The 56,027-nt window shown below is 56.8% G+C and carries 60 protein-coding genes (2 of these 60 running past the window's edge); 21 read left to right on the forward strand and 39 right to left on the reverse strand.

Translation table 11 applies throughout. The annotated features are described in order from the left end of the window. The 4 genes from ACR0EN_RS14700 to ACR0EN_RS14715 form a co-directional block, all read right to left on the reverse strand. Positions 1 to 192, reverse strand: partial view of an SLC13 family permease gene (locus ACR0EN_RS14700; protein ID WP_480587442.1) — the beginning only. It extends 1,698 nt beyond the left edge of the window; 192 of the gene's 1,890 nt are visible here — the first part of the coding sequence; the start codon lies at positions 190 to 192; its stop codon lies off the left edge, out of view. A 753-nt stretch (positions 193 to 945) separates the two neighbouring features. Beyond that, positions 946 to 1,482: a hypothetical protein gene (locus ACR0EN_RS14705; RefSeq protein WP_170818512.1), complete on the reverse strand. Its 537-nt coding sequence runs from the start codon at positions 1,480 to 1,482 to the stop codon at positions 946 to 948. Next, positions 1,466 to 2,236, reverse strand: coding sequence for a hypothetical protein (locus tag ACR0EN_RS14710; protein WP_170395439.1), 771 nt, complete (start codon positions 2,234 to 2,236; stop codon positions 1,466 to 1,468). Before ACR0EN_RS14710 ends, ACR0EN_RS14705 begins: the two co-directional genes overlap by 17 nt. A 74-nt stretch (positions 2,237 to 2,310) precedes the next feature. Beyond that, a complete protein-coding gene (locus tag ACR0EN_RS14715; protein WP_480587446.1) occupies positions 2,311 to 2,826 on the reverse strand; it encodes a DUF805 domain-containing protein in 516 nt (171 codons plus the stop codon). A 568-nt stretch (positions 2,827 to 3,394) separates the two neighbouring features. Here ACR0EN_RS14715 and ACR0EN_RS14720 point away from each other — a divergent pair. Then, positions 3,395 to 3,694 carry a hypothetical protein gene (locus tag ACR0EN_RS14720; RefSeq protein WP_170424639.1) on the forward strand — a complete coding sequence of 100 codons (300 nt, stop codon included), beginning with the start codon at positions 3,395 to 3,397 and terminating at the stop codon, positions 3,692 to 3,694. A gap of 169 nt (positions 3,695 to 3,863) precedes the next feature. Next, complete coding sequence (locus ACR0EN_RS14725) at positions 3,864 to 5,363, forward strand: ShlB/FhaC/HecB family hemolysin secretion/activation protein (RefSeq protein WP_480587449.1); 1,500 nt, start codon at positions 3,864 to 3,866, stop codon at positions 5,361 to 5,363. Between the two features lie 1,690 nt (positions 5,364 to 7,053). On the opposite strand, the gene gyrB is transcribed toward ACR0EN_RS14725, so the two are convergent. Beyond that, complete coding sequence (gene gyrB, locus ACR0EN_RS14730; RefSeq protein WP_170395385.1) at positions 7,054 to 9,471, reverse strand: DNA topoisomerase (ATP-hydrolyzing) subunit B; 2,418 nt, start codon at positions 9,469 to 9,471, stop codon at positions 7,054 to 7,056. Positions 9,472 to 9,573: 102 nt separating this feature from the next. Then, a complete protein-coding gene (locus ACR0EN_RS14735; RefSeq protein WP_480587452.1) occupies positions 9,574 to 10,146 on the reverse strand; it encodes a TetR/AcrR family transcriptional regulator in 573 nt (190 codons plus the stop codon). Positions 10,147 to 10,245: 99 nt separating this feature from the next. On the opposite strand from ACR0EN_RS14735, the gene ACR0EN_RS14740 reads away from it, so the two are divergent. Continuing rightward, a complete protein-coding gene (locus ACR0EN_RS14740) occupies positions 10,246 to 10,812 on the forward strand; it encodes a carboxymuconolactone decarboxylase family protein (RefSeq protein ID WP_170423365.1) in 567 nt (188 codons plus the stop codon). Here the strand turns inward: ACR0EN_RS14740 and recF are convergent. The 6 genes from recF to mutM all read right to left on the reverse strand — a co-directional run bounded on the left by recF (position 10,809) and on the right by mutM (position 17,404). Then, positions 10,809 to 11,906, reverse strand: coding sequence for a DNA replication/repair protein RecF (recF, locus tag ACR0EN_RS14745; RefSeq protein WP_480587455.1), 1,098 nt, complete (start codon positions 11,904 to 11,906; stop codon positions 10,809 to 10,811). The genes ACR0EN_RS14740 and recF overlap by 4 nt on opposite strands. A gap of 39 nt (positions 11,907 to 11,945) precedes the next feature. Further along, the gene (gene dnaN / locus ACR0EN_RS14750; protein WP_480587458.1) at positions 11,946 to 13,067 is read right to left on the reverse strand and encodes a DNA polymerase III subunit beta; all 1,122 of its coding nucleotides are present in this window, start codon (positions 13,065 to 13,067) and stop codon (positions 11,946 to 11,948) included. A gap of 225 nt (positions 13,068 to 13,292) precedes the next feature. Further along, entirely contained in the window at positions 13,293 to 14,675 is a 1,383-nt protein-coding gene (gene dnaA / locus ACR0EN_RS14755; protein WP_480587461.1) for a chromosomal replication initiator protein DnaA, read from the reverse strand. Positions 14,676 to 15,218: 543 nt separating this feature from the next. Further along, entirely contained in the window at positions 15,219 to 15,482 is a 264-nt protein-coding gene (gene rpsT, locus ACR0EN_RS14760; RefSeq protein ID WP_010442545.1) for a 30S ribosomal protein S20, read from the reverse strand. A gap of 227 nt (positions 15,483 to 15,709) precedes the next feature. Then, positions 15,710 to 16,486, reverse strand: a complete 777-nt coding sequence (locus tag ACR0EN_RS14765; protein WP_480587464.1) for an enoyl-CoA hydratase — start codon at positions 16,484 to 16,486, stop codon at positions 15,710 to 15,712. Positions 16,487 to 16,552: 66 nt separating this feature from the next. After that, positions 16,553 to 17,404: a bifunctional DNA-formamidopyrimidine glycosylase/DNA-(apurinic or apyrimidinic site) lyase gene (mutM, locus tag ACR0EN_RS14770; RefSeq protein WP_480587467.1), complete on the reverse strand. Its 852-nt coding sequence runs from the start codon at positions 17,402 to 17,404 to the stop codon at positions 16,553 to 16,555. Between the two features lie 86 nt (positions 17,405 to 17,490). On the opposite strand from mutM, the gene ubiE reads away from it, so the two are divergent. Both ubiE and ubiB read left to right on the forward strand, forming a co-directional pair. Beyond that, a complete protein-coding gene (gene ubiE, locus ACR0EN_RS14775; RefSeq protein ID WP_480587470.1) occupies positions 17,491 to 18,243 on the forward strand; it encodes a bifunctional demethylmenaquinone methyltransferase/2-methoxy-6-polyprenyl-1,4-benzoquinol methylase UbiE in 753 nt (250 codons plus the stop codon). Beyond that, complete coding sequence (ubiB, locus tag ACR0EN_RS14780) at positions 18,244 to 19,773, forward strand: 2-polyprenylphenol 6-hydroxylase (protein ID WP_480587473.1); 1,530 nt, start codon at positions 18,244 to 18,246, stop codon at positions 19,771 to 19,773. Positions 19,774 to 19,871: 98 nt separating this feature from the next. Here the strand turns inward: ubiB and ACR0EN_RS14785 are convergent, their stop codons facing one another. After that, a complete protein-coding gene (locus ACR0EN_RS14785) occupies positions 19,872 to 21,047 on the reverse strand; it encodes an acetyl-CoA C-acyltransferase family protein (RefSeq protein WP_480587476.1) in 1,176 nt (391 codons plus the stop codon). Between the two features lie 112 nt (positions 21,048 to 21,159). Between ACR0EN_RS14785 and ACR0EN_RS14790 the strand changes: the two genes are divergently transcribed. The 5 genes from ACR0EN_RS14790 (at position 21,160) to ACR0EN_RS14810 (ending at position 25,833) form a co-directional block, all read left to right on the forward strand. Beyond that, positions 21,160 to 21,723: a helix-turn-helix domain-containing protein gene (locus ACR0EN_RS14790; RefSeq protein WP_170395365.1), complete on the forward strand. Its 564-nt coding sequence runs from the start codon at positions 21,160 to 21,162 to the stop codon at positions 21,721 to 21,723. Between the two features lie 109 nt (positions 21,724 to 21,832). Further along, positions 21,833 to 23,017: a glycine C-acetyltransferase gene (locus ACR0EN_RS14795; RefSeq protein ID WP_480587479.1), complete on the forward strand. Its 1,185-nt coding sequence runs from the start codon at positions 21,833 to 21,835 to the stop codon at positions 23,015 to 23,017. Positions 23,018 to 23,031: 14 nt separating this feature from the next. Beyond that, positions 23,032 to 24,060 carry an L-threonine 3-dehydrogenase gene (gene tdh, locus ACR0EN_RS14800; RefSeq protein WP_170396071.1) on the forward strand — a complete coding sequence of 343 codons (1,029 nt, stop codon included), beginning with the start codon at positions 23,032 to 23,034 and terminating at the stop codon, positions 24,058 to 24,060. Between the two features lie 63 nt (positions 24,061 to 24,123). After that, positions 24,124 to 24,999 carry a tryptophan 2,3-dioxygenase gene (locus ACR0EN_RS14805; protein ID WP_170818507.1) on the forward strand — a complete coding sequence of 292 codons (876 nt, stop codon included), beginning with the start codon at positions 24,124 to 24,126 and terminating at the stop codon, positions 24,997 to 24,999. 3 nt (positions 25,000 to 25,002) lie between these two features. Further along, positions 25,003 to 25,833, forward strand: a complete 831-nt coding sequence (locus ACR0EN_RS14810) for an alpha/beta hydrolase (RefSeq protein WP_170408662.1) — start codon at positions 25,003 to 25,005, stop codon at positions 25,831 to 25,833. Between the two features lie 59 nt (positions 25,834 to 25,892). Here ACR0EN_RS14810 and infB read toward each other — a convergent pair whose 3' ends face one another. The 6 genes from infB to pip form a co-directional block, all read right to left on the reverse strand. Next, entirely contained in the window at positions 25,893 to 28,367 is a 2,475-nt protein-coding gene (gene infB, locus ACR0EN_RS14815) for a translation initiation factor IF-2 (protein ID WP_170395359.1), read from the reverse strand. A gap of 8 nt (positions 28,368 to 28,375) precedes the next feature. Next, positions 28,376 to 28,999 carry an RNA-binding protein gene (locus tag ACR0EN_RS14820; protein WP_170395356.1) on the reverse strand — a complete coding sequence of 208 codons (624 nt, stop codon included), beginning with the start codon at positions 28,997 to 28,999 and terminating at the stop codon, positions 28,376 to 28,378. 22 nt (positions 29,000 to 29,021) lie between these two features. Continuing rightward, complete coding sequence (nusA, locus tag ACR0EN_RS14825) at positions 29,022 to 30,635, reverse strand: transcription termination factor NusA (RefSeq protein WP_170395353.1); 1,614 nt, start codon at positions 30,633 to 30,635, stop codon at positions 29,022 to 29,024. Then, on the reverse strand, positions 30,635 to 31,225 hold the full coding sequence (gene rimP, locus ACR0EN_RS14830) for a ribosome maturation factor RimP (RefSeq protein WP_010442531.1): 591 nt from the start codon (positions 31,223 to 31,225) through the stop codon (positions 30,635 to 30,637). Before rimP ends, nusA begins: the two co-directional genes overlap by 1 nt. A gap of 160 nt (positions 31,226 to 31,385) precedes the next feature. Beyond that, entirely contained in the window at positions 31,386 to 32,198 is an 813-nt protein-coding gene (locus ACR0EN_RS14835; protein WP_480587483.1) for an ABC transporter substrate-binding protein, read from the reverse strand. Beyond that, positions 32,195 to 33,172, reverse strand: a complete 978-nt coding sequence (gene pip / locus ACR0EN_RS14840; protein ID WP_170515365.1) for a prolyl aminopeptidase — start codon at positions 33,170 to 33,172, stop codon at positions 32,195 to 32,197. Before pip ends, ACR0EN_RS14835 begins: the two co-directional genes overlap by 4 nt. A gap of 48 nt (positions 33,173 to 33,220) precedes the next feature. Here pip and ubiG point away from each other — a divergent pair, with 48 nt between their 5' ends. Next, positions 33,221 to 33,967: a bifunctional 2-polyprenyl-6-hydroxyphenol methylase/3-demethylubiquinol 3-O-methyltransferase UbiG gene (gene ubiG, locus ACR0EN_RS14845; RefSeq protein ID WP_170515679.1), complete on the forward strand. Its 747-nt coding sequence runs from the start codon at positions 33,221 to 33,223 to the stop codon at positions 33,965 to 33,967. Between the two features lie 422 nt (positions 33,968 to 34,389). On the opposite strand, the gene ACR0EN_RS14850 is transcribed toward ubiG, so the two are convergent. From ACR0EN_RS14850 to ACR0EN_RS14870, 5 genes are read right to left on the reverse strand one after another with little or no spacing between them, the layout of a single operon-like run. Next, on the reverse strand, positions 34,390 to 34,728 hold the full coding sequence (locus ACR0EN_RS14850) for a hypothetical protein (protein WP_170636520.1): 339 nt from the start codon (positions 34,726 to 34,728) through the stop codon (positions 34,390 to 34,392). Between the two features lie 36 nt (positions 34,729 to 34,764). Then, positions 34,765 to 35,205 carry a MarR family winged helix-turn-helix transcriptional regulator gene (locus tag ACR0EN_RS14855; protein WP_170395340.1) on the reverse strand — a complete coding sequence of 147 codons (441 nt, stop codon included), beginning with the start codon at positions 35,203 to 35,205 and terminating at the stop codon, positions 34,765 to 34,767. 14 nt (positions 35,206 to 35,219) lie between these two features. Next, positions 35,220 to 36,050 carry a carbon-nitrogen hydrolase family protein gene (locus ACR0EN_RS14860; protein ID WP_480587486.1) on the reverse strand — a complete coding sequence of 277 codons (831 nt, stop codon included), beginning with the start codon at positions 36,048 to 36,050 and terminating at the stop codon, positions 35,220 to 35,222. Next, complete coding sequence (grxC, locus tag ACR0EN_RS14865) at positions 36,050 to 36,307, reverse strand: glutaredoxin 3 (RefSeq protein ID WP_170395334.1); 258 nt, start codon at positions 36,305 to 36,307, stop codon at positions 36,050 to 36,052. Before grxC ends, ACR0EN_RS14860 begins: the two co-directional genes overlap by 1 nt. A gap of 37 nt (positions 36,308 to 36,344) precedes the next feature. Beyond that, a complete protein-coding gene (locus ACR0EN_RS14870) occupies positions 36,345 to 37,109 on the reverse strand; it encodes a double zinc ribbon domain-containing protein (RefSeq protein WP_480587489.1) in 765 nt (254 codons plus the stop codon). Between ACR0EN_RS14870 and ACR0EN_RS14875 the strand changes: the two genes are divergently transcribed. Further along, entirely contained in the window at positions 37,090 to 37,920 is an 831-nt protein-coding gene (locus ACR0EN_RS14875; RefSeq protein WP_480587492.1) for a methyltransferase domain-containing protein, read from the forward strand. The two genes, ACR0EN_RS14870 and ACR0EN_RS14875, sit on opposite strands and share 20 nt — an antisense overlap. Positions 37,921 to 37,975: 55 nt before the next feature. Next, a complete protein-coding gene (gene hemH / locus ACR0EN_RS14880) occupies positions 37,976 to 39,025 on the forward strand; it encodes a ferrochelatase (protein WP_170395328.1) in 1,050 nt (349 codons plus the stop codon). Between the two features lie 76 nt (positions 39,026 to 39,101). On the opposite strand, the gene ACR0EN_RS14885 is transcribed toward hemH, so the two are convergent. Both ACR0EN_RS14885 and ACR0EN_RS14890 read right to left on the reverse strand, forming a co-directional pair. Continuing rightward, positions 39,102 to 39,284, reverse strand: coding sequence for a hypothetical protein (locus ACR0EN_RS14885; protein ID WP_010442520.1), 183 nt, complete (start codon positions 39,282 to 39,284; stop codon positions 39,102 to 39,104). A 139-nt stretch (positions 39,285 to 39,423) separates the two neighbouring features. After that, on the reverse strand, positions 39,424 to 40,023 hold the full coding sequence (locus ACR0EN_RS14890) for a L,D-transpeptidase (protein WP_170395325.1): 600 nt from the start codon (positions 40,021 to 40,023) through the stop codon (positions 39,424 to 39,426). Positions 40,024 to 40,192: 169 nt separating this feature from the next. On the opposite strand from ACR0EN_RS14890, the gene dalA reads away from it, so the two are divergent. Continuing rightward, positions 40,193 to 40,708, forward strand: coding sequence for a divisome-associated lipoprotein DalA (gene dalA, locus ACR0EN_RS14895; RefSeq protein WP_255611997.1), 516 nt, complete (start codon positions 40,193 to 40,195; stop codon positions 40,706 to 40,708). Between the two features lie 70 nt (positions 40,709 to 40,778). Here dalA and ACR0EN_RS14900 read toward each other — a convergent pair whose 3' ends face one another. The 7 genes from ACR0EN_RS14900 to ACR0EN_RS14930 form a co-directional block, all read right to left on the reverse strand. Continuing rightward, positions 40,779 to 41,243 (reverse strand): PTS sugar transporter subunit IIA, encoded by a 465-nt coding sequence (locus tag ACR0EN_RS14900; RefSeq protein ID WP_170395318.1) that lies wholly within the window; start codon positions 41,241 to 41,243, stop codon positions 40,779 to 40,781. 59 nt (positions 41,244 to 41,302) lie between these two features. Continuing rightward, positions 41,303 to 41,866: a ribosome hibernation-promoting factor, HPF/YfiA family gene (hpf, locus tag ACR0EN_RS14905; protein ID WP_039541074.1), complete on the reverse strand. Its 564-nt coding sequence runs from the start codon at positions 41,864 to 41,866 to the stop codon at positions 41,303 to 41,305. 252 nt (positions 41,867 to 42,118) lie between these two features. Next, positions 42,119 to 42,877, reverse strand: coding sequence for an LPS export ABC transporter ATP-binding protein (gene lptB, locus ACR0EN_RS14910; protein WP_170395315.1), 759 nt, complete (start codon positions 42,875 to 42,877; stop codon positions 42,119 to 42,121). Continuing rightward, a complete protein-coding gene (locus ACR0EN_RS14915) occupies positions 42,877 to 43,368 on the reverse strand; it encodes an LptA/OstA family protein (RefSeq protein ID WP_480587495.1) in 492 nt (163 codons plus the stop codon). Before ACR0EN_RS14915 ends, lptB begins: the two co-directional genes overlap by 1 nt. A 3-nt stretch (positions 43,369 to 43,371) precedes the next feature. Next, complete coding sequence (lptC, locus tag ACR0EN_RS14920; protein WP_170818503.1) at positions 43,372 to 43,980, reverse strand: LPS export ABC transporter periplasmic protein LptC; 609 nt, start codon at positions 43,978 to 43,980, stop codon at positions 43,372 to 43,374. A gap of 4 nt (positions 43,981 to 43,984) precedes the next feature. Further along, entirely contained in the window at positions 43,985 to 44,947 is a 963-nt protein-coding gene (locus ACR0EN_RS14925; protein WP_170818502.1) for a KpsF/GutQ family sugar-phosphate isomerase, read from the reverse strand. Next, entirely contained in the window at positions 44,944 to 45,558 is a 615-nt protein-coding gene (locus tag ACR0EN_RS14930; RefSeq protein ID WP_170597160.1) for a ribonuclease D, read from the reverse strand. Before ACR0EN_RS14930 ends, ACR0EN_RS14925 begins: the two co-directional genes overlap by 4 nt. Positions 45,559 to 45,703: 145 nt before the next feature. Between ACR0EN_RS14930 and ACR0EN_RS14935 the strand changes: the two genes are divergently transcribed. The 7 genes from ACR0EN_RS14935 (at position 45,704) to ACR0EN_RS14965 (ending at position 52,584) form a co-directional block, all read left to right on the forward strand. Further along, positions 45,704 to 47,023, forward strand: coding sequence for an MFS transporter (locus ACR0EN_RS14935; protein ID WP_480587498.1), 1,320 nt, complete (start codon positions 45,704 to 45,706; stop codon positions 47,021 to 47,023). A 56-nt stretch (positions 47,024 to 47,079) separates the two neighbouring features. After that, a complete protein-coding gene (locus tag ACR0EN_RS14940; RefSeq protein WP_170613652.1) occupies positions 47,080 to 47,508 on the forward strand; it encodes an Lrp/AsnC family transcriptional regulator in 429 nt (142 codons plus the stop codon). Positions 47,509 to 47,580: 72 nt separating this feature from the next. Beyond that, positions 47,581 to 48,249, forward strand: coding sequence for a transglycosylase SLT domain-containing protein (locus ACR0EN_RS14945; RefSeq protein ID WP_223117450.1), 669 nt, complete (start codon positions 47,581 to 47,583; stop codon positions 48,247 to 48,249). A gap of 9 nt (positions 48,250 to 48,258) precedes the next feature. Continuing rightward, a complete protein-coding gene (flhA, locus tag ACR0EN_RS14950) occupies positions 48,259 to 50,346 on the forward strand; it encodes a flagellar biosynthesis protein FlhA (RefSeq protein ID WP_480587503.1) in 2,088 nt (695 codons plus the stop codon). Next, the gene (locus ACR0EN_RS14955; protein ID WP_170597155.1) at positions 50,343 to 51,116 is read left to right on the forward strand and encodes a flagellar biosynthetic protein FliR; all 774 of its coding nucleotides are present in this window, start codon (positions 50,343 to 50,345) and stop codon (positions 51,114 to 51,116) included. The genes flhA and ACR0EN_RS14955 overlap by 4 nt, the downstream gene beginning before the upstream one ends. Continuing rightward, positions 51,113 to 52,201, forward strand: coding sequence for a flagellar type III secretion system protein FlhB (gene flhB, locus ACR0EN_RS14960; RefSeq protein WP_480587506.1), 1,089 nt, complete (start codon positions 51,113 to 51,115; stop codon positions 52,199 to 52,201). The genes ACR0EN_RS14955 and flhB overlap by 4 nt, the downstream gene beginning before the upstream one ends. 23 nt (positions 52,202 to 52,224) lie before the next feature. Beyond that, entirely contained in the window at positions 52,225 to 52,584 is a 360-nt protein-coding gene (locus tag ACR0EN_RS14965; protein ID WP_480437394.1) for a hypothetical protein, read from the forward strand. Positions 52,585 to 52,595: 11 nt separating this feature from the next. Here ACR0EN_RS14965 and ACR0EN_RS14970 read toward each other — a convergent pair whose 3' ends face one another. The 6 genes in view from ACR0EN_RS14970 to ACR0EN_RS14995 are tightly spaced (at most 21 nt apart) and all read right to left on the reverse strand, a layout consistent with a single transcriptional unit that may run on beyond the window. Continuing rightward, positions 52,596 to 53,090: a flagellar basal body-associated FliL family protein gene (locus ACR0EN_RS14970; protein ID WP_170423323.1), complete on the reverse strand. Its 495-nt coding sequence runs from the start codon at positions 53,088 to 53,090 to the stop codon at positions 52,596 to 52,598. 11 nt (positions 53,091 to 53,101) lie between these two features. Continuing rightward, complete coding sequence (gene flgH / locus ACR0EN_RS14975; RefSeq protein ID WP_170395282.1) at positions 53,102 to 53,833, reverse strand: flagellar basal body L-ring protein FlgH; 732 nt, start codon at positions 53,831 to 53,833, stop codon at positions 53,102 to 53,104. After that, entirely contained in the window at positions 53,833 to 54,246 is a 414-nt protein-coding gene (gene flgA / locus ACR0EN_RS14980) for a flagellar basal body P-ring formation chaperone FlgA (protein ID WP_170818494.1), read from the reverse strand. Before flgA ends, flgH begins: the two co-directional genes overlap by 1 nt. After that, positions 54,246 to 55,031: a flagellar basal-body rod protein FlgG gene (gene flgG, locus ACR0EN_RS14985; protein ID WP_170626328.1), complete on the reverse strand. Its 786-nt coding sequence runs from the start codon at positions 55,029 to 55,031 to the stop codon at positions 54,246 to 54,248. Before flgG ends, flgA begins: the two co-directional genes overlap by 1 nt. Before the next feature lie 21 nt (positions 55,032 to 55,052). Further along, positions 55,053 to 55,763: a flagellar hook-basal body complex protein gene (locus ACR0EN_RS14990; protein WP_170818493.1), complete on the reverse strand. Its 711-nt coding sequence runs from the start codon at positions 55,761 to 55,763 to the stop codon at positions 55,053 to 55,055. Beyond that, on the reverse strand, positions 55,763 to 56,027 hold the 3' portion of the coding sequence (locus tag ACR0EN_RS14995) for a flagellar biosynthetic protein FliQ (RefSeq protein ID WP_170818492.1). Its footprint extends 8 nt past the window's final position; only the last 265 of its 273 coding nucleotides appear in the window; its start codon lies off the right edge, out of view; it ends in the stop codon at positions 55,763 to 55,765. The genes ACR0EN_RS14990 and ACR0EN_RS14995 overlap by 1 nt, the downstream gene beginning before the upstream one ends.

Genomic DNA, 56,027 nt, shown 5'->3' on the forward strand with positions numbered 1-56,027 from the left:
GAAACCTTCAAAGAGCTTAGATACATCGGCTAGATTACCCAGCCCAGGGAGATAGCTCAGCGCACCAAGCAGCACCATTACAAGAATTGCTGCGACATCAATCCGTATAATCTCGGTAACAAAAAGTAAGACGGTAAAAGACAATAAACTCAGTACGGCTATCATTTCGTACGTCAGTGCTGGTAATTCCATATCTTACTCCCAAACTAACGTTACCTGACCACCAGCAAATACGAAGGACCAACTCTGCGCGGCAGATAAGGCCAATAGACATTGGGCTTGCTTACGCGGCTCGCTTTTTCGGGCGCGGTATCTGCTGAAACCTGGATTCTGCCAACCCAAAGAGAGGTAGATGACAAATTCATAAGCCTAACTAAGCATCACAATGCGAAATGAACTTTCACACTTTCTAAAATACACACAAATGGATTTTCCGTATCGTTATCATTCATATCCAGTCAATTATACTTGCCAAGTAGGGAACGCTCTGCGCGATGCCCTCACGACGGCTCAGCTCTGCATTGCTGTCCTCGCCTTTTAGGCCGTCCAGCACGATCCTGATCTTCTCTACTGCGGAATACTGTTGCGGGTCGCACCGCGAAAGGCCGCATTGAGCTGGAAGCGGCAGACTTCAAGCTTCACGTGAGCCACGATCATGGCATGAATCCAACTAAAATTTGCACTGTGCAGAATTATCTTTGGATGCCAAATACGCAATTCTTTAGACGAAATGCAAAGCTATTCGCGCCCCTACAAACCGCTGTAGGTGCGCTCATAACGCTGCAATGCCGACATTGATTTCATTAAAAAAATCTTGGAAGTTCGCCCATAACTCTGCGCGGTATTTGCGCATAAGTCTGCACGATTTGCCCATAAGTTTGCATGCTACATAGAACTCGTTGAACAAACAGGCTCTCAGGTTTATCTGCGATGCCCAAATGCAACTTACTCCCAATAACTAGCAGACGAGCGCCAAGTGTTTGCTTGGCCATCCCAAGCACTGGCGCTGACGCATGACGTGGGATTTATTCCGTCGCAATTGGATCCATGGACGTTTGCGAGGACAACGCGTTGACGCCCAAAATCAGCAACAGTCCAGCCTTGATTGAGCAAGGAATGAGCCTCCTCTTCTACCAGGAAGTGCGACATGCCCCCCCCCGTTTCGCAAAAAAGAGAGGCGGCGCTTGAACACGCAAGACCGGACTCATTCAGAACCCAATCGCGTTGTAGGTCTCCGTCGAGATCGACCTTCTCAACCGCACCCCAATCTAAGTCAAATTGAGCGTCGTTGAATTCCGCACAGGCTCGTGCCGCCAGATCAACCTTCGCCTGCAAACCGGGCGGAAGGCGCGATACATCAGCCGCGACATCTGGTGAGGCCCAAACAAGGCCCGAAGCAAGCACAATCCCGGCGAACAAACACTTCATCTGACGCGCTATTTGGAAAGCTGGTTGGCACAAGGTATCAATTGCACTGATCATATCGGTAGTCCCCATATTCCAGCCAGTTTGCCGAGCCTTCGTTAAAAATCAGAAACTCGGACCTGTCCTCCCCAAGCAGGGCCACGACAAATCCGGCTGGCGGCTCAGAATTTCCGAAGTAACTGTAAGCAGTCATGGCTCTGATCGACTCGCCGTTGACTGTTACTCGCGCGTCCCACTCTTCCCCCGAGTTGTCCAAAATTACGGGTTCGATCACGCGCTCTATCGCTCCGCCACCACAATATACGATGCCTTCGGGGGGTTCGTAGGAGGACCGCTGGCTAGGATCTGAATCGCAGGCGGAACGAAGGGACCGAATTGCCGCGCTGGAACCTTTCAAGTCAAATATTCCGTAGCTGACATCTTGATCAATCATCGACAGGTTAACCGATGCATTGGCCGCAAGCTGGCCCAGTACAAAACCATAGTCCTCTTGACTATTGAAACTGACCTCGACGGGATAGTTATCAACGATCTGTACGGCAGCGTTTTCTGCGCCAACCTGAAATGCTCCAACTTCGGTGGCTCCGTTCTTCAAGAAACGAATGGAAAGCCCCTGCTTGTCCGTAATGTCCTGGCTGTCCTCATATCCAGCCGGAGCAAAGCGAATACGGTTACACTGAAGTTCCAGCGTCATGTTTCCGGTTTGAATAAATGCATTGGGAATAGGCCCAGAGTTGAACGACCACTCCGCTGATGCAGTGGTCGCCATAACCATCATTAGCGTCCCAGTGGAAATCGTTTTGAAACTCATTTTCTCTCTCCATGGTGTTACGGTTCGCACTGTCATTCAGCCTGAGATTCCGGCCAATTGCCCCGGCAACCAGGTCAGGAAACAGGTTCGCCGTATTCGTTTGCGCCTTCTTCCGAAGGGCGCGTCAACCACCAGATCATCAGAATGGACAGAACCAATTGAAGAATTGAGACAACAACAATACCGGTCACGCCCAGTACTGCCGCGGGTCCTCGTAATGCATCGGGGTTTTCGGTTCCTTGCTCCAATACCGAAAAGAACGCCACGCCACCCAGCATAACAAAAAGCGTTGTAAAGCTGAGCGCCATCGGCAGCAGCAAATACCAGCCAGGTCGTCCTGTATCATGCAGCCTTCGCCAACCGGCGGCCAGCATAGGTATGAGAACAGCCAGTTGAAAAACAGAGGACAGAACCCGAGATCCTTGCCCTGTCTCGGGGTTAGTCCCGAATAGGATCGTATCCAGCACAGCCAAAGCAGCACTCACTAGAACCACAAACAAGAAGAACCACCAGTATTCTGAACGTATAGCCCGGCCGGAGAACTGGAAGTATTTTGAAAAACACGTTTTAACGGCCTCAATAAATCCCATTTTCATTCCTTTCTTAATCTCTGTGCGGCCTCAAAACGTTTCGCCACCTAGAAGAACAAACTCGCCTGTATGGATGCTCTCACTTACCTTTTTGTTTGAATGCAGAGGCCTATCGTACGAGAGCGTAGAGAAATTTACGCGCGGAAAAAATGTTGATTTATGAAAAAATAGATTCAAACATGCGAATTCGACACAACTTTCATTTTACCTCCGTTGATGTCGCTGTCGCCCGATTTGTCGGGCCCTTCCGACTGCTGGAGTGAGTGCTGGCGGTCGGAAGGCTTTCTTAAATGATTTTGCTTGGGAGGATGCGATGGTCAGACTCTACATACGAGCCCTCTCTCCAAAGCTCGCTCTAGCTCTTGTCAGCGACGTCATTCGGCCATCACGCGTTGTTGGCGGTCTTGGCAGTCAACGAATTATCGTTCCGCCGACCAAGCCCGCCGCAGCAAGTTTTGGCAAAGGTATTCACAGAATGTAAGCATGTTCTGTTGGGTACTCAGACGCGAGAGCTTCAAACAAGCGCATCCAATTTCACTAATTTCAACGGACCCAGAGGGAGAAGAAAATGACCAACAAGATGGTGATGATTTCAGGCGCAACTTGTTTCGCAATGCTTGCGGCCTGTGACGACACGAGTACATCCAGTGCGTCCGCCGAGCTCACACCGGCTCAGCAAGCATGTTTGCGAGATGTAGCCAAGACGACGAACAATTCGCAAGTCGTTGTGCTCTCATCCGCGTTTAGCGAGGCTGGAACACAAGTCACTGTCGGTGTTGGCGAGGATCGTGCTCCTTGGAATTGCATTGCCTACAGTGATGGCGCGACCGCTGGTATCGAGTTCCTGGGCGACGAAGGCGCATTGTAGTCTGTTTGCTGTGTATCTCGAAAGCACCAGTCGTGATCAAATTTGAATAACGGCAAGCTCAGACATTCAAACCTCGTAATAGGATTAGGCTCTAACATTCTCAATCATGCAAAGGTTGTAGAAAATGCCCGTAACCAACTCAGTTGTAATTGCGATCATTTGCACTTTTGTGGCCATTGTTTCGGTTCCAAAATACAGCATTGCACAAACCTGGGACATAGCATCACGGCACTCGGTCAACGGCGTAACGGTGTATGATAAGGATGAGCTGTTAACTTTTGCCGGTCAATTGGCCTTCAATCGGTCAGGGCGCATCACAGCGGTGGACGTCGCATCAACGATCACTCAGATCTACCGAGAAGACGGTTATTTTTTGGCTGAGGCCTGGCCCGGTCCTGATGGGCAGAGCATAATTGTTAATGAAGGGCGCATTCAAACCATCGAAATTGAAGGTGTAGATACGCGTACATTCCAAACACTAGAGAAGATTTTTCAGCCCCTCACCACCTCCTATCCCATAACGCTGAAACGATTTGAGCGGGCAGTGATGCTGGCCGAGGACATACCTGACTTGGAATTGTCGACCGAACTTGATTACCCGGATCAGACTGGTGCTCGGCTGAGAGTATTGGGAGAGCCACTGCGAAAACAAGCCGGTAGTGCGACACTCGACAACCCTCCGCGTGAGCTTGGAGAAGCGCTTAGTTTTTATGTCGTACAAGAGTTTTATTCGACGCTGACCGTCGGAGATTTGCTGCGATTTGAGGGATCAGGCAATTACAATTGGGACAAAGACGATGAACACTCATTGTGGGGCGCTCTTACCTATCGCACGCCGCTGAACAGCAATGGTCTATACGGTGAGATTTTTTATGGGAACGTCAACGCAAAACGCGACATTTCAGGGGACTTTGCCAGAACAGATATTGACGGCGAGAACTTCACCCTTGCGTTGGGTTATCCTGTGATCCGCGATGTTGCTCGTTATGGATACCTGCTTTTGGATTATCGCCTTTCAGAATCGGATTCTGTTAGCGGTGGCGTTCCATTGTCCAGTGACGCAAGTGTTGTTGGCCTTACCTATCTGTACGGGCAAAACTATTCCAAAGGGCAAGCCCTTGAAGCCGGGTTAACACTGTCTTTTGGCGACAATGACAACGACACCACAGACGCAAACTTTGACGACGGGGACTCTTCGTTCTGGCACCTACGAGGCGGCGTCGGATACGAAAGCCCACTTACGGGCTTGTCGCCCAACACAGCTTGGCGCACCGAGATTTGGGGGCAGTACACAACAGACCGGTTGCCCTCTGTTGAAGAGTACTTCCTTGGTGATCGTTATGCTTTGCGCGGATATCGATTTGACGAAGTAGACGGTGATTCCGGGATTTCTGCGATATTCGAAATATCTCACTCCTACTTCCCCAGCTCTCAGAGCATTCATCGGCTAACGCCCTTTGCCTTTTTCGACGTGGGTTACATCTCGAACAATGACCCTGCGAGTTTTGAAGTTGATAATGCTACACTGGCATCCACAGGTCTGGGTTTGGACATCGAGTTCAAGCGAAACCTATTTCTGTCCGGATACGTCGGTGTCCCTTTGAGAGACGGCCCTTTAACCGAATCTGGCGATCCTGGCGCGTATCTTGCTCTGACAACAAGTTGGTGAGGATGTTATGAAACGGAACCGCATTGTTTTACTTACTGCAGCTTGTTTGATCGCAGAACTGGCCGCTACCCAGGTCGTTGCCCGCGGAAATCACTACGGGTGGTGCCGAGGCGTAGGGAACCCGCACCAGTCGAGCCAAGGATGCGGGCAGTCTGGTGGGCAAGGGGCAGGTAATCAAGTTACTGGCCCTACTCAGCCGGTGGCAAATCAGTTGCCGCCTAAGGGAACGCAGCAAACACCCACTTCCATTACTGTTCCAGTCCTTGCGCCGGGCGCGGTACCGAACGCAATTCCCGGTCAGGTTCCTATTGCGACGCCAATAGCGGTTCCTGGTCAGGTTCCCACACCGATAGTAGCGCCGACGCTAACTCCGCCTTTGGCACCAAACGCGACACCAAACCGGGTTCCGACAGCCGTTCCCAATCAGGTTCCACCATTGGCTACCGGTCCTACCGCGGTGCCGCCGCAAGTTCCGACTGCAACTCCTAATCAAGTTCCGATAGCTATCCCTGGCCAGGTTCCGCCTCAACCTACCGGCCCAACAGCGGTACCGCCACTTGTGCCAACCGCAACGCCAAACCAAATACCAGTCGCAGTTCCTGGTCAGGTCCCACCTCAGCCCACTGGACAAACTGCTGTGCCACCGCTCGTCCCGACTGCAACACCAAACCAGATTCCGGTCGCAGTGCCCGGCCGTGTTCCGCAACCCAGCGGTACTACGGCGACACCACCGCTTGCCCCAACCGCAACCCCCAATCAGGTTCCCACGGCGGTTCCTAGCCAGGTTCCACAGTTGACGCCGAAACCGACGGCAACTCACGTGGCCGTCCCAGGACATCCGAAACCTCAAGGCGTCGTGACAATCATGCGCCCCAAGCCGAGGCCGACAACCGGTAGTGTCCAGCAACCTAGCACAACACAAGTGACCCACCATTTAACCCACCAAAGTAATGCGAAGAAACACGATCACGTCGCAGCAACACCTGGACGACATGACCCGCACGACCTACCGAGATTCCGCAACGCGGCGGCCAAGGAAGACTGGGAATGCGTTGCCAGCGGATTTGGACAGCGCCGGTATGATGCCGGGCGAGGCGTGTTGCTGAACAACGGAGCGTTGCGGCACCTCGGAAACGTGGACGCAATGGCCCGGGATGTACCTGCTCGGCATCCAAAACACTCTGGGTGCATTATTTCGGTTAAACGAAAGCAGCGCTGAAGCTCGCATGGTAGGTTTTGCGCGGACAATGAGATTAATCGACCACTAGTTTGTCAATTGTCATCTGGTTAATCGGATTTCGCATTACCCTTATTCCCTGGCGTTTACGTTGGCTGACGTAGCCCAAAAATACTCTGTACCTAAATTTGCCTCAATTAGGCCAACAATCTAAAGTGCCGCACTTCCAAGAAGAGCCTCCGACCATCTGGGACGGTCAGGTCGGGCAAGCGAAACTTTGAACGGCAACTTTGCAATGTCAGCTTTCTGCGCATCGCAGACCTTCGCGAGAATCCAAGTTTCCTTAGAGTGGCCCTTTGCGGGATTGAGAAATGCAAAGGGTCGAAACCACAACGACTAGGCCAAAACTGATTGAATTCGTCGCCAATGCCGACAATCGCGCAGCGCAAAACTGTGGGCGAACTGCGCAAATTTATGGGGTGTGCGAAGTGTTATGCGCAAACCTACAACCGCTCAAAAATCCAAATTCTCCACGCTCAGAGCATTCTTTTGAATGAATTCACGACGCGGCTCTACCACATCGCCCATGAGCTTGGTGAACAGATCATCGGCCTCGACCATATCATCCACGCGTACTTGCAACAGGGTCCGCGCGTCCGGGTCCAGCGTTGTTTCCCAGAGTTGATCGGGGTTCATCTCTCCCAAACCTTTGTAGCGTTGCAGCGACAAGCCCTTTTCGCCCTCCTCCAGAATCGCGCGCAGCAGGTCGAGCGGGCCGTGTATGACTTGACCCCGATCGCGACGCACCAACGTTGCGGGGGTGTTGTAGACCTCTTGCAGGCTTTGGGTGAAACTGCCGGTTTTACGGGCCTCACCCGAGCGCAACATGGGGCCGTCCAGTGTGCGTACTTCTTCCACACCGCGCAGGATGCGCGCGAGGCGGATGCCGTGATCCTGTGTGATGCGGCCTTGCCAGCCGCGTTCGTATTCCAGTGCAATCAAGTCAAGGCGCGCCGCGACCTTGTCGGCCACGCCCTGCAAATCGGCATCAACAGCGCCGGGCACGAAGGCACCGGCTACAGCAGCCTGCTCCAGAATATGGCGCGGATAATGCGTTGGGAAGGCGTCCAGCACACGCTTCAGCTGGCGCGCTTCATCCACTACGCGGGTCAGGTCCTGGCCGATGATTTCCTCGCCCGAGCCTAATTTAAGTACTGCGCCTTCGACGCCCTGATTGATCAAATAATCATCCAGCGCAGCCTGGTCCTTCAGGTAAACCTCTGATTTACCTCTAGAAACCTTGTATAGCGGTGGTTGAGCGATGTAGAGATACCCGCCTTCGATCAACTCTGGCATTTGCCGGTAGAAGAAGGTCAACAAGAGGGTGCGGATATGCGCGCCGTCAACATCTGCGTCCGTCATAATGACGATTTTGTGGTAACGCAGTTTTTCGATGTTGAATTCGTCGCGGCCAATGCCGGTGCCCAACGCCATCACGAGGTTACCGATCTCTTGGCTCGACAACATCCGGTCAAACCGCGCCCGTTCCACGTTCAAGATTTTGCCACGCAAAGGCAGAACAGCCTGAGTCAGCCGATCCCGACCGGTCTGAGCAGAACCACCAGCCGAGTCCCCCTCGACCAGGAAAACTTCAGTCTTGGACGGATCTTTTTCAGAGCAATCCTTCAGCTTACCAGCCAGATAGTTCACATCCATCGCAGTCTTGCGGCGGGTCAGTTCGCGAGCTTTACGGGCGGCCTCGCGCGCTAAAGCTGCCTCGATGATCTTACCGACAATCCCCTTAGCCTCATTCGGGTTCTCTTCGAACCATTCAGCCAGCTTCTCGTTCATCAGACCTTCGACCGCCGGGCGCACCTCAGAGCTGACCAACTTGTCCTTGGTCTGGGACGAGAATTTCGGATCGGGCACTTTCACAGACAACACGCAGGTCAGGCCTTCGCGTGCATCGTCACCGGTGAAGCTGACCTTTTCCTTCTTTGCGATGCCGCTGGACTGCGCATAGTTGTTGATCGTCCGGGTCAGCGCGCCGCGGAACCCAGCCACATGGGTGCCGCCATCGCGCTGCGGGATGTTATTGGTGAAGGGCAGTACGGTCTCATGATAACTGTCGTTCCACCACATGGCGATTTCCACGCCGATATCGTCACGCTCGCCCTTGATATAAATCGGTTCGGGCATCGCCGGGGTCTTGGACCGGTCGAGATATTTGACAAACTCTTTGACGCCGCCCTCGTAGAACAGCTCGGTTTCCAGCCGCTCAGCAGGGCGCTCGTCGATCAGGATGATCCGCACGCCTGAGTTCAGGAAAGCCAGCTCGCGCAAGCGCTTTTCCAGCGTCTCAAACGAGTATTCGAGGTTCGAAAACGTGTTGGTCGAGGCCAGAAATCGTACCTCGGTTCCTGTGCGATCGCCGCACTCGCCGACGACTTTCAGATGTTCCGCCGTCTCACCGCCCTCAAAACGCGCCACATGTTCCTTGCCGGCCCGCCAAATGCGCAGTTCCAGCCAATCGGATAGCGCATTCACCACCGAGACGCCCACTCCATGCAGACCGCCTGACACCTTGTACGAGTTGCTGTCGAACTTACCGCCAGCGTGCAGTTGGGTCATGATGACTTCAGCCGCTGAAACGCCTTCCTCGGGGTGGATATCCACCGGGATTCCACGTCCATTGTCGCTGACCGAAACGCTGGAATCCGCGTGAATTTTTACAGTCACATGGTCGGCATGACCGGCCAGTGCCTCGTCAATTCCGTTATCGACAACCTCGTACACCATATGGTGCAGACCCGAACCATCATCCGTATCCCCGATATACATACCGGGACGTTTGCGAACTGCCTCTAAGCCTTTGAGAACTTTGATGGAATCAGCGCCGTATTCTTGGGGTGCCTGTGCGTCTTCGGACATGCCGTTAGTACCTATATTATTTTGGTAACTTATACGTTTTCTGGTGGGGATTGTCACGTGCTCCCCCCATATTTTGTGGTTCTGATCCGCTTAATTTGCGGATCAAAGCCGATCAAGGTCTGCTGCAATATCCTCGGCAATTTCTGCCGCGTTCACATCGTCCCGTTCGGCTGACAATCGCAACCCCAGAAGGTCGGATTGATAGCGCGCTGCCAAGCGATCCGGGTCATGACTTGGCGCGATTTCTCCGGCCTTCTGCGCGCTGCGAAAGAGGTCCGCAAAACAAGCTTTCATGTCAGCCATATGGGTTTGCGCCTGATCAGCCAGATCATGTTCTTTGGCTTGCAATTCCGCATAAGTCTTCGCCAACATGCAGGCTTTTGTTGGCAGCTCCGACGCCTCGATCACACGACGAGGTTGCACCTTAAGAGCACCAAGCGGGCCCAATTCCTGCGCCAAAGCCTTCATATTGGCAACCCCTTCCCGAGTATACCGCTCTAACGCCAGGGCGTAGAGCGCATCTTTCGACCCGAACGCCGCGTAGAAGCTGCCCGGTTTAAGCTTCAGCTCTCGCTCGAGATCCTTAAGCGACGTCCCCGCCCAGCCGTGACGCCAGAAAATATCTCGCGCCTGCGCGATAAGCGCGTCTCGGTCATATGAGGGTTTGCGGGGCATCGTTTCACCAATTCTTGAACGTTCGCTCAATTATATACTTGAGTGATCGCTCAAGAAACCCTAAATACGACTCATCGCGCCAGAAACAGGAGTTTTGACATGGCCAATTTCCCGTCTCACGACCTAGAAACCGCCCCGGAAGGGTCCAAGCCGCTGCTTGAGAAATCTCAGGCTGCATTCGGCCGCCTGCCCGGTCTTCATAAAGTAATGGCTGAAAGCCCCCAGCATCTGGAAGGCTATCAGGTTCTGCACGGCCTGTTTCTGCAGACCGATTTCAACAACGACGAAAAAACCGTTGTCTGGCAAACCATCAATGTCGAAAACGAATGCCATTACTGCGTGCCTGCGCACACCGGCATCGCAAAGATGATGAAGGTCTCTGACGAGATCACCGAGGCGCTGCGCAACGAAACGCCGCTGCCCACGGCCAAGCTGGAAGCGCTACGCACCTTTACCCTGCAAGTGATGGAAACCCGTGGAAACCCGACTGAGGAACAGCTGCAGGCCTTCTTTGACGCTGGCTATTCCCACCGTGCGGTCCTGGATGTCGTACTGGGTCTGGCACAAAAAACCATGTCGAACTACGTCAACCACATGGCCAAAACCCCGGTCGACGAAGTGATGCGCGGCTTCCTTTGGGAACGCAAAGTCGGCGAGCCTGCCTAAACGCTGACGACCGAGCCCTCGTCGCCTTCGGTAACGACCAGCGTTTGGGCTCGATCCCCCAATTCTGCAAATAGCTCAGGCCCGGTGCCCGTCATCCAGGCCTGTGCACCCAGCGCACAAATCTCATCATACAACGCAGCGCGCCGACCCGCATCCAGATGCGCGGCCACCTCATCCAGCAATACAATAGGAGGTGCTCCAACCATCTCCGCCAACGCTCGCGCGTTTGATAGGATCAGCGATACCAGCAGTGCTTTCTGCTCACCGGTCGAGCAATCTTTGGCAGGAACGCCCTTGGCGGAATATACACCATACAGGTCTGATCGATGCGGGCCGACCAAAGTCCGCCCGGCGGCCAGATCGTGAAACCGGCTTTCATCCAAAGCTTCTCGCAAGTCTTCCGCCGTCTCAGGCATTGCACCTTCGGTTTGAACCAATTCAAGATCCGCTGACGGAAAGGCCGTCTCAGCTTTATCCTGTGCTGAGCGCAGATACTCCAACGCACTCAACCGCGCGGCGTGGATGCGATGCCCCATCTCGGCCATCTGCCCTTCCAGCGCCGCGTACCAATGGGCATCGCGAACTTGTTCTTTCAGCAACCGGTTCCGCTCGCGCATCGCTTTTTCATAGGTCAGAGATGCCTCGGCATGTGCCGGATCAAAACTCAGCGCGATCCGGTCGAGGAACCGCCGCCGCCCTTCAGCCCCTTCGATCCATAGACGGTCCATCGATGGGATTAACCAAACTACCCGCGCCAGCTTTCCCAATTCAATCTGGCTTGAGGCTTTCTCATCAATCCGCACCTGCCGCGCCGCACCACCTTCGGACCAAGTTTCAATCTCGAAATTCTGTCCTTGCGCATTCAATAGCCCAATCAGCTTCCACCCCAGCGCCTCGGGGCGCCGTGTCATCTCAGCGGCGCTTGCCCGCCGCATCCCGCGCCCGGGTGAGAACAGAGAAACCGCTTCCAGTATGTTGGTCTTACCGGCCCCGTTTGGCCCATGGATCGCCACTGGCCGCCCGTCCAACGACAGGCGCGCCAGCTTATGAGACCGAAAATGCGAGACCGTAAGCTCGGTCAGGGCCAATCCCATGACCCCTCTCTTTCGTTAGAGATCACCCAGTCGAGGCAATCAGACGCGCATCGGCATTACGACATATACCGCGCTTTGGTCGTTGCCTTCGCGCATCAGCGTCGGATCACCTGCCGAGTTGAACATAAACACCGCATTTTCACGATCCACCTGAGACGCGATTTCGAGCAGATACTTAGCGTTGAACCCGATCTCCAGGCGCTCATCCCCGTAAGCAACTGCCAGCTCTTCCTCAGCCGCACCACTGTCGGGTGCATTCACTGACAGAACCAGCTTATCCGCATCCAATTGCAGTTTGACGGCCCGCGACCGCTCGGACGAAACTGTCGCCACACGATCCACAGCCTGCGCGAATTCAGCCGCGTCCACTTCTAACTTGCGCGTGTTACCTTGCGGGATGACACGTGTGTAATCCGGGAACGTTCCGTCGATCACTTTCGAGGTGAGCGTGATGTCAGGCGTTGCAAACCGCACCTTGGTTTCACTGACCGAGACGGCGATGTCCATCTCGTCATCATCCAGCAGCTTGCGCAGTTCGCCCACGGTTTTGCGGGGCACGATCACGCCCGGCATATCCGCTGCACCATCCGGCAGATCCGCATCGATCCGTGCCAAGCGGTGACCATCAGTCGCCACGCAACGCAGTACCTTGCCGCCCTCGGAACCATCCGCAACGTGCATGTAAACGCCGTTCAAATAATATCTCGTCTCTTCCGTGGAAATGGCAAACTTCGATTTATCGAACAGCCGGCGCAACAATGCCGCCGACGCCGTAAAGTTCGATTGGTATTCTGAAGACGCCATAACCGGGAAATCTTCTTTCGGCAGCGTGGCCAGAGAAAAATTCGAGCGCCCCGCTTCCACGGTCAACCGCCCAGCTGCACTATCTGCGGTTAGGGTCACCAGCGCCCCATCGGGCAGTTTGCGTACGATCTCATGTAGCGTTGTGGCCGCAACAGTCGTGGCGCCCGCTTTCTCGACCTGCGCAGGGGCCTTGTCGACCACTTCGATGTCCAGATCGGTGGCACGAAACAGCGCCTGATTGCCTTCGGCCTCGATCAGCACGTTGGCAAGTATGGGAATGGTGTTGCGACGTTCGACAACTGACTGGGCCTGTGAAACGGCCTTGAGAAGGGTGCCGCGTTCGATGCTGATCTTCATACCCTCTGTTCCTTTGACTTGCGTGCCGAAATAGGCGGGACTGGCACGTTAGCGTCTCAGCCCTGAGGCACAAGGATTTTTTACGGATTTCTGGGTCGGATTGCCTCGGTGGTCAAGAGCAGCGCGCGTGAAACACACCAGATCATTCTCAACCGTGGACAATAGCGCACAAGAAAACACCCCGAACGCAATAGTCCGGGGTGTTTTTCAAGGATTCAGTGAGGTTTAGGCTTCCAAGGCCCGGCGCAGCATCTCAACATCTTCGGCAATCTGGCCATCGGTCAACTTCAGCTCTTCGATGCGCTTCACGCCATGCATGACCGTGGTGTGGTCTCGCCCGCCAAATCGACGGCCAATCTCAGGTAGCGACCGACTGGTCAGTTGCTTGCACAGATACATCGCCACCTGACGCGGACGCGCATAGGACCGCAGGCGTTTAGGGCCGATGATATCGCTGAGGCGGATGTTGTAATAATCCGAGACCTTTCGCTGGATCTCTTCGACGGTGATCTTGCGCTCGGAGGCGCGCAGTACATCGGCCAGACAATCCTGCGTCAGCTCCATATCGATCTCGCGCCCGACCAGCGAGGCAAAGGCGAACAAGCGGGTCAGCGCCCCTTCCAGCACGCGCACATTGGTCGAGATGCGGTGTGCAAGGAATTCCAATACACCATCAGCAATGGTCAGATCGGGATAGGTGCTGCTGTACTGCTGCACTTTGTTCTGCAGGATTCCCAGACGCAATTCGTAGTCTGTGGGATGAAGATCGACGACAAGGCCACATTGCAAGCGCGATTTCACGCGATCCTCAAGGTCTTTGATTTCGCCCGGAGCGCGGTCGGCCGAGATGATGATCTGCTTGTTCTGATCCACCAGCGCGTTGAACGTGTGGAAAAATTCTTCCTGCGTCGAATCCTTGCCAGCGATGAACTGCACGTCATCGACCATCAGCACATCGACCGAACGGAACAAGTGCTTGAAATCCATCATGCGGCGTTCACGCAAGGCCTGCACAAAGCGATACATGAACTGTTCTGCTGACAGATAAAGCACATTCAACTCGGGGTGCTTGGTTTTCAACTCCCACGCAATCGCGTGCATCAGGTGGGTTTTACCCAGTCCAACACCGCCGTAGAGCACGAGCGGATTGAAAGTTACCGGGCCGCCCTCGGATACGCGGCGAGCTGCGGCATGTGCAAGTTCGTTGGGTTTGCCAACAACAAAGCTATCAAAGGTAAACCGTGCATCCAGTGGCGCAGCCTGTAGTGCTTCAAGCGCATCGTTGGCTGTATCTGTAACAGCGGGCCGGGTTTCTGGCGCGGGAGATGGCTTGGACTCTTCCACCAATGTGGGACGGACTGACGAATTGGCCGCTGTGCGAAACGCCAAGCGCTGAACCTTTTCGCCCGATGTGTTCAGCTCATAGAGAATAAGGTCCGCAAAATTCTGACTGACATAGTTGCCCATGAAGTTGGTCGGCACCGAGAACACCGCTACACCATCCTGCAACTCCTGAAACTCCAAGGGTTCAATCCAGGTGGTAAAATTGTTCTTCCCAACCGCCTTCATCAATTTGCTACGCAGTTGTCCCCATTTCTCTTGTGTCATTCGGCGCCTCACGCATCCCATTCATTATTGGCCTTAAGGCCTTTTTTAATGTGTCCCGAATTACGGGCCTTTATGGCGCTCACACACAAGGGAACGTTACGCCAAACCTGATGGTCTGGCGGGTACGCTCGAATATCATCGCAGTCCAATACAGCACGGCCCCAAAATGGGGGCACACCCGGAATCCGGGATGCGCATGATATTCCAATCTATCGACAGGGCCAGGATCTTCGGCTAACCCGAGACCCAGAGCAGATCGTCCAACTGACCGAAGCCAGCTTTCGAACATTCGTTCCTAAATCTTTCCGATGCCCGTCGGTCAGATCCTTGGAACAGCCTGTCCCCCCAAGCGAGTGAATCGCTGATTAAGTCGTAGCAAGAGCCCAAGGGTCCGAGCAACGAAACTCTGATATTGACTCGGGGTTCTGGGCGAAAGAATCTCTCGGCTTCGTGAAGACGCGGCTTTCCGGCAACAATGAAAAAGGCGTCGCAATCAGCGACGCCTTTTTCGCAAATCAACGCTTGACGCGTTTTCCCAAAGAATCAGCCCAGCGCTTTGACGCGCGCCGACAGGCGCGACATTTTGCGGGCTGCGGTGTTCTTGTGGAAGACGCCTTTGGTGACGCCACGCATCAACTCAGGCTGAGCGGCGCGCAGGGCTGCGGTAGCTGCGTCCTTGTCGCCGGATGCGATCGCTTCTTCAACCTTGCGCAGGTGGGTACGGATGCGCGAACGACGCGCTTTGTTGACGGCGAAGCGCTTTTCGTTCTGACGGGCGCGTTTCTTTGCCTGGGGCGAATTTGCCATGTGTCTCTGACCTTTTGTTCGGTACGGTTATCTTGGGTTGCGCGCCACGGACATATCCGCACCGGATCAGAAATCACGAGTGTGAGTCGGGCCAAGCGGGCCGCACGCGCATGTATGACGGCGGTCTCTAACCAAGTTTGGCAGGTTTGCCAAGCTGATTCTTCCAGTATGTGATGAGGGAAAAAGGCGGGGTCTGCCCGCCTAATATCACTAAGCGACGATTATGATCACTTGTCGCGGAACTGAGCCGCACGTTTTTCCAGAAACGCGGCCATGCCTTCTTTCTGGTCCTCTGTCGCGAACATCGAATGGAACACCCGACGCTCAAACAGCATGCCTTCGCTCAGCGGTAGCTCATAGCTGCGGTTCACAGCCTCTTTGGCCGCGATGGCCGTGATCTGCGATTTCTCTGCAATCTTCTGCGCCGCACCGGTTGCCTCTTCGATCAGCTTTTTGGCGGGCACGACACGACTGACCAATCCGGCGCGCTCGGCCTCTTCAGCGTCCATGAAGCGGCCTGTCAGGTTCATGTCCATCGATTTGGACTTACCAACGAAGCGGGTCAGACGCTGACTGCCACCAAGCCCAGCGATGACGCCCAGATTGATCTCGGGCTGGCCGAACTTGGCGGTGTCGGCAGCGATGATGAAATCGCACAGCATCGCCAGTTCACACCCACCGCCCAGCGCGTAACCGGCAACGGCGGCGATGATAGGTTTACGGATCGCGGTAACCCTATCGTTGGCGTCTGCAAACAGATTAACGTCGAACACATCGACAAAGCTCATTTCGGACATTTCCTTAATGTCCGCACCGGCGGCAAAGGCCTTGTCCGAGCCGGTGATGACGATGCAGCGCACTTTGTCATTGCTATCTGCATCTTCGAGCGCCTCGCACAGCTCACCCAGCAACTGGGTGTTCAGCGCGTTCATCGCATCGGGGCGGTTGAGCTTGATAAGGGCGACGTGGTCTTCGATTTCGACGATGATCGTCTCAAAAGCCATGAGGTGTAAGCTTCCGGTTGTTCCGTTCAGGTACGATTCCTTATCACGCGATTTCGCTGGATCAAGTTATCTTTGGCATTGCGCGCAATAGAAGGATGAGCGACCGGACTGGGTGATTCTCTTGATTTCAGCGCCACAACCCTCGGTTCGACAAGGCTCTCCTTCGCGGCCGTAGACGTCAAAGCTGTGCTGAAAATATCCAAGTTCTCCATCGGCTTGGCGGAAATCGCGCAGCGATGACCCCCCCGCTTCAATCGCGTCCTGCAACACTTTTCTGATGATCGGCACAAGGGCCGCAACGCGTGGCGCAGAAATCTGTCCGGCTTTGCGACGTGGCGACACCTTGCCGCGATAAAGCGCTTCGCAGACGTAAATATTACCCAAACCAGCAACGATTCCCTGATCCAACAACGCTGATTTGACCGGGCTGTTCTTGCCTTTGAAGGCGTCTATCAGGTGCTGTTCGTGAAAATCATTACCCAACGGTTCAGGACCCAGAACCGATAGCAGCTTGTGCTGCTCCGCCGTTGCCGACGGCAGCAGGTCCATTGCCCCGAACCGGCGCGGATCGTTGAAGGTGATGCGTGCGCCATTAGCCATATGAAACACCACGTGATCATGTTTCTGCGCCATCGGATGCTCATGCGCATACTGTCCGAGCGGATCGCCAGAGACCGTCATCCGCCCCGACATGCCCAGATGGATCAACAACGTCTCGGCACTGCTGAGATCCGCCAGAATGTACTTCGACCGTCGCCGCAGCCGATCCACCCGTTGCCCCGTCAGTCGCTCGGCCATCCGAGCCGGGAAAGGCCAACGCAAATCGGGGCGATTCACGTCCGCCCTTTCGATCACTGCGCCCTCCATTGCGGGGCTCAGGCCGCGTCTTACTGTCTCGACCTCGGGCAATTCGGGCATTACAGGGCTCCTATTCCAAAGGGCCGCATTGTGCCCGCCTCTTATCGCCCTATAACAGAGGCGAAATTCGACAAACGGCAAGGCAAATGTCCGACACCAACGACAAGACCACCCATTTCGGGTTCGAAACCGTGCGCGAGGCTGAAAAAGCCGGCCGCGTACAGGGCGTGTTCAATTCGGTCGCCTCGAAATACGACGTGATGAACGACGTGATGTCGATGGGCATCCACCGGGTCTGGAAAGACGCGATGATGGACTGGCTTGCCCCGCGCGCCGGTCAGCGGCTTCTGGATGTGGCGGGCGGCACCGGCGATATCTCGTTCCGCTTTCTGAAGCGCGCAGGCCACGGCCATGCTACCGTGCTGGACCTGACCGAGCCGATGCTGGTCGAAGGCCGCCAGCGCGCGGAGGCCGACCAGATGTCCGACAGCCTGAATTGGGTGGTGGGCGATGCGATGGCGCTGCCCTTCGAGGATAACACCTTCGACGTCTACACCATCTCCTTCGGCATCCGGAACGTCACCCGCCCGCGAGAGGCGCTTAACGAGGCCTATCGCGTTCTGAAGCCCGGTGGGCGTCTTATGGTGCTTGAGTTCAGCCAGTTACCCAATGACGGGCTGCAGAAGCTTTACGACCTCTACAGTTTCAATGTCATCCCGCGTATGGGCAAGCTGATCGCCAACGACTACGACAGCTATCAGTACCTTGTGGAATCAATCCGCAAGTTCCCAGATCAGGAGACATTCCTGAACATGGTCTGCACCGCCGGGTTCGAAAACGCCAAATACCGCAACCTGAGCATGGGCATTGCCGCACTGCATTCTGGCTGGAAGATCTAGATGCGCGGCCCTCACAACATCATTCGCCTGGTCCGGACGGGCGCCACGCTGGAACGTACCGGTGCCATGAACGTCGTATTGGATGCATTCGAGGCACCGCGTGCCGTACGTATTCTGGCGCATACCCTTGGCAAACCGTTCCAATGGCTGGGCTACAAGGGCGACCCCGAGATGCCGCCCGCCACCCGTGCCCTGACCGCATTGGGTCCGGCTTACATCAAATTCGGGCAGGTACTTTCGACCCGCCCCGATGTGGTGGGAAATGAACTGGCCGAGCAACTGCGTGTTCTGCAAGACAAGCTGCCGCCCTTTTCCAAAGCTGAAGCAATGGCAGAGGTCGAGAAAGAGTTAGGCCAACCGACGTCAGAGATATTCAGCGAGTTCAGTGAACCCATCGCCGCTGCCTCGATTGCTCAGGTTCACAAGGCCAAACTGACCAGCACAGGCGAAGACGTTGCTGTCAAAGTCCTGAGACCGGGTATCGAGCGCGCCTTCCGCAAGGATGTAGACGCGTTCTATTTCGCCGCGCGTATGGTGCAACTTTGCGCCCCCGGAGCGCGCCGCCTACGCCCGATGGAAGTGATCGAGCATTTCGACGGCGTAGTACGCGGCGAGTTGGACCTGCGTCTGGAAAGTGCCGCCTCCTCGGAATACGCTGCCAATACCAAGGATGATGCCGGATTCTGGTTGCCTCCGGTGGTCTGGTCGCTATCCGCACGCCGCGTCATGACGCTCAGCTGGGCTGATGGCATTCCCTTGGGAGATAACAACGCGCTGGACGCTGCCGGACATAATCGCCGCGATCTGGCTGAGCGCGTGCTCCGCCTGTTCCTATTGCACGCGCTACGCGACGGCTATTTTCACGCCGACATGCACCAAGGCAACCTCAAGGTCGCTGCGAACGGTGACATTATCGCCTATGACTACGGCATCATGGGTCATATCGATGAATATACTCGCCGGGTCTATGCCGAGATTCTCTTTGGTTTCATCCGCCGCGACTATAAACGCGTGGCCGAAGTCCATTTCGAAGCAGGCTATGTGCCTGCCAATCAGGACGTCGACGAATTCGCCCGCGCCTTGCGCGCGGTAGGTGAGCCGATCTTCGGCATGGACGCCACCCATATCTCGATGGGTCGGCTGCTAAGCTACCTGTTCGAAGTCACTGAACGCTTTGGCATGGAAACCCGCACCGAGCTGATCCTGCTGCAACGCACCATGGTGGTGGTCGAAGGCGTCGCCCGCTCGCTTGATGATCACATGAACATCTGGGAGGTCGCCCGACCGGTGGTCGAGGATTACATCAAACAATCCATCGGCCCCCGCGCCGCCCTGCGCGATTTCGGCAAAACCGCCCTGGTGCTTGCCCGTTTCGGCCCCCGCTTGCCCGGTCTGGTGGAAAATGCCCTGATTGCCCAGACTCAAAAAGACGACCCAAAGACCCCGGGTTTGATCGCGAACCTTCTGCCAGCAGCGATCGGCGCGGCCGCAGGCATAGCCGCGACGCTGGTGATCTTCGCACTCAGCTAAACCAACCCGACCGCTTCATCTGGCCAAAAATACCTTCGGGGGGGAATCGCGCCCCGGCGCGATTGGGGGGCAGACAGCCCCCCTTGCCCCGACCCAACTCAGAGCCGCTCGATGGCGAGGGCAATCCCCTGCCCTCCGCCGATGCACATGGTGATCAGACCTTTCGATCCGCCAATACGCTCCAACTCATACAACGCTTTAAGCGTGATAATAGCCCCTGTGGCGCCCACCGGATGGCCCAGCGCAATAGCCCCACCGTTCGGATTCACCTTTGCAGCGTCCAGACCCAATTCCTGATTGACGGCCAGAGCTTGCGCCGCAAAGGCCTCGTTGCTTTCGATCACGTCGAAATCATCCGCAGACAAACCCGTCTTTGCGAACAGGTTCTGCACTGCGGGAACCGGGCCGATGCCCATCACCTCGGGTCGCACGCCGGCATGGGCATAGCCAATCACGCGCGCTTTGGGTTTCAAGCCCGCCTTTTCTGCAGCATCCGCTGTCGCCAACACCATCGCCGCCGCGCCGTCATTGATGCCCGAGGCGTTGCCCGCCGTCACCCGCCCATCTTTCTGGAATACCGGGCGCAATCCGGCCAGCGCCTCGGCAGTGGTGGCCTTGGGATGTTCATCGACCTTGAAGTCGACCATCTCGCGCTTGACCTTGACCTGCACCGGCGCGATCTGGCTGTCGAAATACCCGGCCTCAATCGCCGCAGCCGCACGGGTCTGGCTGGTCAGCGCAAACGCGTCCATCTGTTCGCGGCTGATCTGGTGTTCATCCGCCACATTCTCGGCAGTCACCCCCATATGCCCGGTGCCGAATGGGCAGTTCAACGCGCCCAGCATCATGTCGAGCGATTTGACATCGCCCATCTTCGCCCCCCAACGGGCCTGCGGTATGACATAAGGGCTGCGCGACATGCTTTCGGCACCGCCCGCCACGGCAAACTCGGCATCGCCTAGCATCAGCGCCTGCACCGCCGACACTACTGCCTGCGCCCCCGAACCGCACAGCCGGTTCACGTTCATCGCCGGAGTCCCGTTCGGAATACCCGCCTGCATTGCGGCGACTCGCGACAGATACATGTCGCGCGGTTCGGTGTTGATCACATGACCAAAGACAACATGATCAATCTGCGCGCCTTCAACGCCCGAACGCTCCATTGCCGCCTCGGTCGCCACGGTCGCCAGATCGATCGGAGCGGTCGAGGCCAACGCACCGCCAAAGGTCCCGATGGCTGTGCGCGCACCGTCCAGTATTACTATGTCCGTCATGTTTTCTCCTCCAAGTCTCGCGCGTATTATGCACCTGCAGCATGATCTTCATATTAGACTCACTGTCACGCCGGAATTGACATTACGTTGCGCAACACCCATGGATTCCGTCATGACGGAAAACACAGACGATATTCTGACGCGCCTGCCCGCCCGATTGAAAGAGGCGCGCCGCGCCAAAGGCCTGTCGCTTGAGGCGGTCGCCAACCTCAGCGGCGTCTCGCGTTCCATGGTCAGCCAGATCGAGCGTGGCGAAAGCAGCCCCACAATTTCGACTCTGTGGAACCTGACACGCGCTCTGCAGGTGGATTTCGCCGGACTTTTGGAAGACGCCAAAACGACCGACCAGATCGAAGTGCTGCGTCAAGCAGAAGTGCCCAGTATCGACAATATGGGCGAGAAATGCCGGATTCGCATCCTCTCTCCCCCCGAAGAGGCCGGAGGACACGAGGTCTATGATATTCAGTTTCAGGCCAATGGGAGCCTGAACAGCCAACCTCATGCGCGCGGCGCACGGGAGCAACTGACTGTGCTGGAAGGCGCCGTCCGTGTCACTTCGGGAACGGCATCCAGCGATCTGAAACAAGGGGATACCGCCCGGTATGCCGCCGATATTACGCATTCGATAAGCGCTGAAAACCCGGCCCGCGTTTTCCTGATCGTAAAAAACGCCTGAACGGGCAAGATTCCGCCTTCACGGATATTTTTCCCAAATACTGTAATTCTCCTATTTGGGAATTTCATCCGCTATGTTAGACGTGCGACTCAGATTAACGGAGGTCGCCATGGCTGATGCATTCCTGTCCCATATTTCGGATACACTCGCGCAGATTGAGGCAGAGGGTCTGTACAAGCGCGAACGAATGATCACCTCGCCTCAGGGCGGTGAGATTACAGTGGGGGACAAGCAGGTGATCAACCTGTGCGCCAACAACTATCTGGGTTTGGCCGATCACCCTGCGCTGATCAACGCCGCCAAAGGCGCAATGGAGCCCAAGGGGTTCGGCATGGCCTCGGTCCGGTTCATCTGCGGTACGCAGGACATCCATCGTGAACTTGAGCAGAAGCTGGCAAAGTTCCTGAACAAGGACGATTCAATTCTGTTCGCTGCCTGCTTCGACGCCAATGGCGGGTTGTTTGAGCCTTTGTTAGGGCCCGAAGACGCCATTATCTCTGACGGTCTAAATCATGCCTCGATTATCGACGGGGTACGGCTGTGTAAGGCAAAACGCTATCGCTACATGAACAACGACATGAATGACCTCGAAGCGTGGCTGAAACAAGCACGCGAGGACGGGGCGCGGCATATCATGATCGCAACCGATGGTGTGTTCTCAATGGACGGCTATCTGGCCAATCTGCCGAAGATTCGCGAGCTGGCCGACAAATACGACGCCATCGTGATGGTCGATGACTGCCACGCCACCGGCTTTATGGGGCCAAACGGAGCGGGCACGCCGGACCACTTCGGTGTCGACGTGGATATTCTGACGGGAACTCTGGGCAAGGCACTTGGGGGGGCAATCGGCGGTTATATCGCCGGGCCGCAGCCAGTGATCGACCTGCTGCGGCAGCGGGCGCGGCCCTATCTGTTCTCAAACTCGTTGCCGCCATCCATCGTTGCCGCAGGGCTTGAGGCAATCCGTCTGGTTGAAGAAGGTGACATGCTGCGCGCCCAATTATGCGGCAATGCCAAGTACTGGCGCGCCGGGTTAGAGAATCTGGGCTTCGACCTACTTCCGGGCGAACACCCGATCATCCCGGTCATGCTGGGTGAAGCGACCCTGGCGCAGGATATGGCATCGCGATTGTTTGAAGAAGGCGTCTATGTTTCGGGCTTTTTCTTCCCTGTCGTGCCGCGTGGTCAGGCCCGAATCAGAACGCAGATGAATGCGGCTCTAACACGCGACGAATTAGACCGGGCGCTCGCGGCATTTGGCAGGGTCGGCAAAGAATTGGGGATAATCTGATGCGGCCCAACACGATGAAAGCCCTTGAGAAATCCAAGCCCCAGGAAGGTCTGTGGATGGTGCAGGCCCCGGTACCCGAGATCGGCCCAGACGAGGTTCTTATCCGCATCAACAAGACCGGGATTTGCGGCACGGATATTCATATCTGGAACTGGGATGAATGGGCTGCGGCCACCGTGCCGATCCCGATGATCACCGGCCACGAGTTCGCGGGTGAAATTGTTGAATTGGGTCGCAACGTGACAGGGATGACGGTCGGCCAACGCTGTTCAGGCGAGGGCCATCTGATCACCCCTGACAGCCGCCAGAGCCGTGCGGGCAAGTTCCACCTTGATCCCGGCACGCGCGGTATCGGTGTGAATGAACAGGGTGCCTTTGCGCAATACCTGAAACTGCCTGCCTTTAACGTGGTGCCCCTGCCTGACGACGTACCGGATGAGATCGGGGCGATCCTCGACCCGCTGGGCAATGCCGTGCACACTGCACTCAGCTTCGATCTGCTGGGCGAGGACGTATTGATTACTGGCGCAGGCCCTATCGGCATCATGGCCGCCGCCGTTGCCCGTCATGCCGGTGCCCGGCATGTAGTGATCACCGATATCAACCCCGACCGCCTGAAACTGGCCGAACACGTGGTACCTACGGTACGCACCGTTGATGTGTCCAAAGAGGATCTGCAGGATGTCATCGCGGAACTGGGCATGACTCAGGGCTTTGATGTCGGGCTTGAAATGTCGGGCTCGCAAGCCGCGCTGGACCAGATGGTCGAAGCGCTGGTTATGGGGGGCAAGATCGCGCTGTTGGGGATTCCGCCCGGAAAATCTCCGGTGGACTGGTCGCGCATCGTGTTCAAAGCTATCACCATCAAGGGTGTCTATGGGCGCGAGATGTTCGAGACCTGGTACAAGATGATCGCCATGTTGCAGAACGGGCTGGATGTCAGCCGCGTAATCACCCACCAGTTCGCGGTCGATGACTTTGCCCAGGGATTCAAGGCCATGAAATCCGGTCAATCAGGCAAGGTGGTTCTGGACTGGACCTAACGCTCTGGAACCGTGCGGGTTTTGTCCCTAAACAGGGATAAACCCGCGCGTCTGGAGGAGCACATGGGCGACAAAGACAGGTATACAGAACGGGGAATCGAAGAGTCTCTGGTCACCGATTTCACAGAAACTCACCGCAAAAGCTATGGGGATTTTCTGCAACTTAAGACTCTGCTGAACCTGCAAAAGACCTTTCAGGACCCGGCCCAACCTGATGAGATGTTGTTCATCATCATTCATCAGGTCAGCGAACTGTGGCTGAAACTGATGCACCATCAACTTGTCGAAGTCCGCCGGTTCTTGCAGCAGGACGATTTCGGTCCCGCGATGAAGAACCTCGACCGGATCAAGGCGATCCAACGGCAGTTGATCGCCGCGTGGGAGACGCTACTGACTATGACTCCCGCGGACTACATGACGTTTCGGGACGCATTAGGCAGTTCGTCAGGCTTTCAAAGCTATGGCTATCGCCAAATCGAGTTCATTCTGGGCAACAAAGATCCCGCGACCCTGAAAGTGCATGCGCATGACCCAGAAGTGATGGAGATGCTGAACGCGACTCTTACCAAACCCTCGCTCTATGACGAAGTGCTGCGGATGCTGGCCCGGCAAGGGTTTGACGTGCCGCATGATCTGATCGAGCGGGATTACGCAAAGCCCTACTCCGGCGATCCGCGTATCGTCAAAATCTGGGTCGAAGTGTTCCGCAACACGGAGCAATACTGGGATCTTTACGCGCTGGCCGAAAAACTGATGGATGTGGAATCTCTGTTCCAGAGGTGGCGATTCGATCATGCAACCGCGGTTGAGCGCGTGATCGGAATGCAGCCCGGAACGGGTGGATCTAGCGGCGTGGCCTTCCTGCGCAAAGCGCTGGAGTTGCGGTTTTTCCACGACCTCTACGACGTGCGAACCGAACTGATGTATACTGGGGAATAGGCCATGCTGTATCGCGGATTCACCCAAGAAGAGCTTGAGCAGGAGTATTCCCCTAGCTCAATGATTGGCGGTGATCTGACGCCATATCTAGCCAGCTATTCTGCCCTCAGCACACAGGCACGGTCTGAAATTAGGATGCAGGAAAACCGTTCCTATGGCGACAGCCCGACGCAAGTTCTAGATTTCTTCCCCGCACCTGGCGCCAACGCGCCTTTGCATGTCTTTATTCATGGTGGCTATTGGCAGGCGCTTAGCCAGCGTGAGTCGGCCCCTATGGCACCGGTATTGCATGAGAACGGGCAAGCCTTTGCCACGCTGAATTATACGCTCGCCCCCGATGCCAGATTGGGGCAGATGGTCGAAGAATGCCGTACCGCCTTGTTGTGGCTTGCGTCACAGGCCGAAACACTGGGTTTTGATCCATCAAACATCACGCTATCGGGTCACAGTGCAGGTGCCCATCTGGTCGCGATGGTGATGGCGACGTCTTCGAAGGCATTTGCGCAGGCTGGCCTGCGGGTGCGCAATGTGATCCTGATTAGCGGGATCTATGACCTTGTTCCGATCAGCCTGACCTCGGTGAATGATCCGCTGCAACTGACCAAGGTCGAGATTCACGATTTCTCACCCTGCCTCAACCTGCCCGCGCCAGGACCCCGTTACAGGGTAACCGTCGCCGAGCGGGATACGCCCGAGTTTATCCGCCAAAGCCGTGACTATGCTGAACTACTGCGCAAGGCCGGACATTCGGTCAGTTTCGATCTGCAGAAGGGCAAGCATCATTTTGACATCATCATGCCGTCGGGCACGTTTCTGTCGTCGCGCACGGACTAACCTAAATGAAAACAGCGGCCTCGTGGGGCCGCTGCTTCAAGTTTCTTTCTAGATCCGGATCAGTCCAGCGTGCGCGTGACCTCTTCGCGCTCGAAGATTTCGATCACGTCGCCTGCGCGGATATCGTCGTAGTTCTCGAACGCCATACCGCATTCCTGACCCGATTGAACTTCGGCCACTTCATCCTTGAAACGCTTGAGGGTCTTCAGCGTGCCTTCGTGGATCACCACGTTGTCGCGCAGCAGGCGGACACCAGCCGAGCGGCGGGCAACACCTTCGGTGACCAGGCAGCCAGCAACCTTGCCGACGCCGGTGACCTTGAAGACCTCTTTGATCTCGGCGTAACCGATGAATTTTTCGCGAATCTCGGCGCTCAGCAGGCCAGATGCGGCCGCTTTCACGTCATCCACCAGATCGTAGATCACCGAGTAATACCGGATCTCGACGCCCTTCTGGTTCGCGGTATTCCGCGCCGATGCGTTGGCACGGACATTGAAACCAAAGATCGGAGCGCCGGAGGCTTCGGCCAGGCCGACATCCGTCTCGGTGATCGCACCAACGCCCGAGTGTAGAACACGTACGCGCACTTCGTCATTGCCGATCTTCTCCATCGCCTGAACGATGGCTTCGGCAGAGCCCTGCACATCCGCTTTCATCAGAATAGGCAGCTCGGTGACGTTTTCGTCTTCCTTCGCCTTCTGCATCAGCTGTTCAAGGGTGGTCGCGGCACCGGCGGCGGCGCGTTTGTCCTTGGCGGCTTGCTCACGATAAGCAGCGATCTCACGGGCCTGCGCTTCGGTCTCGGTCACGTTCAGAACGTCACCTGCTTCGGGCGTGCCGTTGAGCCCCAGAACCTCAACCGGAACCGAAGGACCTGCTTCTTTGACGCGGTCGCCCTTGTCGTTGATCAGCGCACGGACCTTACCGTACTGCTCACCCACAACGAAGATATCGCCCTGACGCAGCGTGCCGTTCTGAACCAGAACGGTGGCGACGGGGCCACGGCCCACATCCAGCTGCGCCTCGATCACGGCACCTTGGGCGGCGCGATCTGGGTTGGCTTTCAGTTCCAGAATCTCGGCCTGCAGCGCAATGGCTTCCAGCAATTCGTCCAGACCCTGGCCAGTCATGGCCGAGACCTCAACGTCCTGAACCTCACCCGACATCTTTTCGACGATCACTTCGTGCTGCAACAAGTCAGTGCGGACTTTGTCGGGGTTCGCGTCGGGCTTGTCGATCTTGTTGATCGCCACGATCATTGGCACTTCGGCCGCTTTGGCGTGGTTGATCGCCTCGATCGTCTGCGGCATCACCGCGTCGTCGGCGGCAACAACAAGAACCACGATATCCGTGACCTGAGCCCCGCGCGAGCGCATCGAGGTAAAGGCCGCGTGTCCCGGTGTATCCAGGAAGGTCAGCGTGGTGCCACCATCGGTTTTCACCTGATAGGCGCCGATATGCTGGGTGATGCCACCAGCTTCGCCGGCAACAACACGCGCGTCGCGGATCGCATCCAGCAACGAGGTTTTGCCGTGGTCAACGTGACCCATGATGGTGATGACCGGCGGACGGGGCTGCAGATCGTCATCGCTGTCTTCGACCTCTTTGATGACGTCTTCAACATCCGAATCAGAGACACGCGTGACCTTGTGGCCAAATTCTTCGATGATCAGTTCAGCGGTGTCAGCGTCGATGGTCTGGTTCTGCGTGACCATCATGCCCATCTGCATCAGCGATTTGACAACGTCAGCGACACGCTCGGCCATACGGTTGGCCAATTCCGAGACCATGATCGCCTCGGGCAGCTGAACGTCGCGGATCACCTTTTCCCGCTCGACCGTGCCGCCCATGGCCTTCTGGCGCGCCCGCTCTTGCTTGCGTTTCATCGCGGCCATCGAGCGTTGGCGATTGCCTTCGCCGCCAGTGGCCTGACCCAGTGTCAGCTTGCCCGAGCGGCGGTTGTCGTCACGGCCCTTGCCACGGCCACGCTGCTCACGCTCGCGATCCTGCTTGCGCGGTGCCGCAGCAGGTGCAGGCTTGCTGGATGGGCTGCGTGCGGCCTTGGGCTCGGCGGGTGCCGGGGCTGCGGCAGCACGCTGGGCTGCTTCCTCGGCCTCTTTACGCTTGCGTTCTTCCTCTTCGGCCTTGGCACGGGCACGCTCTTCAGCTTCACGCTGCTCGCGTTCCTTGGCCTCTTGTTCGGCCCGGCGGCGTGCGCGTTCTTCTTCGCGCGCCTTTTCCTGCGCCTCACGGGCAGCGGCCTCTTCAGCCTCGCGCGCTTTGGCGGCTTGCAACGCCTTCATACGACGCGCCATTTCCGCATCGGAAATACCCGCTGGGCGACGCGAAGGATCACCCGAAGGTGTCGCACCACCACTTGGTTTGGTCGCGCCCGGCTTGGGTACGACCACGCGTTTGCGTTTGGTCTCCACCACGACATTCTTGGTGCGTCCGTGGCTGAAACTCTGTTTCACATTTCCGGGGCGTGCCCCGCCACGAAGACCCAATGTCTTTTTGCCGTCACTATCGCTCATAAAGCTTCTTACCCTTCCGAGCGGCCCTTGCCGCCGTCATCCTTTTCGCGCAAGCCACGCAGGCGCTGCGCTTCCTCTACAACACGTTTGGCGAGTCCGCCAGAGGCCAAGGCCGCATGAATCACGGTTTGGCGCCCAAATGCCGCCCCAAGCTCGTCTGCGGTCAGCCAGCCGATGTATTTCCCGAAGTGCGGCGTGCTGAGTTTCGACTTGCCGCGCCCCGATCCATCTGAGGCCTGAATCAGCACCTGGGCCTCTTCCCGGTCCAGCCACGACTTGACCTTTTCATACCCGGCGACCGCGTCACCGGACTTGCGCGCCAGACTGATCAGCTCGATCACACGACGCGCCACCTGTTTCTCGACCTCATCGGTCAGGTCCTTGGCGGCACTCACCTGTGCCTTAAACCCGCGCGAGAACAGTTTCTTGTTCACCGCCTTGTCCAGCGCCGCACGATCCGCCGCCACGTAAACCCCACGCCCCGGCAATTTCGCCGCGACATCGGGAAAGACCTGACCATCCGGCCCCGTCACAAAGCGGATCAAGCCATATTTGGGCTGAACCTCGCCCGTGGCGATGCACTTGCGTTCAGGGCCTTCCGACCGATCCTTATGGACGCCACCGCGACCCATGTCAGCCACCCGAGGCCTGAGATCAGGCCTCGACCTCCTCATCGGTTGCTTCGCCGTCTTCTTCGGCCTGCTCCAGCTCGGCCGGATCAACCCAGCCCAGCATGATGCGCGCGGTCATGACCAGATCCTGCGCTTCTTCCAGCGTCACGCCGAAGGGCTCCAGTACACCATCATCCTTGATGCGTTCGCCATCGACCGTGGTCCAGCCACCGGCCAGTTCCCAGTCGGCGCAGGTTGCGAAGTCTTCCAGAGTCTTCACATCATCCTTGGCCAGCGCCTCTACCATCTGGGGTGTCAGGCCCTCGAATTCAATAAGACTGTCCTCGGCACCCAGCGCACGGGCTGCATCCAGCGCCGCCTTGGCCTGAGCTTCCAGGAATTCGCGTGCACGTGTCTGAAGTTCTTGCGCGGTACCTTCATCCACACCGTCGATGACCAGCAGTTCGTCGATTTCAACGTATGCCACTTCTTCGAGGTTGGTGAAGCCTTCAGAAACCAGCAGCTGAGCGAAGAATTCGTCCAGATCCAGCGTTTCCATGAACAACTGGGTACGAGCCTCGAATTCTTTCTGACGGCGCGCCGATTCTTCGGCTTCGGTCATGATGTCGATGTCCAGATTGGTCAGCTGGCTGGCCAGACGCACGTTCTGACCACGACGGCCAATGGCGAGGCTCAGTTGCTCCTCGGGAACCACAACTTCGATCTTGCCGGCTTCTTCGTCCAGAACCACCTTGGAAACCTCAGCGGGCTGCAGCGCGTTCACCAGGAAAGTCGGCTGATCTTCGTTCCACGGGATGATGTCGATTTTCTCACCCTGCAGTTCGTTCACAACGGCCTGCACACGGCTGCCGCGCATACCTACGCAGGCCCCGACGGGATCGATCGAGCCGTCATACGAGATCACAGCGATCTTGGCGCGCGAGCCGGGGTCACGGGCCACGGCCTTAACCTCGATGATGCCGTCATAGATTTCCGGCACTTCCATCTTGAACAGCTCGGCCATGAATTCCGGCGCAGTGCGCGACAGGAATATCTGGTGGCCACGAACCTCGCGGCGAACCTCTTTGATATAGGCGCGCACACGGTCGTTCGGGCGATAGCTTTCGCGACCGATCTTGTCATTGCGGCGCAGAACGGCCTCGGCACCGCCCAGATCGACGATCACATTGCCGAACTCTTCACGCTTGACCGCACCGTTGATGATGGTGCCGGCACGATCCTTGAATTCTTCGTACTGACGATCACGCTCGGCTTCGCGAACCTTCTGCAGGATGACCTGCTTGGCGGACTGAGCTGCAATCCGGCCCATTTCCACGGGCGGGACTTCTTCAACGAAGACGTCACCAACCTCGGGCGATTCCATGTACTGGCGCGCCTGCTCGACGGTCATCTCGGCCTGATAGTTCTCAAGCTCTTCATCCTCGACCACGGTGCGGACACGGGTAAAGGTCGCCTTGCCGGTCTTGCGGTCGATGCTGACGCGGATGTCCATCTCGGCGCCGTAACGGCTCTTGGCGGCACGGGCGAGCGATTCTTCCATCGCTTCGACAACCAGACCGGGGTCGATCATCTTTTCGCGGGCCACGGCCTCGGCGGTCTGCAGCAGCTCCAGCTGGTTGGCTGAGGTGATTGCCATCAGTTCGTCTCCTCTTCGGACCCTTCGGTCTCAATCTCGTCGAAAGCGTTTTCGTTCAGGGCACCGGCGTCTTTGCGCTGGCGCAGCATTTCCTTGATTAGATCATCGGTCAGGACCAGCTTGGCGTCGCTGAGCCAGTCGAATTGCAGACCAATGGTGATCGTCTCATCCCCCTCGGGAATGTTGATCAGAACCTCATCCCCTTCGATCCCGGCCAATTCGCCCTTGAAGCGGCGGCGACCGTCGATCAGTTCTGCGGTTTCGATCTTGGCCTCATACCCTTCGAACGTCTCAAAATCTTTGAGACGGGTCAGAGGACGGTCAATTCCAGGGCTGGAAACTTCAAGCGTGTAGGCGTCCAAAATGGGGTCTTCGACGTCCAGCGTGGCGCTGACCGCATTGGAAATCTCGGCGCAGTCATCCACTTCGATGCCGCCATCGGGCTTGTCTGCCATGATCTGCATCGTGGTGGTCTTGCCGCTCATCAGCCGAATGCGGACAAGCTCATACCCCAGATCCTCGATTACAGGGGTGATGATCTCGGCCAGTCGCCGGTCGATGGCAGCTTTGGCTATCAGGTCGTTTGTCATTCAGGTTCTCTACCCTGCTATCGGGCACAAAAAAACGGGCGCGCGGCCCGTCGAATTTTCCGGTGGAGCCCCGGACTAGAAGTCCGACGCGCCGCTGTTGCAACTGCATATACGCAGGAGTTCCTGAGTCTGCAACCCCCGGCGCAAATCGTGATCAAATTTACGCCAGCCACCACCGTTCGGCGATGCGCCCATCATCCAGCGCAGCCCGGCTGATCTGGCGCGGCATACCGACATGAGAGGCCATTGCCAACGCCATCTCGGCCTCAGACGGATGAAATCGCAGCCCGCGTTGCGCGGTCAGCTCCTCACCAGCCGGGAGCGCTGCGATATCTACATATCCATCGCGCAATGCTTCGGCCCGCACCCCGGCGTCCGGGATCACGATAATCTCAAGCGTATCAACCCATCCTGCCGTTCCGCTTTTGTAGTGATTGGACACCCTGCGTGCGCGGAAATGACGTTCATCCTCGGCCCGCTCAACCCGGTAGCATCCTGTGCCGTTGGCCTGAGCCAGTGGCGTCACGCCCCCTCGCGCAATGACAAACCGTGACCCAGCCAGCAAGAATGGTAGTCCCGGGTTGGCCTCGGCCAATTGCAGCTGCACACGAGCAGGTGCAATGGCCTCGGCCTGACCAATATCTTCCAGAACAGCTAAAACATCGTTCACGTCCAGCTTGGTGCCATCGTGGAACACAGCATCGTCGCGCAGATCAAAGTTCCAGACCCGCGCATCAGCATCGGTCTGCCAATTTGTAGCCAGCTCTCCGCGCAGGGTACCATCGGGCGCGATCTCGGTCAGGCTGTCAAAGACAGCCCCTCGCGCCACCTGTTCCAAACTATTGTCGCGTGGCACCGCCAGCCGCAAGGTACCACCCTGTTTCGGCGTATCGGCCAGAGACGCTCCTGTCGCCGCCAGCAAAGCGGCGGCGGCGCCCGAGGCAAATAATGCGCGACGGTCGATGCGAGTCATACCGTTTCCTCCGACACGCGATCCATGATCCGAACCAGTTCCGCGCTGATGCCCGGTTCTGACAGGGCGTGACCGGCTTGCCGCACCATCTTCAGTTCGGCATTGGGCCAGCGCTCGGACAGGTTCCATGCAGCCTGCGGTGGGCAGATCATGTCATAGCGTCCCTGAACGATATGACCGGGAATATGGGCAATCCGATCCATCTGATCCAGAATTTGCCCGTCATACTCAAGAAACGCCTTGTTCGTGAAATAGTGATTCTCAAGCCGCGCAAAAGTTCGCGCGTATTCGCCGGGGCTTTCCCCGACCGACCCGTTGGTGTGGATCGAAGCCAAGGCGTTTTCCCAATGCGACCACGCGCGGGCATAGAGGATCTCGGTCGCGCGGTCGCCCGAAAACAGGCGCTTGTTGTAGGCCGCAATTGCGTCATTTACTTCATGTTCGGGCAAGAGAGAGGTGAACTTGGCCCATTGTTCAGGCCAGAATTTGCCCGCACCACCGCCATAAAACCAGTCCAGCTCGGCCTGTGTGGCCAGAAACACGCCGCGCAATACCAGCCGATTTACCCGATCTGGATGTGTTTGGGCATAGATCAACGCCAGTGTCGCGCCCCAGCTGCCGCCAAAGACGATCCAATCTTCGATGTCGAACAATTTGCGCAGACGCTCGATATCTGCCACCAGATGCCATGTCGTGTTGTTTTCGACCGACGCGGTTGGCCGCGACCGGCCACATCCGCGTTGATCAAAGAGAATCACCCGATAGGCATCCGGGTTGAAATACCGTCGCATCGCCGGGCTGCAGCCGCCGCCCGGCCCGCCATGCAGGATCACCACTGGTATCCCATTGGGATTACCGCATTGTTCCACATAAATACGGTGCCCATCACCCATATCGACCACGCGCTGATCGAACGGATCGATCGGCGGGTAAAGATATTGAACTGCGCGCTTTTGGTCCGGGTACTTATCCATTACGGCCCTATATAGTCCTTAAGCGTAAAAGAGCACACGGAGACAGGAATGCAAGCGCATCCGAACACGGTTGACCCGTCAGAGATCGCAAAATTCGAGGCGATGGCCGCAGAATGGTGGGACCCGCATGGGAAATTCAAACCTCTGCACATGCTGAATCCGTGTCGCCTGGATTATATCACACAGCAGATCGCAGGCGAGTTCGACCGTGATCTGAAAGCTCCACGTCCCTTCGAAGGCTTGCGCCTGCTGGATATCGGCTGCGGCGGCGGGTTATTGAGCGAACCGATGGCGCGTTTGGGCGCCACGGTCGTGGGCGCCGACGCCGCCGAAGGCAACCTGCCGGTCGCTCGCATCCATGCCGAGCAATCGGGGCTGCAGATCGACTACCGCCACACTACCGCCGAAGACATGGCCGCCGCAGGCGAACAGTTCGATGTGGTGCTGAATATGGAAGTGGTCGAACACGTCGCTGATCCGTTGGGTTTCCTGACCGCATCGCAGCAATTGCTGAAACCGGGCGGGTTACTGATCTGCTCAACCATCAATCGCAACCCAAAATCCTACGCGATGGCCATCATCGGGGCCGAGGTCGTCATGCGTTGGCTGCCGCGCGGCACGCACGAGTGGGACAAATTCATCACCCCGGATGAGCTGTTCGACCTGCTGCGCCAGGCCGGGCTGGAACCGGTGGACCGCAAGGGGTTCGTCTTCAACCCGATCCTGTGGAGCTGGTCGATCTCGGACCGGGATTTGAGCGTGAATTACGTGACGGCGAGTGTGAAGCCTAGGTAGGATGGGTTTTCAACCCATCTTGCAAGCGTTTTCGATCTTAAGCGATGGGTTAAAACCCATCCTACGCTTTATTATTTTACGGCTAAACGGTGAAGGTAGAACGCTGAGGCAAAACCAGCTTCGTCCAACGAGTGTTTGAGACGCCCATTTAGAAAAACGCGATGTGGTACGCCCGGGTCGCGCCAAATGTCTATCCCGGACGCCGCATCTGCATTGCAGACAACGTCCCCGGGCTTGGCATCCTTCCATTCAGGAAGCCGAAAAAGGTCATCCCGGTCGGGTCGGGCTCGTCGAAGACTTTTTGACTCAGCAATGTTCAGCGTGCCGGATTTGTTTGCGATCCACAGGATCGAGTAGTCCTGCTCAATCGGTGTGATCTTGTCTCTTTCGAACAGGTTGACGGGATAAAGCCCCCCTTGCCCTTATTCGAGATTTTTGAGGATATCAGCCACATCTGATCGGATCGCCAGAATTCCAAACAAAGTGATTACAGGAGAATACTTCCCGTAGTGAGGCTCAAAATCATGATCTTCAGGAGCAACCTCTTGAAAGAAATCCGGCAAGATATCCTGCTGCTCCAGCGGCTCCCCATGGCGCTGCCAACGATACAGATTCGCATGATAACCTGATCCGGGTTGCCACCTGAAGGCATTGAAGCGTTCACTTGGTTCTTCAGGAAAATCATCGGGGACAAGCGCCCGGAATGGCCTCTGCAGGTCCATCCCGACGGTAATGTCTGAAACCCAAATTTCATCCGTCATCTTTTACGATCCTTTGGCGCAGTTGGCGTAAAGCCCCTACTCCCCCTCCAACTGCAACCGCAAATCCCGTAGCACGGGCAGCGTGCTGCGCACCCGCTCCAGCCCCAGCTCTCCGACCACGCGGTTGATCAGCGGGGCAATCGAGGAAATCGCCTGATCGCGTGCGCGTCGGCCTGCGGGGCTGATGGCGACCATCTTGCGGCGGGCGTCGTCCCAGTCGGGGCGGATGTGGATATAACCGGCCCATTCTAGCTTGGCCAAAGTGTTGGTCATTGCGCCTCGGGTCACGTGGAAGGTGTTGGCCAATTGCGCGGGGGTGCGCTCGTCGCCGACAAACACCAGATGGTTCAGCACCGAGAAATGCGAGATTTCCATGCCTTTGGGCAGCACCCGGCTCAGCCGGTTGCGCAATAGCTGATCGGCGGTCAGGATCTCGCTGAACAGCGTGACCGCCAGGGCATTTTTTTCGTCAGTCATGGTCCGGTTCTGGATCAGGGTCCGTCAAAGGAGCGGACATGTGTTAGTGAAGGCACGCGTCTTCGCGCCTCTGTAACAGACCTATCATCCAAATCAAAAAAGTGAATGCCCGGATCGGTGCCTGCGTCGATCAGCACCTCTCCCCACGGGGCGACAATCATACTGTGGCCGTGTGTATATCGCGTCTTGCCGCGAGTTTTAGGGTGCTCACCCGTTTGTGCCGGAGCCAGCACCCAGCAGCCGGTCTCAATGGCCCGCGCGCGCAGCAGCGCTTCCCAGTGGGCCGCACCGGTGACCGGCGAAAACGCCGCCGGGACAGTGAGAATCCGCGCGCCTGCCTGCGCCAAAGCGGCATACAGGTAGGGAAATCGAATATCATAGCAGATGGTCAGGCCGACTTTACCGAAATCGGTGTCGACAATCACCGCTTTTTGACCGGGGCGGTAGTTCTTCGATTCGCGGAAGGTCTCGGATTCCGTGACCTGCACGTCGAACATGTGAATCTTGTCATACCGCGCCACGATCTGCCCCTGCGGGTCGATCATGAAACTACGGTTGGCAAATCGGCCATCGGCATCATGTGTTTTGATCGCTAGTGACCCGATCAGCAGCCAAACACCCAAATTGGCGGCCTGTTCGCCAAGGCCCGCCAGAGTGATATCGCCCTCTTCATGCTGCAAAACCTCACGCTGCCGAGTGGTGCTGGTTGAGACGCAATTCGTGACTTCAGGCGTCAGAATGAACTGCGCACCTTGCGCAGCCGCATCGGCCATCATGGTACGCACCATGTCCAGATTCTCGGTCGGATCATCCGACGCGGTGATCTGCAGCAAAGCGGTTTTCATCAAGCCGCCAGCAGGCGATCCAGCTTGCCCTGACGTTCAAGCTCGTAAAGATCGTCGCACCCACCAACATGGGTGGTACCCACAAAAATCTGCGGCACAGTGCGTTTTCCTGCCGCGCGCTGGATCATTTCAGGTTTGCGTTTCGGATGCATCAGCACGTCGATTTCCTTGAATTCGACGCCTTTCTGTTTCAACAACCGCTTGGCCGCATGACAAAAGCCGCACAGCGGCGAGGTGTAGATTTCTACCGGCTTCATATTCCGTCCCTTTGGGTTTCGCACATTCTTGGGCGAATTAGGCATCCTTGGCAACGCGCGCCAGTACCAACACGAAAATATGATTTGCCCCTGACGCGCGACAGACACGCGCGCAGGCGTCCAACGTCGCACCCGAGGTCATAACATCATCGACCAGAAGAATATCCCGGCCTCTGATCATGGGAGCACGTTTTCGGTGCAGGGATATGGCGTTGGACAACGCAAGGGATCGCTCAACCGCAGTTTTTCCATCCAGAACAGGGGTGCGTACCGTGCGTACCAGAAGATCGGGGCAGACACTCAACTCCGCTTCCCGGCCCAGATGCCCCGCCAGCAGCGCCGATTGATTGTAGCGACGCTTGATCAGCCGGGTCCAGTGCAGCGGAACCGGTGCGATCAGCATGTTCGAGCGCAACAGCTCGTGCCCGGCTTGGGCCATCCAGCGGGCGGCAGGGCGGGCCAGCTCAGGCCGATCCCCGTGCTTAAAGGCAAGTATAAGTGCCTTCGCGCCCCCCTGATACAGCAACGCTGCCCGACCATGCCGCCACGCGCGCGGTGCCCCGAGGCAATCATCACATTCAATCCGGTGCCCGTCCTGCGCGCCGGGAAGTGGCATGCCGCAGCTTTCGCAGACGGTGCCACCGATGAACGGCGTGTCGCGCCAGCATGCACCGCAGAGGCCAAAATCGGATTCGGTCAGTGCTCCGCAGGACAAGCAACGCGGTGGGTAGATCATCTCGACAGCGGTTTGAATCCCCTGACGAATGCGATACTTGCGGCTTATGAAGCTTCCGTCCGACACTACACCCTCTCTGTTTGACCGCGCCGTCCTTGCGCTTCACCGCAGCCGCGTGCGGGACGACGCGCTTTTCCTGCACCATGCCGCTGTCGACGAAGTGCAGGATCGTCTGTCCATGGTTAACAAAACCTTTCAGGCCCCCGCCGTCGTGACCCCCTTCCCTCATATCTGGGATGGGTTGTGGCCCGAGGCCCGGGTGATCAGGGATGAAGATGTTCTCGACCTAACTCCAGGAGCGCATGATCTCTTGATTCATGCGATGGCACTGCATTGGGCAAACGACCCGGTCGGCCAACTGATCCAATGCCATCGCGCCCTAAAATCCGACGGATTGCTGTTAGCGGTATGTTTAGGGGGCGACACCCTTAAGGAATTACGCGCGGCCTTGGGTCAAGCCGAGATCGAGGTGACTGGCGGTCTCAGCCCCCGTATTGCTCCTATGGCCGAGCTTCGTGATCTGGGGGGGCTGCTACAACGGGCCGGGCTGGCTTTGCCGGTCGCCGACAAGGCGACGCTGTCCGCAGAATATCGCGATCTGGTGCATCTGATGCGTGATCTGCGTGCGATGGGGGAAACCAACGCTTTGGCGGATCGCCTGAAACACCCGACCCGACGCGCTGTTTTTGACAAAGCGCAGGACATCTACGCCGGGCATTACGCATCGCCACAGGGCCGCCTGACGGCAACCTTTGAACTGATCTGTCTGACGGGCTGGGCCCCCGATGACAGCCAACCCAAACCTTTGCGTCCGGGATCCGCCAAGATGCGGCTGGCTGATGCGCTAGGTACGGATGAGGGCAAACTGCCCGATTGACGACCGGCCTTTTCCCTATATCTCAGGCCAGACACCACAAATCAGGAAGCTTTCAATGTTTGATGCCACTCGTCCAACCCATGCCCCTGCAGACCATCCCAAGGTCAAGATGGGCCGCGTCGGCATCCTGCTGGCTAATCTGGGAACTCCAGATGACTACAGTTATTGGCCTATGCGGCGGTATCTGAACGAGTTCCTGTCGGACAAGCGCGTGATCGACTACCCGGCGTGGAAGTGGCAGCCGATTCTGCAAAGCATCATTCTGACCAAGCGGCCTTTCAGTTCGGGTGAGGCGTACAAGTCAATCTGGAATCACGATAAGGGCGAAAGCCCGTTGATGACGATCACCAAAGATCAGACTGCCAAGCTGCGCGCAGCGATGCAGCAGCGGTATGGCGATCGGGTGATGCTGGATTTTTGCATGCGCTACGGCAATCCTTCAACTCCGTCGAAGGTCCGGGAGATGGTAGAAGAAGGCTGTGATCGCATCCTGTTCTTCCCGCTCTACCCGCAATACGCCGGTGCCACGACTGCTACAGCAAATGATCAGTTCTTCCGCGCGTTGATGAAAGAGTCATGGCAGCCTGCCAGCCGAACTGTTCCGGCCTATTTCGACGAACCTGCCTATATCGATGCGTTGGCGAGCTCTGTCGAGCGCGCCTATGCAGATATGGAGACAAAACCGGATGTCTTGGTCTGCTCGTATCACGGGATGCCCCAGCGTTATTTGCAGCAAGGGGACCCCTACCACTGCCAATGCGTGAAAACATCAAGGCTACTGAAAGAGCGTCTGGGATGGACGGATGATCAGCTGATCTCGACCTTTCAATCGCGCTTTGGACCGGAAGAATGGCTGAAGCCCTACACCGTTGATCACGTGGCTGATCTGGCGCGTCAGGGTAAGAAGAACATCGCCGTCATCGCACCTGCCTTCTCTGCCGATTGCATTGAGACGCTGGAAGAGATCAACGAAGAGATCAAAGAGAGCTTCGAAGAGGCAGGTGGTGAATCGTTTACCTATATCCCTTGCCTTAACGACGATGATTCGCATATCGCCGCGCTGATTAAAGTGATCGAAGACAATCTGCGTGGTTGGTTAGACTAATCGCGCGCTTTCACCAGACACGAAAAAAGGCGGTGGTTTGCACCACCGCCTTTTAAGTGCATAAAGTCTCGTCGACTTAGCTTGCTGCAACAGCTGCGGCAACAACAACCAGCAGGATCAGCGGCAGGATGATGCCCTGCGACGAACCTTGGGTCTCTTCGACAACAACAGGTGCTTCAACAACCGGCTCTTCCAGGTTGCCAGCATATGCGGTCGAAGCAGCAGCGGTCAGAGCAGCAGCGAGAACGAGTTTCTTCATATTAACCTCCAGAATTTGCGCGATTCCCAATAGCGAAACCACGCATCTAAGACTTACCTCGTGAGTTTTTCTAATCAGCAATGCAGGCGGATTGCAATTGCAACTTGTCCCGCAAGCGGGTTCGTGCGCGAAAATGTCGTCAAATTAGCAACACTTGCGTGCCGACCTTAGCCATAGAAAACAGTTCGGCGATGTCATCGTTGAACAAGCCAATGCACCCGTTCGACGACCGGCGTCCAATTTTACGCGTATCGTGGGTGCCATGGATGCGATAATACTTCCAGCTCAGATATAAAGCGTGTGTTCCCAGCGGGTTATCAGGACCCGGCGGAATATAATCCGGCCATTCAGGGTTGCGCTTCTTCATCGATGGCGTCGGTGACCAGCTTGGGCCTTCCACCTTGCGAATGACACTGGTGCGTCCGCGACGGGTCAATTCCTCGGTCAGAGGCACCGAAGAGGGGTACAGTTTGTATACGGATTGATCATCTGACCAATAATGCAGCGCTCTGGATACGGTATCCACCAGAATAGCACCGTTTCGAGTGTTCGAAAAATAGGGCTGCCAGTCCAGCGCACGGAATCCCGACACATTGCGGCGTACCGGAGCTTCCGGTTCCGGGGCGGGGCGTAGCGGGTCGCCCGGAATATACTGAGCCAACGCAGGCGAGGCCAAGCTGGCGGTTGCACCGGCCAGGAATCCCCGGCGCGTCGATGTAAGAATATGTTTCTTGACCATGGAGATCGGTCCTCTGCTAACAGCAAATGCAAAATCTAAGGCATTTTATGGCCAGAATGCTTCAGTCGCAAATCAAACCGGCAGAATCACGCAAGGTTGGGGCATTGTAGGTTTGCTCCGGGCGGTCAAGCAGGCTATTTCCCTTCTCGACACAATATTTAGGCCGATCATGACACGTATTCTTTCTCTACTAGCGATTTGTTTTGTCGCACTTGCGGCATGTACCGATTCGGGCACATCCGCTATTGGCGCCGATGGCAGGCCGCTGCCATCCGTGTACAAAATTCGCGGCAACCCTGAAAAGCTGCAGTTTAGAATGCTGGATTCGGTGAATGCCTTGCGGCAGGCATCTGGCTTGCAACAGGTCCAACTGAACTCGCAACTGAATGCAGCTGCCGCCACTCATGCGAAAGACATGGCGCGACAGAATCGGCCCTGGCATTTCGGTTCGGACGGTTCGTCTCCGTTGGATCGCGCGGCGCGCGCCGGTTACTTCGGTACATTCCTGGGTGAAGCGATCTCGGAAACCTTTGAGACCGAGACCGAAACGCTGGCCGCATGGATGCAGGAACCCGGTCCTCGTGCTGTGATCATGGACCCGCGCGCCACCCAGATGGGATTCGCCTGGCACCAAGAAGGCGGTGGCAAGATCTGGTGGACGCTGGAAATGGGATCCGGCGGCTGATCACGCCAGCTAAAGAAACAAAAAAAGCCCCCGACAAACCGGGGGCTTTTTTTGTTGATAAGTGGGCCAATCAGGCAGCTTGCATCGATTGCGCTTCAGTCAGAATGGCATACAGCTTTACCGGGTCAGGGTTGGCCCGCAGCTTGGCGCAGACCGATTGCTCGCGCAGCGTGCGCGAGACCAACGCCAGCGCCTTAAGGTGTTCAACCCCCGCCTCTTCTGGCGCAAACAGGGAAAACGCCAAATCGACCGGCTGACGGTCGACCGAACCGAAGTCGATGGGCTTTTCCAGCATGACAAACACGCCCGAAACCGATTCCAGTTCAGAAAGCCGTGCGTGTGGAAGTGCAACACCATGTCCAACACCAGTTGGGCCAAGGCTCTCCCTCTCAAGCAGGCTGTCTACGATCGTCTGAGCATCCAGCCCAAGCGTCGCGGCGCCCACATCGCCAATTTCCTGAAACAAACGCTTCTTGCTGGAAGCAGCGGACAGTACACGCACCGCTTCTGGCTTCAGAATGCTCGAAAGCTCCATCATTTTGCTCCTAAGCCGTGCCCCCAGCTATTCGGGGGCAGGCCGATTAGTCTTGCCTGTTACGGATCGATCCAACCGATATTGCCGTCCTCGCGGCGATAAACGACATTCAATCCGTCCTTGTTCTCATTTCGGAACACCAGTACCGGAGCACCAGCGAGTTCCATCTGCATGACGGCTTCACCGACACTGAGCGATGGGATCTTGGTTTCCATCTCAGCCACGATCATAGGCTGCAGCGATTCGGGTTCGTCTGCCGTCTCCGATTCGTCAGAGGCGAGGATATAAGAGGACGCGCCAAAGAGTTCAACCGGCTCGGACCGATCCTTATGGTGGTCTTTCAGGCGGCGCTTATAGCGTCGCAGTTGTGTCTCCATCTTGTCGCAGCAGCCTTCGAATGCCGCGTAGATCTCGGTCGCGTGCGCCTTGGCCTGTGCGGTCAGGCCGGTCGACAGATGCACGGTGGTTTCGCATACATATTCATGCGCCGAACGGGAAAAGACGACGTTGGCGTCTGTAGGCCGCTGGGCATATTTGCCCACGACCTCGCCCAGTTCGGTCTGCACATGGGTCTGCAGGGCCGCACCGATGTCGATCTGTTTTCCGCTGATTTGGTAACGCATGTGATCTCCTTCACAATTCACACCCATTCTGACGTCGCGTAACGCGACTGACTTGTTTTTATCGGGTGGGGGGTATCGGCATGTTCTGCGGTTGCCGTTGGCCCGGCCCTTCAACGAAGGGAGATCGAGATCCAGTTTGGAACCGAAGAAATGCCATATGCCAATTGAGCCAAGAGGTGAGGGAAGAGTCAATCAAAACAGGTGTGTATATACGTGATTTCCGTCATGCATCAGGCGCATCTCCGCACAACCTTATGAAATACGGAAGTTTTCACCCAGATAGACCCGGCGAACATTTTCGTTTTCGACAACTTCATCGGGCGTGCCCGACATCAAAACCTGGCCGTCATGCAAGATATAAGCCCGATCCACAATCTCCAGTGTTTCCCGGACGTTATGATCCGTGATCAGTACTCCGATGCCACGCTTTTTCAGATCGGCCACCAGATGCCGGATATCACCGACACTGATCGGATCGACACCCGCAAATGGTTCGTCCAACAGCAGATATTTCGGATCGGCGGCCAGACAGCGCGCAATTTCGACCCGGCGGCGTTCCCCGCCGGACAATGCCAATGCAGGCGCTCGGCGCAGGTGTTCGATGGAAAAGTCCGATAGCAGCTCTTCCAGCCGCTCCTTGCGGCGATGGGCATGTTTAACCGTGATATCTAGAACCGAAGCGATGTTGTCTTCAACGCTCATCCCGCGGAAAATCGACATCTCCTGCGGCAGATATCCGATCCCCATCCGTGCACGACGATACATCGGCAGGGTCGTGACGCTCTGCCCATCAATCGTGACCGTGCCCGCTTCGGGGAAAACCAGACCGGCGACAGAATAAAAAGTGGTGGTCTTGCCCGATCCGTTCGGGCCTAGCAACGCCACGACCTCGGAGCGGTTCAATTCCATGGACACATCGCGAATGACGGTCTTCTTGCGATAAGACTTTCGTAGCTTTTCGATCTTCAGACCGGAAGAACCTTCAGCGATGGAGAGTTCGGGCCGGTTCATCAGTTGCCACCTTGTTGCAGAATGGTTTTGACACGCCCTGACATCGTCGCGGTTCCCGTCGTCAGATTTGCAATCATCTCGTCGCCGCTGATGATACTTGGGCCCTGCGTCAGCAACACGTTGCCCTTCATCTCAATCACGCCGGAGTCGATGGTGTATTCTGCCCAATCGCCCTCGGCTGCGTCGGGCGGACTGACCAGAACCACGTTTTCGGTGGCCTCCATCCGTTCGATGGCCGAGCGTTCTTCGTTATAGATGACAAGAACCCGGTCTGCCGTCAGGCGCATCTCACCCTGGATGACAATGACGTCGCCGATAAACTCGGCCGATCCATCTTCCTGATTCACGTTCAATGTCTCGGACGTCACCTCGACCGGCAGCGTCGGGTCGGCATTGACCGAGCCGAACGCCACCTGAGCCTCTTGTGCAGAAACAGGTGTGGCTCCGACAGCCACGGCTAGACACAAAAAGGCGACACGTAAATCGAACACAAGTTATCTTTCTGCTTTTTGCGGCTCATATATCAACTTCACGCCGCCTGTAAAAAGAATATGAACCGGACCGTCCTTTTTTTCGGTCCCAAACACCATTCTTCCGGCAGTAAAGTCGCCAATCGGACCGGTCCCGTCAATCTGTCCAGGGGTATCACCACGTATTTCATCCAGCGACGTATTCAACAGGTCGGTAGTGACCTGGATGCCGTCTCTGGTGGTGATGACCACATCCCCTGCAAACGTTGCAGTACCCTTGTCTGGCCTGATGATGCCTGTGTTGGATTCGAGTGTGATCTCGCCCCCATTGCTTAGTCCAAAGCGGCCCTGCACTTCGGCTGCCGTCGGTGTGTCGCCATCGCCACCCTGACTGGCCCTTCGGGCTTCGACGCGGATTTCCTCGCCCTTGCGGGTGACACCTTTATAGTCGGGCCGCGTTACCACCTGATCTGTCAGCCGGTCGTCAATATCCTGATCACTGAACGGCACCGAGACATTGGTGTCGACGCTGCGAGAAAGAAGAAAGACAGAAGACAGCAACAAAATCGCCACAAGCGGTAGCAGTACCTTCAGGAACTGCACCCATCGGGAATGGCGATCAACTTCAGCCATCTTCCTAACCCAATCCTACACGCAGACAGTCATGTATGTGCAGCAGACCCAAAGCTGGGCCATTTGTGTCAGGATCAACCACAAAGAGTGACGTGATCTTGCGATCGTTCATGATTGCAACCGCCTCCTCCGCCATGGCACTTGGCGCAATGGTCATTGGGTTTTCGGTCATCACCTCTTCGGTGTTTTTGCTCAATAGCCCGTCCATGTTCCTGCGCAGGTCGCCATCGGTCACAATACCCAGCAAACGACCTGCCTGATCAGTGACTCCCACAACACCAAAGCTCTTCTGACTCATGACCAGCAGTGCCTCGCTCATCGGGGTGCCAGCGGTCACCAAGGGCAAATCTTCATGCATCAGATCACGCACAGTTGACAGTCGCGCCCCCAACTTTCCACCGGGGTGGTAAGCGCGGAAATCTTCGGGTTTGAAATCCCGGTACTTCATCAGCGCAATCGCCAGCGCGTCGCCCATCGCAAGGGTCAGCGTCGTCGAAATTGAAGGCACCATCCCAAAGCCGCAGGCCTCTCCCAGTGACGGGATCAGCAGATGCACATCCGCCTGTTTCATCAAGGTGCTTTCCGGCTTGCTCGACAACCCGATCAGCGGAATTCCAAAGCGACGCGTAAAGGCCAGCAAGTTCGCCAGTTCCGGCGCTTCACCTGAGTTCGAGATCGCAAGGACCACATCGCCTTTCGAGACCATCCCTAAATCACCATGGCTGGCTTCGGCGGGATGGACAAAATAGGCGGGCGTGCCAGTGCTGGCCAGAGTCGCCGCGATCTTGTGGCCAATATGGCCGGATTTGCCGATACCACTGATAATGATGCGGCCAGTGGCCTGCAGGATCAGTTGCACGGCTTCGGCGAAATGCTCGTCCAAGCTTTCGGCAAGGACCTCCAATGCGCGGGCTTCGTCGGTAACGACCTGCCGGGCGGTTCTCAGGAATGCTTCGGTGTCAGTCATGAGTGCGCAAAAATATCGGTTTCGGGCCAGCCTGCGAGGTCAAGCTTCGCACGCATTGGCAGGAAGTCAAAACACGCCTGCGCCATTTCGGTGCGGCCTTCGCGGGCCAGACGTCCGTCCAGTGCATCCCGCAGTTGGTGCAGGTACAAAACATCCGATGCCGCATAGTCCAACTGGGCATCAGTCAGCGTTTCAGCGCCCCAATCGCTCATCTGCTGCTGCTTCGAGATATCGACGCCAATCAGTTCCTGACACAGGTTCTTAAGACCATGACGATCAGTATAGGTGCGCACCAAACGGCTGGCGATCTTGGTGCAATAGACCGGGGCGGCCAAAGCGCCGAAGGTGTGATACATCGCAGCAATATCGAAGCGGCCAAAGTGGAACAGCTTCAAAACATTCGGGTTTTCCAGCATCGCACAGAGGTTCGGCGCCTGCGTCTGCCCAATCTCGACCTGAACGATATGGCTGTTGCCGTCCCCTCCTGACATCTGGATCACGCACAGGCGATCTCGATGCGGGTTCAACCCCATGGTTTCACAGTCAATGGCCACAACCGGGCCCAGATCCAGCCCGTCCGGCAGGTCATTTTTATACAAGTGGTTCGCCACGGAAATGTCCTTTGTGCGCTTTCGGCCCCGAGATAGGCGGTTTGGCCCGCAAACTCAACGCCGTCCTTGGAAAAGCGGCACCCTTGACCTTGTGGCCAACACTTGAACTATGGATCGGCGACACCGCGATTGAGAAATTCCGACAATGCTCAGCATCCTGAGAAACCGCACTTACAGACATCTGCTGGCCGCGCAGATCGTGGCGCTGACCGGAACCGGGCTGGCGACGGTTGCCTTGGGGCTGTTAGCCTTTGATCTGGCCGGAGAGGCCGCAGGGTTGGTCCTTGGTACCGCTCTGACGATCAAAATGATCGCCTATGTCACCGTTGCCCCGCTTGCTGCTGCCTTTGCCGAGCGGCTGGATCGTCGCCGGATGCTGGTCGCACTGGATCTGGTGCGCGCTGTGGTTGCGCTCTGCCTGCCATTTGTGTCCGAAATCTGGCAGGTCTACGTGCTGATCTTTGTGCTGCAATCCGCCTCAGCCGGATTTACACCCGCGTTTCAGGCCACCATCCCGGATGTTTTGACCAACGAACAGGACTATACCAAAGCCCTGTCCCTGTCGCGGCTGGCTTACGATCTGGAAAGCCTGCTGAGCCCGATGCTGGCCGCCACCTTGCTGCTGTTCGTCAGTTTCGACAGCCTGTTTCTGGGCACCTGTATCGGTTTTGTTGCCTCGGCCCTGCTTGTGGTGTCTGCAACCCTACCCTCACCCAAACCGTCCAAGCCGCGCGGGATCTACGACCGCACCACGCGCGGCATCCGAATTTACCTCAAAACCCCGCGCCTGCGGGGCCTGCTGGCACTAAGTTGGAGCGCAGCCGCGCTCAGCTCGATGGTCATCGTCAACACGGTCGTGATCGTGCGCGGCGATCTTGGTCTTTCTGAAAGCGCCGTTGCCATCGCGCTGGCCGGGTTCGGTGGCGGTTCGATGCTGGCAGCATTTGCACTGCCACGCCTTCTGAATCACATTCCAGAGCGTCGCGTCATGCTGGGTGGTGCATCATTGGCGACGGGCACCATGGCAGCAGCGGCGCTGCTATCTGCCACCATACCGATGACGCTGGGCTTACTGACAACGACCTGGCTATTGGTCGGCTTTGGATACTCCAGCACGTTGACGCCCTCGGGCCGCCTGCTGACCCGATCCGCCCACCCCGAAGATCGACCCGCTGTGTTTGCCGCACAGTTCACTCTGTCTCATGCTTGCTGGCTGGTGCTTTATCCCCTGGCCGGGTGGCTGATGACCCGCTTTGGCGTAACTGTGGCCATGGCCGGAATGGTAACTGCCGCGATTCTGGGTCTGGTATTTGTGCTCATTGCCTGGCCACGGCGCGAAGACAATGCGGTGGTCCATAACCATCCTGACCTTCCACAGGACCACCCCCACCTGTCTGGGCCAAAACCTCATGCGCATCCGATCATCATTGATGAACTGCATCCCCGTTATCCGCACCAGCCTTGAGCCCGAACACCAAACTACCCTAAACCGAGGCGAAGTTGCCTGAACCCGGAGCCGCAATGGACCAGCTTGACCGACGCATCATCGCCGCTTTGCAACACAATGCACGCGATTCGACGACCCTCATCGCCTCTAAGCTTGGCGTCGCCCGAACAACGGTGCATGAACGCATCAATCGAATGGAAGAGCGGGGCGTCATCGCTGGTTACTCGGTCGTCCTGCGCGAAACCGAAGATACGCCACGCGTTCAGATCATCGTTCTGCTTGAAGTGCAGCAGAAAGAAACCACACGGATCATCAAGCGGCTTGAAGCTTATCCCGAGGTCAAACTGTGTTTGTCGATCAATGGCGAATTTGACCTGCTGCTTTCCGCCGAAGCGCCACGGATCGAAGACCTCGACATTCTGGTCGATGAACTTGCGCGCATCCCTGGCGTGTCGCGCACCAACACCAGCGTGGTCTTCGGTCGAAAGATTGATCGAAACTAAGGCACGCTAACTCTCTGTAAACAGGTAACTGGATAGCTTGGCCCGGACTGATCAGAATCCCGGACCGGCAGAATGCCAATTCAAAACCTCCTGATTGCGGCGCTTATGTTTTTGGCGCAGGCCGCAGACGCGGCGACAACGGCAGCTCTTTGTGACCGCGCAGCGCAACGGGCTGCGCTGGCCGAAGACGTTCCGCTCGATGTTCTAAAGGCAATTGCCCGCGTAGAAACAGGCCGCACGCAAAACGGAGCACTGGAACCCTGGCCATGGACCGTCAATCGTGAAGGACAGGGATATTGGTTTGCCTCCGAGGTTGAGGCAAAGTCTTACGTGTTCGACATCTTCAAATCCGGTGTACGCAGCTTTGATGTCGGTTGCTTTCAGATCAATTATCGTTGGCATGGTAAGGCTTTTCGCTCGATCGACGCGATGTTCGATCCGGATGAAAACGCAACCTATGCAGCACGGTTTCTGGCCCAGCTTTATGCGGAACTTGGATCATGGCCCGCCGCTGCCGGGGCTTACCACTCGCGCACGCAGCACCTCGCGGCCTCATATTCTGACCGTTTTCAGACGGTCCTGGCGCAGCTGGATGGCTCGGGCACAGCCCACGAACGCGATCCATTCACCGCATCTGCCAGCCCACTCATCCCGCTGAACGCTCATCCGGTCGGCCAGAACGCGCTGGGTTCACTGGTTCCCGAAACCTCTACAGCCACCGCCTTTATCGCCTTCAATTAGGAGCAGATAGTGCCCCGTATCGATCCCCGCACCTTGTTCTCCCCGACCATATTGCTGGCGCTGGCGCTGATGGCGGTCATCGTGATGATGATCCTGCCCATGCCAGCCTGGGTACTGGACGTGGGTCTGGCGGCATCCTTTGCGCTGGCGATACTGATCTTCACATTGACGCTGTTCATCGAACGGCCACTGGATTTCTCATCCTTCCCGACGATCCTGCTGGCCTCACTGATGTTGCGCTTGTCGCTGAACGTGTCCTCAACCAAGCTGATCATCGGTCAGGGGCACACCGGCACCAACGCCGCTGGTAACGTGATCGAAGGTTTCGCCCAGTTTGTCATGGGCGGCAGCATCTTTCTGGGCCTTGTGGTGTTTGGCGTTCTGCTGATCGTGAACTTCATGGTCATCACAAAGGGTGCGGCCCGCATGGCCGAAGTGGGTGCCCGGTTCGCGCTGGACGGGATGCCAGGCAAACAGTTGGCCATCGACAGTGATATGTCGGCTGGAGCCATCGATCACCAGCAAGCCAAAGAACGGCGCGAGCGCGAGCAGCAGGAAACCACCTTTTTTGGTTCGCTCGACGGCGCGTCGAAATTCGTCAAAGGCGATGCGATTGCCGGGTTGCTGATCACACTTCTCAACCTCGTGATGGGATTGGTCATGGGGGTCATCGTGCATGGGATGCCGGTATCGTCCGCCTTCGAAACCTATGCAATCCTGACCGTTGGGGACGGGTTGGTGTCGCAGATACCAGCAGTGATCATCTCGATTGCGTCCGCCTTGCTGTTGGCGCGTGGCGGTACGCAGGGTGCAACCGACAATGCGATCTTCTCGCAGCTTGGACGCCACCCGGCGGCGTTGGGCACCGTAGCGGTTCTGATGGTGCTGTTCGCCCTGGTGCCCGGTTTGCCGTTCTTACCGTTCATTCTTGGGGCCGGGGTGCTGGGCTATGCGGCTTATTCAGGCCTCAGAAAACGCAACGCCAGCGAGGCAGAGGCTCAGACCCCCGAGGCCGAGTCTGACACTCCGGTCTCGCAGGCTATCGGTGATATCCTGGACCTCGACGACGTTCACTTGGAATTCGCCCCCGATCTGGTCAGCATGGTGCTGAATCCCGGTACCGGCCTTGACGCGCGGATCGCCAACATGCGGACCTATGTCGCCTCAAGCTTTGGGCTTATCCTGCCCGAAATTCGATTGACTGACCGCGCCGATCTTCCGACCGGAACCTATGTGATCAAAGTACAAGGGGTCGAACAGGCGCGTGGTGTTCTGAATTCTGAACTCGTGCTCGCACTGGTACAGGACGGGCACGACTTTCTACCTGATGGCACCGATGTGACCGAACCCGTCTACGGTGCCCCGGCGCGCTGGATATTGCCCAAGGACCAGGAGGTCGCCGCACTGAATGGGGCCACCATCGTCACCCCTCCTGAAATTCTGGCGACCCATCTGCTTGAGATCATCAAACAGAATTTCTCGCGCCTTTTGACCCTGAAATCCCTTCGCCGCCTGCTGTCCGAGATGACGCGGCTCAGCGATCCGACCCGAGCTGAAGCCAACCGCAAAATGCTGGACGAATTGATCCCAGACAAGGTGCCGATCGACACACTGCATGCTGTTCTGCGGCTGTTGCTAGACGAACGGGTCTCGATCCGGAACATGGCGCTGATCCTTGAAAGCGTGGCTGAAGCACGATTGACCACCACCCAGCCCGAAGGGATCTGCGAACTGGTCCGCCAGCGGCTGGGCTTTCAACTGGTTGCCGACATGAAGCGCGAGGACGGCTCGATCCCTCTGATCCAACTCGCGCCGGAATGGGAGGACACATTTGCCACCTACCAGATCGACGCCGCGAACGCAGGTATCGACGTGGCACTACCGCCCAACCTGTTCAATAAGCTGGCCGATGGGGTTGTCGATAGCGTCGCAAAATCAGCAGATCACGGGTTGTTCCCGGCGGTCGTAACCACGACCCGCCGACGCAGATTGCTCAGGACCATTATGCACGCGCGCGGCGTCGCCAACCCCGTCCTGTCTTTTGAAGAGATCGGGCTTGAGGCGCGCCCCGCCTTGGTCGGAACGGTGCCCGCGTGATCTCAGTCCCGTCAGAGCTTTTGCCACATCTGGGGCAAAACCTGTGGCATCTGTTCGCCGTATTTCTTCGTGTGTCCGCATTGGTTTCGCTGCTACCGGCCTTTGGTGAACGCAGCGTCCCTGTGCGGGTCAAACTGGGCGTGGCAGTTGCTTTCACAATGATTGTCATTCCCGCCATACCCGCATCGGGTGTTATGCCGGGCTTTCACAAAATGATTGGATTAATCACCATCGAAGTCTTGATCGGTCTTATGCTCGGCATCGGGTTGCGCCTATTTGTCCTTGCACTACAAACTGCAGGTTCAATCGCGGCGCAAGCGACATCCTTGTCTCAGATCCTGGGCGGAGCGGCCGCAGAACCTGTCCCGGCGATGGGGTATCTGCTGACGCTGGCCGGCTTGGCGCTGGCGGTATTGCTTGGCCTTCATATCCGTGCAGCGCAGTTCATGATCCACAGCTATATGCTGTTTCCGATGGGCGCGCTTCCAACTGCGCCTGATCTGTCGCAATGGGGCGTTGCGCAAGTCGCCCGCAGCTTTGGACTGGCCTTTGCGCTGGCTATGCCCTTTGTCATCGCATCGCTGATCTACAACCTCGCACTGGGCGTAATTAACCGCGCCATGCCGCAGCTCATGGTCGCTTTTGTCGGTGCCCCAGCAATCACTTTCGCAGGCCTTTTCCTGCTTTTCGCCGGGGCACCATTGATCCTGGCAACCTGGTCTGACGCTTTGTTCGCCTTTCTCCAAAATCCTCTGGGAGGGCTGAGATGAGCGCATCAGACGACGACAGTGATAAGTCATTTGAGGCGACCCCGCAAAAGCTGGAAAAAGCCCGCAAAAAAGGCGAGGTGGCGAAGTCCAATGATCTGTCGGTGGTGGCTGCATACATGGGACTGCTCGTCGCACTTTTGCTCACGGGGCAATTCACGGCAGAGCATCTGGGGACTGTGTTCGTGGTCTTGATCGACCAATCAGATCAATTCGCAAGCTTGCTGACCGTCGGACCCGCGACATCCACCGTCGCTGGGATTCTGAGATCAACTATGGCACCAATCGCCGCGTTGTTTATCGTTCCGGCAGTCGCGGTGTTGCTCAGCCTGATCGCCCAGCGCGCACTGATCTTCGCGCCGGAAAAGCTGAAACCACGCGGTTCACGCATCTCGATCGTCTCAAACGCAAAGAACAAGTTTGGCAGGGGCGGGTTGTTCGAATTCGCCAAGAGCTTTGTTAAATTGTTGATCTATGGAACATGCCTGACCCTATTTTTACACGTCCACCTGCCCGAGATTCTGACAGCTAGTGCAGCCGCTCCGAGATCCTCAATTCTGTTGATGATGAACTTACTAAGCCAATTTCTGTTTATCGCCATAATGATCGCGCTGGCGATCGGCGTGATCGACTATCTGTGGCAACATGCCGAACACCTTCGCAAAAACAGAATGTCACGCAAAGAAATTCAAGATGAAACCAAGGATTCCGAGGGTGATCCGCACGTCAAACAGCAGCGTCGCCAACGCGCGCAGGACATAGCAACCAATCAGATGATGGCGGATGTGCCCAAGGCCGATGTGGTGATCGTCAACCCGACGCACTATGCGGTGGCGCTGAAATGGTCGCGAGCAAGTGGCAGCGCTCCGGTTTGCGTCGCCAAAGGGGTAGATGAAATCGCGGCAACAATCAGGGCCACGGCCGGAGACGCAGGCATTCCTATTCATTCCGATCCACCAACAGCACGCGCATTGCACGCGACCGTCGGGATCGGACAGGAAATTACCGAAGAATACTACCGACCCGTTGCAGCTGCTATTCGGTTTGCCGAAGCCATGCGCAAACGAGCGAAGGGTCAGGTCGGATGACGCAAGATCGCATAGACAACCTTTTGACCGTCGCCGAAGCTGTTTATCAACGGGAACACCAAAAATTGCACCCTTTGTTGCAGCGCGAAGCCCAGTTGCTTCAGCAATTGACGCGTCTGGATTCTCAATTAGCCGAAGTAAAATCGACGAGTTCACAGTCGGATGGCTATCAGGTCACCGGCGCAGACCTGTTGTGGCACGGCTGGGAATCTTTGACACGGCGCAACCTGAACACCGAGTTGGCGCGCCTGCGATCACAAAAGCTTGCGGCAATGGAAGAATTGCGTGGGGCATTTGGGCGCAAACTGGCCGTTGCCGATCTGTCGCGCCGCCTGCAGGAACACAAGCGACGCGTGCGACAATCTAAAGCTCAGGAATCGTAACCCCAACCCGTTCAGGTATCCTGTCGGCTGACACTCATGATCAGAACTTGCGAGACATCTTCGCCCAGATCCTTTCTCGCAACCTCCAGCAACGCATTGCGCAAAGCCGTCAGGTTGTCTGACCGCGTGAATGCGCCGTCAAACCCGCCGATATTGGCGTGATCAAACAGAACTTGCAGAAACCGGTCCCTTAATTTTGGCTCGATCTCATAAAACGCTTCGGCAATCCCCGGCCTCACCTCAAGGCTGAGGGACATGGTGACGAGCGCCGATATCTCGTCCTCAGAAACCACGGGGACCACGAACTGTTTGGTGAGTTTCAGATACTCATGTGTTTCTGATTGATCATCTTTGCCGGGTTTAGTTTTGTTTTTCTTGTCTTCATTGGGTTTTTGCCCAACCTCCGCAAGATCTTCAGCTTCCCCGGAAGGGGACAATAGGATCCGGGCGCCCGCACCGGCAGCCAGGCCGAAAACCAGAAAAACGATCGGTAGTAGTTTTCCCATCAGAACGGCCCTCAGAACGGTAGCAAGGTATCAAGTATCTGTTGTCCATAGCGTGGTTGCTGCACATCCGTGATCTGCCCGCGGCCACCATAAGACACCCGCGCTGACGCGATCTTGTCATAGGTGATTTCATTCTGGCGCGAGATATCTTCGGGGCGGACATAGCCCGAGACCAGCAGTTCCCGAAGTTCGAAATTCACCCGCAGTTCTTGCGATCCAGAAATCGAAAGCACACCGTTTGGCAACACGTCGACGACCGTTGCCGCCACGCGCAAGGTCAATTTTTCTTTGCGTTTGACCGATCCCTTGCCTTTGCTGACCGAAGCCGAGTCAATTGAAACGGCATCATCAAGTGAGGCCCCTTCAGGTAGTCGTTCACCTGCGCGCTGAGGAAGGCCGAAGAGTTCCGGCACCGCAAGACTTTCTGACCCGGCCCGCGACCGGTTGGTGTCGTTGGATATTTCGGCCTTTTCATCCAGCTCGATCACGACTGTCAGAATATCCCCTTTTTTCATCGCCCGTTGATCACCAAGCAAGGAATGCTGACCGCCACTCCACAAAGATGACTGATCAACGGTTCGCTGAGGCTGGCTGTGCAAAGGTAGTCCGGGCCACAGCATCGCAACATGCTCAGGCGATTCCGTGTTTGGTGTCAGGCTGGGCGGCTTGCCAAGGTGGTCCAATCGTCCACACGCCGCAACACTCAGAACGACAAATAGCAGGGGTTTCGAAAGGCTCGGCATCATTTAACCTCAATTTGTCCATCGGGACGGATTACGCCCGTTACTGTTGTGCGAGACGCCAGATTCATGACACGGATACGCTCGCCTGCTGCGCCCCGGCCCAACGCGCGGCCTTCGGCAGTGATCGATAGCGCGACGTGATCGAACACCAGCGTCACCAGATCGTTTCGGTCCACGATCGCAGGCGGACCGACATCGGCAGGGCGGATTGGTCGACCTGGATAAAGCGCGACGCGTGCCTCCTGACCGATAAGATCCTCTGGCCTACGAACCGCCCCATTGACCTCAGAGGTCTTGACTTCGATGTCGGATGAGACAATGACCTCTTTGGCGCGGATCGTGCGGGTCGGCACAACGATCTCGGCCAAGCTTGGCATCGGCATCATGCATAGTATGAGGGTTAACAGGCGCATCACCGCACCTGCGTGGTCGCGCCCATCATCTGGTCGACGGCGGAAATAACTTTGGCGTTCATTTCATAGCCACGCTGCGCTTCGATCAGTTCCGTGACCTCGCGCACCGCATCGACTGAGCTGTCCTCAAGATAGCCCTGCCGCAATGTGCCCAGCCCATCTTCGCCCGGGGTGCCGACAACCGGAGCGCCCGAGGCTTCGGTTTCCTTGAAGAGGTTGCTACCAATCGCCTCAAGACCCTTGGCGTTCGAGAAGCTGGCCAGCGTAAACTCGCCCAGCAACTGCCCCTCGGCCGTATCATCGAAATAGGCATAAACCTCACCCGCCGCATTGATCGAGATCGATCTGGCATCGTCTGGAATGGTAATTTCAGGGGCAACGGCAAAGCCATCAGAAGTTACGATCAGACCTTCGGCCGAACGTTTCAGGCTTCCGTCTCGGGTAAAGGCGGATTGGCCATTCGGCATGGTGACTTCAAGGTAACCTCGCCCTTCGATGGCGATATCCAGATCACTGCCCGTTGCCGAGAGCCCACCCTGTTGCAGCTGTACGGTGACGGCGGCAGGGCGCACGCCCAACCCCAGCTGAATACCTGTCGGAAGGACCGTTCCATCCGAGGCATTGACCGCCCCGGCGCGCACCATCTGTTGATAGTGCAGATCGGCAAACTCGGCCCGGCGGGTGTTGTAGCCGGTTGTATTCATATTCGCGAGGTTGTTTGAAATTGTCTCAACCCGCATCTGCTGTGCGGTCATGCCCGTAGCCGCGATCTTCAATGCTCGCATGTCGTATTCTCCTTCCGGTAATCAGCGCATCAATGCCTTAAGCGCCCCGCGAACCCGTTCGTCTTCGGCCTCAAGAAAACTCTGCCCGAGCTCGTAGGCCCGCTGAATTTCAATCATCCGGGTCACCTGACCAATGGCATTGACATTCGATCCTTCGAGGAACCGATGCAGCACGACCGGCTCGTCCACCGGGTCCACCTGCCCGCCTGCACGGAAATGTGTGCTTCCTTCGCGCACCAGGTTTTCGGGATCGGCGACGTTGTAGACACCGATCTGGCTCAGAAATTGTCCATCGACGCTCATCGTGCCGTCGCTGCCAACATCGATCGTTGCGGCGTCGGGCGGGACAAAGACCGGCGCGCCATTGCTGTCCAGAACCCGGTGCCCGTCCATCGTCACTAGATCGCCCTCAGCATTGGGTGAAAAACTACCGGAACGCGTCAGGCGGTTCCCAGCGGGCGTTTCGATCATAAAGAACCCGTCCCCTTCGATGGCAAAGTCGAAGGACCCGCCTGTCTCGGTCAGCACACCTTGTTGCAGAGAAGTGTTTCGAACCTGCGCACGGCTGAGCGATAGTGAAGGATTGCCCGGCATATCCCGGACGAATTCGGAGAAAACCAACCCCTGCTGACGATACCCGGTCGTGTTGGCATTGGCGATATTGTTGGCCACCATTCGCATCTCATCCATGAGACCGGATTGGCGGGACAAGGTGACATAAGTGGTGTCCATCAGCGACCTTCGGCAATAAGCGGGACCAATGTCCCGGTAAAAAACGTAACAAGGGTCTGGGTCATGAAGCCCATCGACATCCAGAACACGACCACGATTGCAATCAGCTTAGGCACGAAGGTCAGGGTCATCTCCTGAACCGAGGTCAGGGCCTGAAACAAACCAACTGTAAGGCCCGAGATCAGCGCCACCGCCAGAATCGGAACCGACGTGATGACTGCAACCCAAAGCGCCTGGCGCACAATGTCGTAGAACAGACCTTCG

This window comes from Ruegeria sp. AB7, assembly GCF_056542625.1.

Coding starts and splice junctions, on each gene's coding strand:
- ACR0EN_RS14705 (WP_170818512.1), bottom strand. CDS start 1,482: ATGATCAGTGCAATTGATACCTTGTGCCAACCAGCTTTCCAAATAGCG.
- ACR0EN_RS14710 (WP_170395439.1), bottom strand. CDS start 2,236: ATGAGTTTCAAAACGATTTCCACTGGGACGCTAATGATGGTTATGGCG.
- ACR0EN_RS14715 (WP_480587446.1), bottom strand. CDS start 2,826: ATGGGATTTATTGAGGCCGTTAAAACGTGTTTTTCAAAATACTTCCAG.
- ACR0EN_RS14720 (WP_170424639.1), top strand. CDS start 3,395: ATGACCAACAAGATGGTGATGATTTCAGGCGCAACTTGTTTCGCAATG.
- gyrB (WP_170395385.1), bottom strand. CDS start 9,471: ATGTCCGAAGACGCACAGGCACCCCAAGAATACGGCGCTGATTCCATC.
- ACR0EN_RS14735 (WP_480587452.1), bottom strand. CDS start 10,146: ATGCCCCGCAAACCCTCATATGACCGAGACGCGCTTATCGCGCAGGCG.
- ACR0EN_RS14740 (WP_170423365.1), top strand. CDS start 10,246: ATGGCCAATTTCCCGTCTCACGACCTAGAAACCGCCCCGGAAGGGTCC.
- recF (WP_480587455.1), bottom strand. CDS start 11,906: ATGGGATTGGCCCTGACCGAGCTTACGGTCTCGCATTTTCGGTCTCAT.
- dnaN (WP_480587458.1), bottom strand. CDS start 13,067: ATGAAGATCAGCATCGAACGCGGCACCCTTCTCAAGGCCGTTTCACAG.
- dnaA (WP_480587461.1), bottom strand. CDS start 14,675: ATGACACAAGAGAAATGGGGACAACTGCGTAGCAAATTGATGAAGGCG.
- rpsT (WP_010442545.1), bottom strand. CDS start 15,482: ATGGCAAATTCGCCCCAGGCAAAGAAACGCGCCCGTCAGAACGAAAAG.
- ACR0EN_RS14765 (WP_480587464.1), bottom strand. CDS start 16,486: ATGGCTTTTGAGACGATCATCGTCGAAATCGAAGACCACGTCGCCCTT.
- mutM (WP_480587467.1), bottom strand. CDS start 17,404: ATGCCCGAATTGCCCGAGGTCGAGACAGTAAGACGCGGCCTGAGCCCC.
- ubiE (WP_480587470.1), top strand. CDS start 17,491: ATGTCCGACACCAACGACAAGACCACCCATTTCGGGTTCGAAACCGTG.
- ubiB (WP_480587473.1), top strand. CDS start 18,244: ATGCGCGGCCCTCACAACATCATTCGCCTGGTCCGGACGGGCGCCACG.
- ACR0EN_RS14785 (WP_480587476.1), bottom strand. CDS start 21,047: ATGACGGACATAGTAATACTGGACGGTGCGCGCACAGCCATCGGGACC.
- ACR0EN_RS14790 (WP_170395365.1), top strand. CDS start 21,160: ATGACGGAAAACACAGACGATATTCTGACGCGCCTGCCCGCCCGATTG.
- ACR0EN_RS14795 (WP_480587479.1), top strand. CDS start 21,833: ATGGCTGATGCATTCCTGTCCCATATTTCGGATACACTCGCGCAGATT.
- tdh (WP_170396071.1), top strand. CDS start 23,032: ATGAAAGCCCTTGAGAAATCCAAGCCCCAGGAAGGTCTGTGGATGGTG.
- ACR0EN_RS14805 (WP_170818507.1), top strand. CDS start 24,124: ATGGGCGACAAAGACAGGTATACAGAACGGGGAATCGAAGAGTCTCTG.
- ACR0EN_RS14810 (WP_170408662.1), top strand. CDS start 25,003: ATGCTGTATCGCGGATTCACCCAAGAAGAGCTTGAGCAGGAGTATTCC.
- infB (WP_170395359.1), bottom strand. CDS start 28,367: ATGAGCGATAGTGACGGCAAAAAGACATTGGGTCTTCGTGGCGGGGCA.
- ACR0EN_RS14820 (WP_170395356.1), bottom strand. CDS start 28,999: ATGGGTCGCGGTGGCGTCCATAAGGATCGGTCGGAAGGCCCTGAACGC.
- nusA (WP_170395353.1), bottom strand. CDS start 30,635: ATGGCAATCACCTCAGCCAACCAGCTGGAGCTGCTGCAGACCGCCGAG.
- rimP (WP_010442531.1), bottom strand. CDS start 31,225: ATGACAAACGACCTGATAGCCAAAGCTGCCATCGACCGGCGACTGGCC.
- ACR0EN_RS14835 (WP_480587483.1), bottom strand. CDS start 32,198: ATGACTCGCATCGACCGTCGCGCATTATTTGCCTCGGGCGCCGCCGCC.
- pip (WP_170515365.1), bottom strand. CDS start 33,172: ATGGATAAGTACCCGGACCAAAAGCGCGCAGTTCAATATCTTTACCCG.
- ubiG (WP_170515679.1), top strand. CDS start 33,221: ATGCAAGCGCATCCGAACACGGTTGACCCGTCAGAGATCGCAAAATTC.
- ACR0EN_RS14850 (WP_170636520.1), bottom strand. CDS start 34,728: ATGACGGATGAAATTTGGGTTTCAGACATTACCGTCGGGATGGACCTG.
- ACR0EN_RS14855 (WP_170395340.1), bottom strand. CDS start 35,205: ATGACTGACGAAAAAAATGCCCTGGCGGTCACGCTGTTCAGCGAGATC.
- ACR0EN_RS14860 (WP_480587486.1), bottom strand. CDS start 36,050: ATGAAAACCGCTTTGCTGCAGATCACCGCGTCGGATGATCCGACCGAG.
- grxC (WP_170395334.1), bottom strand. CDS start 36,307: ATGAAGCCGGTAGAAATCTACACCTCGCCGCTGTGCGGCTTTTGTCAT.
- ACR0EN_RS14875 (WP_480587492.1), top strand. CDS start 37,090: ATGAAGCTTCCGTCCGACACTACACCCTCTCTGTTTGACCGCGCCGTC.
- hemH (WP_170395328.1), top strand. CDS start 37,976: ATGTTTGATGCCACTCGTCCAACCCATGCCCCTGCAGACCATCCCAAG.
- ACR0EN_RS14885 (WP_010442520.1), bottom strand. CDS start 39,284: ATGAAGAAACTCGTTCTCGCTGCTGCTCTGACCGCTGCTGCTTCGACC.
- ACR0EN_RS14890 (WP_170395325.1), bottom strand. CDS start 40,023: ATGGTCAAGAAACATATTCTTACATCGACGCGCCGGGGATTCCTGGCC.
- dalA (WP_255611997.1), top strand. CDS start 40,193: ATGACACGTATTCTTTCTCTACTAGCGATTTGTTTTGTCGCACTTGCG.
- ACR0EN_RS14900 (WP_170395318.1), bottom strand. CDS start 41,243: ATGGAGCTTTCGAGCATTCTGAAGCCAGAAGCGGTGCGTGTACTGTCC.
- hpf (WP_039541074.1), bottom strand. CDS start 41,866: ATGCGTTACCAAATCAGCGGAAAACAGATCGACATCGGTGCGGCCCTG.
- lptB (WP_170395315.1), bottom strand. CDS start 42,877: ATGAACCGGCCCGAACTCTCCATCGCTGAAGGTTCTTCCGGTCTGAAG.
- lptC (WP_170818503.1), bottom strand. CDS start 43,980: ATGGCTGAAGTTGATCGCCATTCCCGATGGGTGCAGTTCCTGAAGGTA.
- ACR0EN_RS14925 (WP_170818502.1), bottom strand. CDS start 44,947: ATGACTGACACCGAAGCATTCCTGAGAACCGCCCGGCAGGTCGTTACC.
- ACR0EN_RS14935 (WP_480587498.1), top strand. CDS start 45,704: ATGCTCAGCATCCTGAGAAACCGCACTTACAGACATCTGCTGGCCGCG.
- ACR0EN_RS14940 (WP_170613652.1), top strand. CDS start 47,080: ATGGACCAGCTTGACCGACGCATCATCGCCGCTTTGCAACACAATGCA.
- ACR0EN_RS14945 (WP_223117450.1), top strand. CDS start 47,581: ATGCCAATTCAAAACCTCCTGATTGCGGCGCTTATGTTTTTGGCGCAG.
- flhB (WP_480587506.1), top strand. CDS start 51,113: ATGAGCGCATCAGACGACGACAGTGATAAGTCATTTGAGGCGACCCCG.
- ACR0EN_RS14970 (WP_170423323.1), bottom strand. CDS start 53,090: ATGGGAAAACTACTACCGATCGTTTTTCTGGTTTTCGGCCTGGCTGCC.
- flgH (WP_170395282.1), bottom strand. CDS start 53,833: ATGCCGAGCCTTTCGAAACCCCTGCTATTTGTCGTTCTGAGTGTTGCG.
- flgA (WP_170818494.1), bottom strand. CDS start 54,246: ATGCGCCTGTTAACCCTCATACTATGCATGATGCCGATGCCAAGCTTG.
- flgG (WP_170626328.1), bottom strand. CDS start 55,031: ATGCGAGCATTGAAGATCGCGGCTACGGGCATGACCGCACAGCAGATG.
- ACR0EN_RS14990 (WP_170818493.1), bottom strand. CDS start 55,763: ATGGACACCACTTATGTCACCTTGTCCCGCCAATCCGGTCTCATGGAT.